The organism is Ruegeria lacuscaerulensis (genome assembly GCF_013034745.1).
In the GTDB taxonomy this organism is placed as follows: Bacteria; Pseudomonadota; Alphaproteobacteria; order Rhodobacterales; family Rhodobacteraceae; genus Ruegeria; species Ruegeria lacuscaerulensis_B.
Window position 1 is genome coordinate 1 of sequence record NZ_WQGP01000002.1, and the last position, 56,916, is coordinate 56,916.

Sequence of the window (56,916 nt, forward strand, 5' to 3'; positions counted from 1 at the left end):
CCGTGCCAATCGTGATGAACTCCTCAGCATAAGCCGCAGGCGACAAAAATGCGGCAACGACAGAGCCAAGGGCCAGTTTTCTGCTGTGTTTCATTTGAATAACTCCCATGTTTTTATTGTGTTTGAGAGAATTTTCAGAGCGCCCTGGCCGGGCACATGCACAAGCTTTGCACCGTTCAACCCGGCAACAGGGTCAAACATCTGAATTTTCTACGTCTCCCAACTGCTTCGACGTTTCATTCAGAGACCCGGCTTGTCAACCCCCGCCCGCAGCGCAACGTCCCGGCACCGCATATCTGAGGGCCGATGACGAAAATTCCCCTCAGTAGAACGGTCGACCCCCCTTTCGGCCGCTACGCAGCGCGACACAGTATGTCCCATGCTTTATTTCAAGCCGGGGATGGGATTAACTAAGCCTAACAGACCAGAAGGTGAAAAAACTTGGAAAACAACGGCCCAAGCCCGCTTTTGATTACTGCGTTGCTCCTCAGTGCCGCGATTGCCAGTTGGGGTCTCGCTGACCCTCAAGGGTTGGGCAGATTGGCTGAAACTGCGGTGGCCACTCAGTTCAACAGCCGCGGCTGGTTCATCATGCTTGAGGTCAGCGGCCTTCTTTTCGTGGCTATTTTCCTTGCCCTGTCCCGCTTTGGCGATATCCGTCTGGGAAGCGACGCGACCGAGCCCGAGTTCTCGACACCCGCCTGGATCGCGATGCTGTTTGCGGCCGGAATGGGTGTTGGGCTGTTGTTTTATGGCGCAGCCGAACCTCTGACTCATTTCGAGGTGCTCAAACAGTACAATAACGATGCCGAAGCCGCCAGCTATGCGATGTTCGTGACCTACCTGAACTGGGGCTTTCACGCATGGGCGATCTACGGAATTGTAGCGCTTGTCATTGCCTATTTCGCTTATCGTCGGGGTGGGTCAATGTTGCTAAGCGCACCCGTCGTCGAGGCGTTGGGCGATGTACGCTGGACTCGTGCGATGGGATGGATCTTTGACCTCCTGTCCATCGTCGCCATCGCGGTCGGCCTGGCCGGGTCAATGGCAATGGGTGTATTCCAGATACAAACCGGCGTGGCTGGCCTGATCGGAATAGATACGCCCGAGGTCCTGACCTACCCGGTGTTCATTGCGCTTTGTATCGCGTTCATCATCCCGCTACGAAAAGAGCTTGGAGATGGAATGGCGAAACTGTCGAACGCGGCGATGCTGATTGCCGTGGCCATGATGATTTATCTTTTGATTCTGGGCCCGACCTCATTTTTGATGAATGACATTGTCGCCGGATTTGGCCGCTACCTGTTCGAAGTTTTACCCGCTGGATTCTCGACGGCCGAATTTTTTGACGAAACCATCGTAAACTGGTTCCAAAGCTGGACACTGAACTACATGATCTGGTGGCTGGCGTGGTCGCCTTTTGTCGGCATATTCATCGCCCGGATCTCGCGCGGGAGAACGATCCGAGAATTTCTTGTCGGCGTGATCATAGCACCCACCCTGTTTTCGATACTTTGGTTCGGTATTTTTGGCGGCCTTGGCTTCTATGACGCTCTGCGTCAGGACGGGGCACTATCGGTTATCAACGCCCAGAATTTGGACGCAACCACGTTTGCCCTGCTGGAACGGTTCCCCTTGGATTCCATCACGCGGGCCGCGACCGTGTTGGCGGCGTTCTTGTTTGTCGTAACCAGTGTCGTCAGCGCCGGCTTCACTCTTGCCATGATCGGAACCGGCGGCGATCAGAATCCCTCGCCGCGTATTCGAACCGTCTGGGGTGCCATTCTCGGAGCGTTGGGGCTTGCGATGATTCTGGTCGGGGATATCGGACTTGTCCGCTCTATCATCGCACTGTCGGCCATCGCATTTGTCTTCATCGTTCCAGTTCTGGTGATCTGCCTGTTCAAATCCCTATCGCAAGAGGCCCGTTCATGAGCCAAGCCCTGATCGATACCGTTCTGAACGTGAACGTCTTTGCCTATATGGGATTTCTGATCTGGCTCGTGCTTCGACCCAAGAAATGACCCCTGTTCGGGTAAGGTATCAGAACAATTTGCGGAGGTGGTGCCCAAGGAGAGACTCGAACTCTCACGATGTTACCATCGGGGGATTTTGAATCCCCTGCGTCTACCATTCCGCCACTTGGGCAACGAACACTGGATTAGCGCCCATGGCCCAGAAGGTCCAGAGGCAAAAAACACCGCGCGAAAGGTTTGTTTCACCTGCAAGGTTGACGCCCCACAAAGCGCATGATTTGGCTGGCGGGGAATGAAACAGGATTTGAGCGTCTGATGCTGCGATCTCTTTACGACTGGACCCTTCGTCTAGCCGAACATCCGCACGCGCTGTGGGCGCTTGCCTTTGTGGCGTTCATCGAAAGCTCGTTCTTTCCGATCCCCCCCGACGTTTTGATGATTCCCATGATCATCGCCCGCCCGTCTCGGGCGTGGCTGATTGCCAGCGTCGCTTTGGTCGCTTCGGTTCTGGGGGGAATGTTGGGCTATGCCATCGGGGCGTTCTTTTACGAAAGTATCGGTGCGCCCATCCTTGAATCCATGGGCAAGGGCCACGCGATGGAGGAGTTCAACACCCGCTTCAACGATTTCGGCTTCTGGGCCGTGCTGGCGGCAGGCGTGACCCCCTTCCCATACAAGGTGATCACCATCATGTCGGGTTGGACGGGGATGCCGCTGGGCACGTTCATTGCAACCTCGATCTTGGCCCGCGCGCTGCGGTTTTTCCTGGTGGCGGGTCTGCTATGGGGTTTTGGTGAGCCCATCCGAGGTTTCATCGAAAAGCGCCTGGGTCTTATGTTCACCCTGTTCATCCTTTTGCTATTTGGTGGCTTTCTGGTGGTGAAATACCTATGACACGACGTACTCTGTTGATTTTCTGTGCGGCCGGCGGGTCGGCTGCGCTGTTGCTGGGGGCGTGGGGCTTTCAGTATCTTGGCGGTCTGGCACCGTGCAAAATGTGTATCTGGCAGCGCTACCCACATGGGGCCGCTGCCGTGATCGGCGCTTTGGCCTTGGCGCTGCCGCGCTTTGGACTGCTGCCGCTGCTGGGCGCGCTCGCCGCACTGGCCACCTCGGCCATTGGCGTCTTTCATGCGGGGGTCGAGCAAGGCTGGTGGGAAGGTCCGACAAGCTGCACGTCGGGCGATATCGGTGGGATGTCGACCAATGACTTGTTCGATCAGATCATGACCGCACCGCTAGTGCGCTGCGACGATATCCCGTGGCAAATGCTGGGTCTGTCGATGGCCGGATGGAACGCCGTGATCTCGGCCGGGTTGGTGCTGATCTGGCTGGCGGCGTGGCGTCAGAACTCGTCCAGTTCCGCATCCCAGTAAAGGAAGTCGATCCAACTGTCATGCAGGTGATTGGGCGGGAATTTCCGCCCGATATTGCGCAACGCTTCGGCATCGGGCTGACGCGGAGGTTTGCGCAAGCTCATCCCCGCCTGCCGCAAGGATTTCGACCCCTTTCGCAGGTTGCAAGGGCTGCACGCCGCCACAACATTCTGCCAACTGGTCACGCCACCCGCGGCGCGCGGCACCACATGGTCAAAGGTCAGATCACCCCGGCTGCCACAATACTGACAGCGGAATTCATCCCTCAGAAATAAATTAAAGCGCGTGAAGGCCACGCGCTTTCTGGGTTTTACGTAATCTTTCAGCACAACAACCGACGGTATTCGGATTTGGGTGCTGGGGCTTCGAACGACCTCGTCATATTCGGCCACGATATCCACCCGATCCAGCCAGGCCGCCTTGATCGCTTCTTGCCAGGGCCACAACGACAGAGGGTAGTAGGACAAGGGGCGATAATCGGCGTTCAAAACCAATGCCGGATGATGCCTCAGCGCACCGGGTTCCCTGACAAATTCGGTCCTGAAGTCTGCGTCCATATCAGAATCGCTCCTCGCTCTGCTCTGCCCGTTTGACATCAGAGCGGGGAACACCCGCCCCGGCCTTAACTTAACTATATATCGTGTTAAAACTCTGACAAGCCCCGAGTTTCCACAATATCTCGGGATTGATTATTCCGAATCCGTAACAGAGACGTGACGGTTATCCACAGCTTGCGCCGCTGTGTCCTGCACGCTAAGGCGGGCCCATGGCCTGGTTCATCCGATTCAACAAACCTTTTGACGTGCTGCCGCAGTTCACCGACCGCGCCAATGAAGGCTCGCCGCGCAGTACCCTGTCGGATTTCATCGACCTACCCGGTGTCTACCCGGCCGGTCGGTTGGACCGGGACAGCGAAGGCTTGATGCTTTTGACAGACAATGGCCGTCTGCAGGCCCATATCTCAGATCCCAAACACAAAATGTCCAAAACCTATTGGGTTCAGGTCGAGGGGCGGCCCGACACCGCCGCCCTGAAGGTACTGCGCGACGGGGTAGAGTTGAAAGACGGCGTAACGCGCCCCGCCAAGGCTCGTCTGATGGACGAACCCGAAGGGCTATGGCCGCGCACCCCTCCAATCCGGGTACGTCAGACGGTGCCGGATTGCTGGATCGAATTGATCCTGCGCGAGGGTAAGAACCGACAGGTTCGTCGTATGACGGCGGCTGTTGGACACCCTACCCTGCGCTTGATCCGTGCTCGTGTCGGCGACTGGGCACTGGACGGATTGCAGCCCGGCCAATGGGACAGCTTGCCCGAACCTGCGTTCAACGCGGCCCCACAACGTAAACGCGACCGCCGCACGCGCCGGTGACAAAAACCGCGATTTGTGATAGGCTTACGCCATGAAGATCACACCAGATATCCCGACCCCCAACGGTATTCTCGAGGCTGCGATCTATGTCGATGATCTGGACGCCGCTGAACGGTTCTATGGTGAGATTCTGGAGTTAGAAAAAATCCAGCGCATTGCCGACCGGCATGTATTCTATCGCGTCGGCGCTTCGGTTCTGCTGGTGTTCAACGCGGACGAGACCGAGAAACCGCCCCAGAACCCAGACTTGCCCGTGCCGCCGCACGGCGCGCGTGGACCGGGCCATGTGTGCCTGTCCATGCCGCGCGCGCAGATCGAAGCGATGCGCAAACATCTGCTGGACTGGAACGTGCCAATTGATGCGGAGTTCGACTGGCCTAACGGCGCGCGTTCGATCTATGTGCGCGACCCGGCAGGTAATTCGGTGGAGTTCGCAGAACCCCACCTGTGGGGCTGACCCTAGCTCAGTGGCTGTTTCTCACCACCCACAATCCGGCACACGCTGTTCGAGATCACGCCAACCTCGGCCAGAGCGGCCCGAAACGCAGCCATATGCGTAGTGGCGAAATGCGCCTCTAGCGCGGCTTGGCTTTCCCATTCTTCGTAGACACGAAACAGGTTGGGATGCCCCAGAATCTGGCTGAATTCATAAACGATACAGCCCATTTCCTGCACCGTTTCCGACACCATTTCCTGCGCTGCTTTTGCAGCCTTTTCAACACCTTCTGGCGCGACCTCAACCACTCCTGTGACCACCAGCATTGCCAATCCTTTCTGGTTTAAACTCGTTCAGACCCAAATAGGGGTTCAAAGGCTCAGCTTATCGCGCATGAAGGCCAGTGCCACGCTCAGGCCATCGGGGGCGATCCCGTGGCCGGTGCCCTTCATGACATGGGCGTAGACCTCTTTGAAATCAGCGGCTTGCAGAGCTTCGGCGGCTTCGGGCAGAGACTGAGGCGGAACCACGTCATCAGCGTCACCATGCACCAGCAGGACCGGCATCCGACTGACGGTTTCATCGGGCAGAAGATCTGGCTCCAGCAACCGGCCCGAGAAGGCCACGATCCCGGCGACCGGATCCTCGCGACGCGGGGCGACATACAGGCTCATCATCGTGCCCTGTGAAAACCCGAATAGAACCACCTGTTCAGGTAAAACGTCCTCGTCGACCATCAGCGCGTCAAGGAAGGCGTTGAAATCTTCGACCGCCATCTCCATGCCACGGCGCGCCTCTTCTTCGGAGGAGCCATCGATCCACGGGATCGGGAACCATTGAAATCCGTTGGGCATACCGGGGATTTGCTCGGGCGCGTCGGGCGCCACGAACAGCGTGTCCGGCAGGTGTTCACCAAGCGGATCGGCCAGACCCAGCAGGTCAGCCCCGTTAGCGCCATAGCCATGCACAAACACCACGACCGAGCGTGTGTCGCCCGAAACCGGCTCTTTTCGGAGCGCATTCAATACTCTAGTCATCTGATCCCTTCTCGTTCCTTGGCCACCCGGTAATAGGCCCACAGCACCCGCGCCGCAACCGAGCGCCAGGGCGACCACGCCTCGGCCATCTGTCGCAGTTCTTTGTCGGTCGGTCGCTTGGGCAAATCGTAGAGAATACGCGCGGCCTCTTGCAGCGCCAGGTCGCCGGGTGCAATCACATCGGCTCGGCCCAGCGAGAACATGGCATAAATCTCGGCTGTCCAGACCCCGATGCCGGGAACCTCGGTTAAAATAGCGACAACATCCGCATCAGGAAGGTCGCGTAATGCCTTGTAATCAATACGCGCCTCGGCCAGCGCGCGAGCATAACGGATTTTCTGACGGCTCAACCCAACGCCGCGCAGGTCATCTTCCGTGGCCCACATGATCTTGCGCGGGCCGGTCAGTTTCGCCTCCTGCAAGCGCTTCCAGATCGCATTCGCCGAGGCCACACTGACCTGCTGGCTGACAATCGCGCTAAGCAGCTGCGCGAACCCGTCGGGCTTGCGACGCAAGGGCAACGGCCCCACCTGATCCAACGCATAAGCCATGCGCGGGCAGGCATCGCCCAGCCACTCGGCCCCTTCCCGCACACAGTCATTGGTTTCGATGATACGTCCGACGGACATGCGGGCCTCAGGCTGTTTGATTGCGCACACGTTAGGCTGCTTTGCCGCATATGCAACCCGCTTGTACAAGGCGGTTTTCGCGGCTACCCATAGGCGCATGACGATGACCGCCACCGCCCCCAATGACAGTCAAGCCAAACGTAACGTGGCAGTGCTGGTCGCAGCCCAAGCCATGCTGGGTGCGCAGATGCCAATGGTATTCATCGTCGGCGGGTTGGCCGGTCAATCGCTGGCGACCAATGCCTGCTTGGCGACACTGCCAATCTCACTGATCGTTCTGGGCTCGATGCTAGCGGCGACACCGATTTCGGCCATCATGCAACGCTGGGGACGACGGACCGGGTTTCTGGTGGGCGCCACGGCGGGCGCGTTTGGCGGGCTGGTTGGGGCCTATGGCCTCTACCTCGGGTCGTTTCCGGTGTTCTTGCTGGGCAGTCTGTTGACCGGTGTCTACATGAGCGCGCACGGGTTCTATCGCTTTGCTGCTGCCGATACCGCGTCCGAGGCATTCCGGCCCAAGGCGATTTCATATGTCATGGCTGGCGGACTGGCGGCCGCCATTGTTGGCCCACAGATCGTCAAACTGACTTCGACCGCCTATGTGATTCCGTTCCTTGGCACCTATCTGGCGATCATCGCGCTGAACATCATCGGATCGGCCCTGTTCTTCTTTCTGGATATTCCAACGCCACCGAAAGCAGAAGAAGGCGCATCTACAGGTCGTACGCGCCTTGAGATGCTGAAAACCCCGCGCATCGCCGTGGCCATCATTTGCGCAATGGTGTCCTATGCGCTGATGAACCTAGTGATGACCTCGACCCCGCTGGCTGTTGTGGGATGCGGCTTCTCGGCCAATGATGCGGCGGATGTGGTGACCGGCCATGTGCTGGCCATGTATATCCCCAGTTTCTTTACCGGTCAGTTGATCGCGCGCTTCGGGGTGGAAAAAATCGTCGCCCTTGGCCTTGCCATTCTGGCAGGCGCCGGTGTCGTCGCGCTGCAAGGTGTTGAGCTAGAAAACTTTTTCATTGCCCTGATCCTGCTGGGCATTGGTTGGAACTTTGGCTTTATTGGCGCTACCACGATGCTAGCCGCCTCGCATGACGTAAGCGAGCGCGGGCGGATGCAGGGCCTCAACGACTTGTTGGTGTTCGGAGGCGTGACACTGGCCTCATTGTCCTCGGGCGGGTTGATGAACTGTTCGGGCGGATCCCCGGTTGAAGGGTGGACAGCCGTGAACCTTGCCATGATCCCACTGCTGACACTGGCCGGAGGCGCGCTGCTGTGGCTCGTCCTGCGCCCGGCCGAGCCGGAAACGGCCTGAAACCTACCAGCGTCCTCGGGCAACATTCCACATCAGTGACGCCCGCCGACGAATTTCGCCTTGCGCCAACGCACCGGCCGCAACGCGCTCGGGCTCTGCAATCGCTTTGCGCAACACCCAATCGGTCTGCCAACCTACATGCATCGCAGGGCATGCCTCGGGCGAAACACGCGATCTGTTCGCTCGTGCGGATTCTAAACGCTCCAACGCCGATCCCGCCAGCGCCTGCACCCCTGCAGGTGTCCCGTCCAACAATGGGATACGACCGCGTGCTTCAAGTTCTGGGATCGCCCGCAACCAGTTGGCAACGCCTACAGCATAACCAAAATCGCGCAGCAATTGCTCGTCGGCTTCACCCAAGGCTTGCGCCGAAGCGACCATCAGCGACCCTGCGCTTTGATACAGATAATTATCGAAATGCGCCTGATCCTCGAACGGGTCGCGGTAGATATCCCAGCGCCTTACAGCCACATATTCATCCAATGCGACAGCCAGATGTGGTGATAGAACGCGGGACAAGGGTGTGACGACCTCATGCCTGCGCACCGTGTTGCCTTCGGCAATCTCCTGCAACGCATCCCGCCACCATTGCAGACGCATCTCGGCAATCATGGTTTCCTGCGTGACCCAGGGCGCGCGCGCGACCTCGACATTCAGTGCATAGATCGGGAACAGAACAACCCGTGCGGCAACCGGAGCAGCCATCGCCGCCATGAACCGATCCGGATCGGCGCGATGCACCAGTACCGCGCAGGCTTTTACGTCATCGTCAAAGGCAACGCTCACTCGGCCACCGCAGTCTGTCTTTCGCAATCACGCACCAGCTTCCACTGGATCGCATCCAGCAGCGCCTCGAACGAGGCATCGACTATGTTCGCGCTGACGCCAACGGTGGACCAGCGCCGCCCCTGCCCGTCTTCGCTGTCGATGATGACGCGGGTGACAGCCTCGGTCCCGCCTTGGGTGATACGCACCTTGAAATCCACCAGCCGCATATCGGACAGCACCTGCGAATATTGCCCCAGATCTTTCGCCAGCGCCTTGGCAAGCGCGTTCACCGGGCCTCTGTCGCTGCCATCCTCATCCAGAGACTCGCTGACCGACAGCTTCTTTTCGCCGTCGACCTTCACCACGACCACAGCCTCCGACAGGCTAACCATCTTGTTATACTTGTTCTTGCGCCGCTCGACCGTGACCTTATAGCGCTTGACCTCGAAGAACTCTGGCAGTTGACCCAGCTCATCCCGCGCCAGCAATTCAAAACTGGCCTGCGCGGTGTCATAGGAATAGCCCTCGGCCTCGCGCTGCTTAATCCTGTCAAGGATACGCCCCAGCGCCGGGTCGGCTTTTTCCACCGACAGCCCCGCCTCGGTCAGACGCTTGCGCAGGTTCGACTGGCCCGCCTGGTTCGACATCGGGATGATCCGCGCATTGCCGACCGCACCGGGGTCGATATGCTCATAGGTCGAGGGATCCTTGAGGATCGCACTGGCGTGCAACCCCGCCTTGTGGGCAAAGGCCGAGGCCCCCACATAGGCCGACTGCTTGCTGGGCACCCGGTTCAGGATATCATCCAGCATCCGGCTGATCCGCGTCAGCCCAGCCAGCGCCTGCGTGCTGACGCCGATGTCAAACTGCGAGGCATAGGGTTCTTTCAGCAACAAGGTCGGGATCAGAGCAGTCAGGTTCGCATTCCCACACCGTTCACCCAGCCCGTTCAGCGTGCCTTGTATCTGCCGCGCGCCTGCGTCGACAGCGGCCAGTGAACAGGCCACCGCGTTTTCGGTATCGTTATGCGTATGAATGCCCAACCGATCGCCAGGCAGCCCTGCGGCAATCACCTCAGACACGATGCGCGACACCTCGGCGGGCAGCGCACCGCCATTGGTATCGCACAGAACAACCCAGCGCGCGCCTGCGTCCAGCGCCGCCCGGCAGACTTCGACCGCATAGGCGGGATTGTCCTTGTAGCCGTCAAAGAAATGCTCGGCGTCAAACAGCGCCTCGCGCCCCTGCGCCACGATATGCGCGACCGAGGCGCGGACATTCTCAACATTCTCCTCCAGCGTGGTCCCCAACGCGTGGGTCACGTGGTAATCATGCGATTTTCCCACGAGACAGACGGCCTGCGTCCCCGCGTTCATAACAGCGGCCAAAACATCGTCATTTTCAGCCGAACGCCCCGACCGTTTGGTCATACCAAAGGCCGTCAACCGGGCCGAGGTCTTTGGTGCAACCTCGAAAAACGCGCTGTCGGTGGGGTTTGCACCAGGCCAGCCGCCCTCGATATAGTCCACACCCAGCTCATCCAGAGCCTTGGCGATCTGCACCTTTTCAGCGGTCGAGAACTGCACCCCTTGGGTCTGCTGCCCGTCGCGCAGCGAGGTGTCGTATAGATAAAGCCGTTCCTTCGACATTACACGCCCTCCAGCTTGGCAGCGTCAAACCCGGCCCCCGGCACAAGCTCCACATCGTCCTTGCTCATCCTCACTTCCAGCCCTGCCGCGACATAGGCCGCCTTCAGCCGGTCCACTTCCGAGAAGTCCTTGCTTTGCATCGCCTCGGCGCGCGCCTCGGCCAGACGCGCGGCATGACCCGAAAGATCTGCTGATCCCGTATCAGCCCAAGCACCCATTTCAGGCTCCAACAGCCCCAGAACCTGCGCACTGGCCAACAGGCCCGCCGCGTCACCCTCTGCCGCCAGACGGTGGAGTTCCGCGACAGCCCCCGCCGTGTTCAGGTCATCACTCAGCGCGGCGATCACCGAGGGGGCCGCGCTGGCGGCGGGCTCGATGCCCGCTGTCAGCGCCCGCCACTTGCGCAGCGTCGCCTCGGCCTCGCGGGCCTTCTTCTCGGTCCAATCCATCGGCTTGCGGTAATGCGTTTGCAGGAACACAAACCGGATCACTTCACCCGGAACACCTTGGTCCAACAGGTCATGCACGGTGAAAAAATTACCCAGAGACTTGGACATCTTCTTACCCTCGACCTGCAACATCTCATTGTGCAGCCAGACCCGCGCGAACTCACCCTCGGGATGGGCACAGCAGCTTTGCGCGATCTCGTTCTCATGATGCGGGAACATAAGATCATTGCCGCCGCCGTGAATGTCGAAACTCTCACCCAACAGCTCATAGCTCATGGCCGAGCATTCGATATGCCACCCCGGACGCCCGCGTCCCCACGGGCTGTCCCAGCCTGGAAGCTCATCGCTCGACGGTTTCCACAGCACAAAATCCATCGGGTTCTTCTTGTAGGGCGCAACCTCGACCCGTGCCCCTGCAATCATGTCATCAACCGACCGCCCAGAAAGCGCGCCATAACGCTCTTTCCAACTGTCTACGGCGAACAGCACATGCCCCTCTGCAGCATAGGCGTGGCCTTTGTCGATCAGCCCTTCAATCATCGCGATCATCTGCGAAATATATTCAGTCGCACGCGGCATCTGGTTCGGCTCCAGTGCGCCCAACGCCCCCATATCATGCAGATACCAGCCGATCGTCTCATCCGAGCGTTCCTGCACCAATTGCTCCAATGTGCCCGGCGCGCCAGCTTTCTGACGCGCCAAGGCGGTCGCGTTGATCTTGTCATCCACGTCGGTAAAGTTACGCACATAATTCACGTGATCCGCCCCATAGGTGTGACGCAGTAACCGGTACAGCACGTCAAACACCACCACGGGCCGCGCATTGCCCAGATGGGCGCGGTCATAGACCGTCGGGCCACAGACATACATCCGCACATTATCAGCACTGATCGGCACGAAATCCTCTTTCGTCCGCGTCCGTGTGTTGTGCAGTTTGATCGTGGTCATCGGTCAGCTCCTAAGAACAGCGTGGCGTCTCGCGTTAGCGCGGGCTTAGCAACTTGTCTCAGGGATGAAAACGAAAGAAACCGGCCCGCGTGATAAATCAGCAGGAAATGCAGCAAATAATGATGCAGATCATCGGGTTCATAGGATGTGACTATCACGCGCGCGCCACCACGCCAAGCCCCTGATTTCCGGCTCTGATCCGATTGACAATCGCAAGTCTCTCTGGCCCAACTCGCGTAAGACCCAGACGGAGACCGGCCATGAAACTGTCGCAGCGGATCACGCAGCTTACGGAAGGCGGCAGCGACGGGTGGGGTGTGTTCTATCGCGCCCGCCGGATGATAAGTGAGGGGCAAGCGGTTACCGAACTGACCATAGGTGAACATGACATTCGCACCGATCCGTCGATCTTGGCCGAGATGGAACTGTCTGCACGCCAAGGCCATACGGGCTACGCCATGGTGCCCGGCACCGAACTGCTGCGAGAGACGGTGGCCGCCCGCATTCAGACCCGCACCGGTGTCAATACAACCCGAGACAATATTCTGATCACGCCCGGAGGTCAGTCGGCCCTGTTCGCCGCGCATGTAGCCGTCTGTGACCCCGGTGATGTGGGCCTGTATCTCGACCCTTACTATGCCACCTATCCCGGCACGATCCGAGGGGCCGGAGCGGTTGCGCGTGTGGTTCAAACGACGGCAGAAGACGCGTTCCAACCACGGGCAGACAGGATCGACGCGGCGTCGGAGGGCGCTGTCTCACTTCTGATCAACTCGCCCAACAATCCCACTGGCGTCGTTTATTCGCGCCAAACTTTGGAAGCCGTTGCGGAAGTCTGCCGCAGGCGCGACCTTTGGCTGATCTCGGACGAGGTCTATGACACCCAAGTGTGGGACGGCACGCATATCTCGCCCCGTGCACTGCCAGATATGCTCGCTCGCACGCTGGTAATCGGTTCGATGTCGAAATCCCACGCCATGACCGGATCTCGGTGCGGGTGGGTTGCCGGACCTCCGGATGTGATCGAACACATGATCAATCTGGCCACGCACACAACATATGGCGTTCCTGGTTTCATTCAGGACGCTGCGGTTTTCGCGTTGAACGCGGGCCCCGAGCTTGAGAACCGCATCACCGCCCCTTTCCGCAGACGTCGCAAGCTGGCAATGGATATTCTGGCCGCGCAAAACACGGTCGGGTTGATTCCAGCCCAGGGCGCGATGTATCTGATGCTGGACATTCGCCCCACCGGCCTGAATGGCGAGGGATTTGCCAATGCCCTGCTGGATACACACGCGATTGCCGTCATGCCGGGCGAAAGTTTCGGCCAAGCCGCCGCAGGACATATCCGCGTTGCCATGACCATAGACGACGATCGTTTTGCCGCCGCTTTGCGGACCATATGCTGCTTTGCAGCGGAGCTGAGTTCAGGGCGATAGTTGAATCAGAACCGGAATGTGGTGCGCAGGTTGAACACGTTGGAATCCAGCCCTCCTTCGGATTGGGTGGCATCGTCAAATTCCTGCCGCAACGCCTCACCACTGATGACGAACCGATCGTTGATCGGGTAAGCAACTCCAATGCCATAAACCGCAGCGGTGTCATCATCCGCCGAGGTCTCGGCCCGCGCAGCGCCAACCACGACATATCCCAATGCGGAGCCGAAATCGTACCCTCCGCGCAGCTTCAGCCGGGTCGTGCTGTCCAGACTGCCTTCATTTTGGCTTAACCCAAGGGACAGTCGGTTATATTCAAGCTCTCCGCCCAGAACGAAATTGCCGAAATCGAAATCATATCCGACATGCGGGCCAAAGCTGGTATCGCTTCCGCTTGACCCGTTGGGCCCATCCGCATCCGCATAGCCAAAGCTGAAACCAGCATAGGCACCGCTCCAATCCTCAGCCGCAGCGGGGGCTGCGAGGGCCACCAAAATGGAGGCTAGGAATGCGCGGAACAGTTTCATCGCCTTGCGAAGGCCTTTCATAAAAAAATTTGAGTATTCTTCAGAGACTGGCACAGAACTGTATGCAAATGGTTAAAATTCAATTGAGATCACGAAAAGCTGTTAAACAAGTGACCGAAGTATAACAGATTTCCCGCAAAATGGGGTCTTTTCTTTACTTTACGTCACCTAAGCGATCTGACGACACGGATTGTTTCGCTTTTGACCCATCAGGTCGCAAACAGAACAGATTGCGACGTTTCGGATTGAAAGACTGAACGTCACGAAGCGAGGATCCGCATGCAAAGCGATGTTTGGAAAATCCGGTTGATCAGCCGTACAATCGGGGCGGATCGCGGTCGCGCGGCGCGGGGGCGTCCATTCGGGCGCTAATTGACGCCACCCTGTACGCTTTTCATCTATCGGATCCTGAAATGAACGACCAATCCCGTACATCCTCGCGCAGCGGCGGACGCGCCGCGCGCCGTGCTGCCCGCGCCACGGCCCTACCCGATCACCTGCGCCCAGTGCGCCCCGGCCTTAAGGGCGGTACGTATAAACCTCTGACCGCTCAACAGGTTGAGCAAATACACCAAGCCGCGCTGACAGCGCTGGAAACCATCGGACTTGCCGATGCACCGCAAAGCGGAATCGACTATCTGGTGGGCGCTGGCTGTACCTTGGGCGAGGACGGACGCATCCGGTTTCCGCGCGCACTGGTCGAGGATACGATCGCCAAGGCGAACCGCTCGGTAACCCTGCACAGCCGCGATGGGCAAACTGATCTGGAGCTGTCTGGTACCCGCGTCCACTATGGCACCGCAGGCGCCGCTGTCAGCATGGTCGATGTGGAGGGGCGAGAGTACCGCGATTCGACCGTGCAAGACCTGCACGACGCCGCACGCATCTGCCAGCAACTGGACAATATCCATTTTGTTCAACGCCCTATGGTGTGTCGTGACATCACCGACAATCTGGAAATGGATCTGAACACGGTCTATGCCGCTTGCTCCGGCACCTTCAAACATATCGGCACCTCGTTCACCGAACCTAGCCATGTAGCCCCCGCAGTGGAAATGCTGCACATGATTGCTGGCGGCGAGGACAAATGGCGTGAGCGGCCTTTCGTGTCGAATTCGAACTGTTTCGTAGTGCCTCCGATGAAATTCGCCACCGAAAGCTGCGAAGTGATGGAGGAATGTATCAAAGCTGGAATGCCGGTTCTGCTGCTCTCGGCCGGAATGGCGGGGGCGACCGCACCGTCGACTATCGCGGGAGCAATCGCTCAGGCGACGGCGGAATGTCTTGCAGGGTTGGTTTACGTAAATGCCGTAAGCCCTGGGGCCCCTGCGGTTTTTGGAACATGGCCATTTGGCTTGGACCTGCGCACAGGCGCGATGTCCATCGGGTCGGGCGAACAAGCGCTGCTGACCGCAGGCTGCGCCCAGATGCATCATTTCTACGATCTGCCGGGCGGTGCCGCCGCTGGTGCGTCAGATTCAAAATTGCCCGACATGCAGGCCGGATGGGAGCAGATGTGCTCGAACGTTATGGCCGGCCTGTCCGGGGTGAACATGGTCTATGAGGCCGCTGGTATGCACGCCTCTCTTCTTGGATTTTGCTTTGAAAGCCTTATCTTGGGGGACGATCTTATCGGTCAAGCGCAGCGCTGCGTGCGGGGGATCGAGGTTACGGACGAGACCCTTGCCCTTGATCAGATGGCCGAGGTCTGCATGGGCGGCCCCGGTCACTATCTGGGCACCGAAGCAACGCTCAGCCGGATGCAAGCCGATTACGTGTATCCGACCTATGGCGACCGAACGTCACCCAAAGAATGGGCCGAATTGGACAAGCCTGACCTGATCGCCAAGGCCACGGCCCGGAAAGAGGAAATCCTGTCCGCACCGTCACCCGCACGGTTCGATCCTATGCTGGACGCGGCGATTCGCGAGAAATTTAACATTCATTTGCCAACGTAAGTATTTGAAAAAAAGGGGGCCGAGGCCCCCTTTAAGTTTCGCCATCCAGGCTCATCTCGTTGACCGCCCGGTGTTTTTTTGCCTGCGGCCTGGACTGCGCATGGGACGAGCGCACCCGTCCCGTGAGAGAGTGGGAAAGAGCAATATTCCGCCCCACCCTGTTCCCGACCGACACGGGCATGTCGGCCGAGTGGAAAAAGGCATCGTAGGTAAGTCTCGGCGCCTTCTTCCGTTTTCGTCGGGACCGGGCATTCGGGGGAAAGCCCAGGTCCCTACACCCCGCCTGACGGGGCGTTTGCCTTAGCTACACCCGCTGGTCGCACCGCAGGTGTTGCATTTCATGCAGGTGCCGTTGCGCACCAGCGTGTAATTTCCACATTCACCACAGGGATCGCCCTCGTACCCTTGCATCTTGGCTTTTGTGCGGGCGTCCATACCGGTCGCCACTGCGGTTTCAGCAGGGGCTTCGAACACGGCGGCAGGTTCCGCCATTCCGGTTGCATCCGCTTGCGGCGTGAACATGGCCAAATCCTGCGGCAACCGCTTGCGCAGATACCCGGTCGAGCTGATTTGCTTCAATACTTCCAATGACTTGGAGGCCGCTGTTTCACTGATTTCCGAGACGTTCGAGACGCCCTCTTCCTCGCCCCGACCGATATCGTCGAAGGTCGCGCCTTCGGGCTTCACATGGGCCAGATCAGTGCGGTCCAGATAGCTGACGGCCAGCTCGCGGAAGATGTAGTCCAAGATCGACGTCGCGTTCTTGATCGAGTCGTTGCCCTGCACCATCCCCGCCGGTTCGAACTTGGTGAAGGTGAAGGCGTCCACGAACTCTTCCAGCGGCACGCCGTATTGCAGGCCGACCGAGACCGCGATGGCAAAGTTGTTCATCATCGCGCGGAAGCCAGCGCCTTCCTTGTGCATGTCGATGAAGATCTCACCCAACGAGCCATCCGAATACTCACCCGTCCGCAGATAGACCTTATGGCCGCCAACGATGGCTTTCTGAGTATAACCCTTCCGACGCTCGGGCATCTTTTCGCGGTGAGACCGGACGATTTCCTTGACGACGACCTTCTCGATGACCTTCTCGGCCAGCACGGCAGCTTTTTCGGCCGGTGTGCCGCTTTCCAGAACCTCGGCGGCCTCATCATCATCCTCAACCAATGCAGCGGCCAGAGGCTGAGACAGTTTCGAGCCGTCGCGGTACAGCGCGTTCGCCTTCACACCCAGCGACCACGACAACTCATATGCCTTCTGGCAGTCTTCGATGGTCGCATCGTTCGGCATGTTGATCGTCTTCGAGATCGCACCCGAGATGAAGCTCTGCGCCGCTGCCATCATGGTGATGTGGCTGTCAACCCCAAGGAACCGCTTACCTTTCTTGCCGCACGGGTTGGCACAATCGAAGATGGAATAGTGTTCCTCTTTCAGGTGCGGCGCGCCTTCCAGTGTCATGGTTCCGCAGACGTGATCATTCGCCGCTTCGATATCTGCGCGGGTGAAACCCAGGTGACGCAGCAGGTCGAAGGTCGGGTCATTCAGCTTGGTGGCCGGGATGCCCAGAACGCCGGTGCAGAAATCCTCGCCCAGCGTCCACTGGTTGAAGACAAACCGGATGTCGAAGGCGCTTTCTAGCGCAGCATCCACTTTCGCCAGTTCGTTCGGACCGAAGCCGTGGCCGGTCAAAGAGGTGTGATTGATCCCCGGCGCGTTCCCGATGGTGCCGTGGCCGACCGCGTAGCCCACGATCTCTTCGATCTGAGACGAGGAATAGCCCAGCTTCTCCAGCGCCGAAGGCACCGAACGGTTGATGATCTTGAAGTAACCACCACCGGCCAGCTTCTTGAACTTGACCAGCGCAAAGTCCGGCTCAATCCCGGTGGTGTCGCAATCCATCACCAGACCGATGGTGCCGGTGGGGGCGATCACAGTGGCCTGCGCGTTGCGATAGCCGTTCTTTTCGCCAAGGCTCAGCGCCTCATCCCAGGCCGACATGGCCAAGTCGATCAAACGTTTGTCCGGGCAGTTGCCGTGGTCCAGAGGCACCGGCTTTACCGCCAGCTTCTCATAGCCCTCGGTCACACCTTGCGCAGCACGGCGGTGGTTGCGGATGACACGCAGCATATGATCGGCGTTCCGCTCATAGCCTTTGAACGCACCCAGCTCACCGGCAATTTCGGCAGAGGTCGCATAGGCCACACCTGTCATGATCGCGGTCAACGCGCCACAGATTGCCCGCCCCTCATCCGAGTCGTAGCTGTAGCCCATGTTCATCAGCAGACCGCCGATATTTGCATAGCCCAGACCCAAGGTGCGGAAGTCATAAGACAGTTGCGCGATTTCCTTCGACGGGAACTGCGCCATGGTCACCGAGATTTCCAGCGTCAGGGTCCACAGACGCGAGGCGTGCATATAGTCAGCCGCCTGGAACTCACCATCCTTGAGGAAGGTCAGCAGGTTCATCGACGCCAGGTTACAGGCCGTGTCATCTAGGAACATGTATTCCGAGCACGGGTTCGAGCCGCGGATCTCACCATCTTCTGGGCATGTGTGCCATTCATTGACCGTGTCGTGGAACTGAATGCCCGGATCGGCGCAGGCCCATGCCGCATGTCCAACCTTTTCCCAAAGATCGCGGGCCTTAACGGTCTTTGCGACCTTACCATCGGTCCGGTTGATCAGCTCCCAATCGGCGTCTTTCTCAACGGCGGTCAGGAACGCGTTGGTCACGCGGATCGAGTTGTTCGAGTTCTGGCCCGAGACGGAGCTGTAGGCTTCTGAATCCCAGTCCGTGTCGTAGGTCGGGAACTCGATGCTGTCATGACCCTGCTTGGCATAATCCAGCACGCGCTTGATGTAAGTCTCGGGGATCGCGACCTTTTTGGCCTCGCGCACAGCCGTTTTCAGGCCGTCATTCTTGTTCGGATCATAAGCATCATCAGCGGCACCGTCCCAGCTGCGGATGGCCTCGAAAATGCCGTTCAGCATCTTCTCGTGCATCTTCGATCCGGCAACGATCGAGGCCACCTTCTGCTCTTCGATCACCTTCCATTCGATGAATTGCTCGATATCGGGGTGATCTGCATCGACGATTACCATCTTTGCTGCTCGACGGGTTGTACCGCCTGATTTGATCGCGCCAGCGGCGCGGTCGCCGATCTTGAGAAAGCCCATCAGGCCCGAAGACTTGCCGCCACCCGACAACGCTTCGCCCTCAGCACGCAGATGGCTGAAGTTGGTCCCGGTGCCCGAGCCGTATTTGAACAGGCGCGCCTCGCGCACCCAAAGATCCATGATGCCGCCTTCGTTCACCAGATCATCATCGACGGACTGGATGAAGCACGCATGCGGCTGCGGATGCTCATAGGCAGATTTCGACTTGGTCAGCTTGCCGGTTTTATAGTCGACATAGTGGTGCCCCTGCGCCGGGCCATCGATTCCATAGGCCCAATGCAAGCCAGTGTTGAACCACTGCGGCGAGTTCGGCGCGGCACGCTGGGTGGCCAGCATGTAGCGCATCTCGTCAAAGTAGGCGCGCGCGTCTTCCTCGGTCGAGAAATAGCCGCCCTTCCACCCCCAATAGGCCCATGCACCCGCCAGTCGGTCGAACACCTGTTTGGACGAAGTCTCACCTTCGAATTCCGCGCCATCCGCAGGGACCGAACGCCACAGGAATTCAGGTACATCCTTTTCTTTGACCTTCTTCAGCTTGGACGGAACACCAGCCTTGCGGAAATACTTCTGGGCGATGACATCACTTGCCACCTGGCTCCAGCTGGAGGGCACTTCGATATCATCCAGACGGAAAACAATCGTACCATCAGGGTTACGGATTTCTGACGTTGCCGAAACAAAGTCCAGCTCCGCATAAGCGTCTTGTCCTGATTTGGTGAATTTTCTGTCAATCTTCATGTCCGCCGCCCTAGATTCAATCACTTGTCCTTGTCGCCTCAAGTTCGAGAAAGCGAACCTTTGGCCGTGCCAGAAAATTGGGCGCAAGGAACCGGTCGCTGCCAATGGCAACGAAATTCCGTTTCAACGGTTGCACGTCTCTATGTTGTGCTTTCCGACCCTCGCCCTATGCCGCGCTCCGGATTTCCTACCAGATTTAGTGGCATCATATTCGGCCCATACAATCTGGCGTATTCGGCCATAGATCGTCAACGTCATTTTTCCGTCATTTTTGGAATCTTTTATATTGACCAAAGATCTCTCAAATGGCGCTGAACGGGGTGGGCCGATTCCTCCACAGGTTCATCCACGGGTTCAAATGGACCGGCGCAAAATTCTGCAGAACAATTAACCGTGATTTCCGGCACAGTTATCGGCATTTGATAAACCGAAGTTAAGATATCTAAACTCGAATAGAATCATCCCTGCGTTTGTTCGGCGCGAAAACAGCTTCGCCGACCAACGCAGCACGAAGTAAAGGTACGAGCAGAGATGTCGAAGATTGGAATCCTTCCCCTGATGGGACTGATCGTGGCCTGCACACCACAAGATGTGCCCCCTCCATCCCGCAGCGCGCAGTTTGAAACCTATCCCACGCGGCTGTTCGATACGTTCGAAGTCGGCTGTGATGGCCCTGGAGAAGATTTCAGGCGTGTCGGGAATCGCCTGTTCGAATGCACCGAGTTGCTGCCCCCCGAAACGACGGCCTTTCTGATTCTCAACTATGATGGTTACCCGCAGGATCTGCCCAAAAGCGTGATGCGCCTAACCTCGACCAAAAACTCCGGAGGATACCGCGTCGACGCTGAACTCTATTTCAACGTACCGCGCCAGAATGCGCCCGACATTCAGGTGCCCGTCGAAAGCGAACAATTGGACAAGGCCCTTACCGCGCTTTATCGCGCGATGGGCGGTGCTCCAGCTTGAAAGGAAGTGGTCGGGGCGGCAGGATTCGAACCTACGACCCCCTGTACCCAAAACAGGTGCGCTACCAGACTGCGCCACGCCCCGGACCGTGCGCCTTCCTAACGGGGCCGTTCTGATTTGAAAAGCCCTAACAGGGCCAAATTGCAGGACCTTGCGAAAAAACTTCGTGCTGCATCTGCGTGCCCGGTTCAATCAGGTAACGCCGCGCCAGCCCTGCGTTGATCTCCAACACGGCATAGACCGAATCACCGCCCTCAATCAGCGATAAATCACCGGGGATGGCATCACTATGCACATTCACGACCTCACCTGCGCGATTCACAAAAATCATATCCAGGGGAATCAGTGTGTTCTTCATCCAGAACGCGACCCGCTGCGGCGGATCGAAGATAAACAGCATCCCTGCCCGTTGCGGCATGGATTCCCGAAACATCAGACCGCGCGCACGTTCCTGCGGTGTCACGGCAAGTTCGATATCGAAGCTGATCTGAGACTTTTCATTTTTCAGGTTCACGCGATCCGCGCTACAGGACGCAAAGGCCGTTCCGGTCCATACCGATAGTATCGTCGCAGCAACCGAAAGAACCCTGATCATCATGCTCTAGCTATCAAGCGCGGATTCCCAGGCCAGAACCTGCGCGGCCATACGTCCACGTTTGCCATCGATCACCCGCATCGCCAAAGCCTCGCCCGGCTGCAAATCGGCCAAACCAGACCGGCGCAAAACCTCAATATGAAGAAACACGTCTTCGTCCCGACCGAACACATTGGCGAATCCAAATCCCTTGCCCTTGTCGAACCATTTTACGCGCGCAGCTTCCAATGGGGCTTCGGCTATGGCCACAGGGTCCAACTCGGCGAAATCGGCAAGCATCATAGAGTCGGCGCGCGCCGGAGGATCTACGCTGATCACCTCGACCGCTTGAACACCGCGATTGGTGCGGTGCGTCATGATCTCAATGCCGGCACCATCCGCGACCGAGCTTTGGCCAAAATTCCGCAAGACATTTACATGCAACAGAATATCCGGGCCACCCTCATCGGACACAACAAAGCCATACCCCTTGGCAGGGTCGAACCATTTCACGTGTCCACGTACGCGGTACATGTTGTTCAGGTCGTCTGGCACAGTGTTCCTATCGCGCGTTTTAATAATTCGTTAAGGTTTTGATGTGTATGGGATTGCCCCACGATTTCAAGCTGAAAAAACCCTTTAAACTCCGAGTGTTGCATTTCGCGGCACGTGAATGTCATGGATTCAGCCTCTGTATCTGCCACTCAGTCTCTGCGTTTTCACGCCGCCACTGGAACCGATCATGCAAACGGAAGGCTCCGTCAGCCCAGAATTCGATCTCTGTCGGCTCCAACCGGTATCCACCCCAAAACGGTGGACGCGGTGGATTCGGCCCCAGCTTTGCGGTCACCTTTGCAACCTCAGCCATCAGAGCCGTCCGGCTGCTGAGCGGCTGTGACTGTTTCGACGCCCATGCACCCAACCGGCTTTTTAGGGATCGGGACGCATAATATTCATCCGCTTGTGGTCCGTTTTCCCGAGTTATTGTACCACGAACTCGGATTTGACGCCGCAAAGATTTCCAATGCATCACAAAAGCAGCTTTCCCGGCACTGTCCAACTCGGCCGCCTTGGTACTTTCGTAATTCGTGTAGAACACAAAGGCCTGAGCCTCGATCTCTTTCAGCAGGACCATCCGCACGTTTGGCATACCTGTCGAATCCACGGTTGCCAGGGCAATCGCGTTCGGATCGTTCGGTTCACTGTCCCTGGCGTCGTCCAGCCACCGCGCCGCTATTTCAAACGGATCGGTACCGGCGAAAATGCCGTCTCGTTCGCTCATTTCCATCCCCTGGAAACTCTTAATGTTCACCCTAGGGCGAGAACCCGCCACGGGCAAGAGCACACGGCCTTGATGCAGGCCATCCAATGGCATAAACCATCCCAACATAATGCGAAGGACAGGCGGAGAACCGAACATGTCAAATCAGTTGATGGCCGGCAAGCGCGGCCTCATCATGGGACTGGCGAATGACAAATCAATCGCATGGGGGATTGCCCGCGCATTGTCTGACGCAGGGGCCGAACTTGCATTCTCTTATCAAGGCGATGCGCTGAAAAAGCGGGTTGACCCGCTGGCCGCTCAATTGGGCAGTGAAATCGTCTTGCCCTGCGACGTCAGCGACGAAGAGTCGATTGACGAACTATTCAACTCGCTTTCGAAGAAATGGGGACATTTGGATTTTGTCGTCCACGCCATCGGCTTTTCCGACAAAAACGAGTTGCGCGGCCGCTATGTTGATACTTCGCGCGCCAATTTCAAACTGACCATGGATGTCTCGGTCTATTCCTTCACCGCCGTAATGCAGCGGGCCGAGAAGATGATGACCAATGGCGGCAGCGCGGTCACGCTGACCTACTACGGCGCAGAACAAGTCATGCCCCACTACAACGTCATGGGTGTGGCCAAGGCGGCGCTTGAGGCCTCGGTTAAATATCTGGCCGAGGATCTGGGCAAAGACGGCATCCGTGTGAACGCGATCTCGGCTGGCCCGATCAAGACGCTGGCAGCCAGCGGGATCGGTGATTTCCGCTATATCATGAAATGGAATGAATATAACTCGCCCCTGCGCCGCAACGTGACCATTGATGACGTCGGCAACTCAGCGCTCTATCTGCTGTCTGACCTCAGCGGAGGCGTAACCGGTGAGAATCTGCACGTGGATTCAGGTTATCACATCGTCGGCATGAAGGCCGTTGACGCACCAGACGTTGAAAAAGGTTAATATCCATGAGCGCCAAAGACCGCCTGCCCCACGAAAAAGGCTTTCACATCAGTTGGGATCAGATTCACCGCGACTCGCGCGCTCTGGCCTGGCGTCTGGACGGGCAAGGCCCCGAAGATGGTGCCTGGCGCGCCGTTGTCGCCATCACGCGCGGCGGCATGGCCCCGGCGATGATTGTCAGCCGTGAGTTGGACATCCGCACCGTCGACACGATCAGCGTCCGCTCTTACCACCATCAGGAACAAGGCGAAGCCGAAGTTCTGAAGGCCCCGGACGCCGGCCTGATGGGCGACGGCACCGGCGTACTGATCATCGATGACCTGGTCGACAGCGGCAAAACCCTGGAACTCGTCCGGGACATGTACCCCAAGGCGCATTTTGCCACTGTCTATGCCAAACCCAAAGGCCGCCCGATGGTTGATACTTTCATCACCGAAGTCAGCCAGGACACATGGATATTCTTCCCATGGGATATGGCCCTGCAATATGTCGAACCCTACCGGGGCACCGACTGATCCTTCTTCTGTTCAAAAATACCTCGGAGCGCGAGGCAGAGCCTCGCAAAAAATGATCCGCCATGCCCCAAACCCGTACCCGCGCCACCTTCCCCCCTCCGGTGATGGAGGCGCGCCGCTGGCTTGAGGGCGTGGACTTCACTCAAGACCGTCCTTTGATCAACGTCAGCCAGGCTGCCCCGGTCGATCCACCGCCGCTTGCCTTGCGTCAGGCCATGGCCGAGTTTGCCGTCAGTGAAGACAGCGCACATCTCTACGGGCCCGTGCTTGGAAACCCCGAACTCCGGGCCGAACTTGCCCAACAAATCGGCACCCATTACGGCGCGGACCTTTCGCAAGATCAGGTCGCCATCACTTCGGGTTGCAATCAGGCTTTCGCCGCCACTATCTCGGCCATCACCGACGAAGGGGATGAGGTTATTCTACCAACCCCATGGTACTTCAACCATAAAATGTGGCTAGACATGGCAGGGGTACGCAGCATCGCGTTGCGAACCGGGGACGATTTGCTCCCTGACCCCGAGGCTGCGCGCGCGCTGATTACTGATAAAACACGTGCGATTGCTCTGGTGACGCCGAACAATCCGGGTGGCGTCGAATACCCGGCGGAACTGGTCCGCGCCTTTTATGATCTGGCGCAAGAGGCCGGAATTCGCTTGCTGGTCGATGAAACCTACCGTGATTTCGACAGCCGCAGTGGCCCGCCTCACGATTTGTTCCAACAACCCGGTTGGGACGAGACGCTGGTGCATCTCTATTCCTTTTCGAAAGCCTACCGCCTGACCGGCCACAGGGTCGGCGCAATCGCGACCAGCCCAAACCTTCTGGCCGAGATCGAAAAATTCCTCGACACCGTCGCCATCTGCCCCGGTCAGATGGGTCAATTCGCGGCCCTTTGGGGAATGCAGAACCTGTCGCAATGGGTCGCCGGAGAACGGGATGAGATTCTCGACAGACGCGCCGCCATTCAGGACATGTTGCCCGATCTTGCCGAAAAGGGGTGGAAACTTCTGGGGCTAGGCGCCTATTTCGCCTATTTCGAACACCCTTTTGACTTGCCCTCGGACGAGTTGGCCAAACGCATGGTGGCCGAAACCGGCATCCTGCTTTTGCCCGGCACCATGTTCATGCCGCAGGACGATCCAGCCGGCAAGCGGCAGGTCCGCATCGCCTTTGCCAATCTAGACCGCAAAGGCTTGCGCCAATTGTTCGATCGGCTGACCGACGCTACCTTCTGAGCTTGCCCCCCGCCGGTCCGCGTCGTATTCAAGGCCGCAACCGACAGGGCAGCAATCTGCCACAAAACCACAAATGAGGGCACCATGGCCGCAGGCATGAAAAACCTTTCAAAGACCTTTGTCTGGATCCTGATGGGTCTTTTGATGCTGGGCCTTGCCGGGTTCGGGGCCACAAGCCTGACCGGAACCGCGCGCAGTGTCGCGCAGGTAGGAAACGAAGATATCTCGATCAACGACTATGTGCGTGAGCTTCAACGCGAAATCCGCGCCGTCGAAAGCCAGACCGGGCAACCGATGCAAATCTCGCAGGCTCATGAGTTCGGGCTGGACCAGCTTGCCCTCTCGCGCCTGACCGCGCTTGCCGCGCTGGATAATGAGGTCGGTCTGCTGGGCCTGTCGATCGGGGATGAGAACCTGCAAAAGGAAATTCTGGCCATCCCGGCCTTTCAGGGGGTGGATGGAAGTTTCGACCGCGACTCGTATGAGTTTCAGCTTGATCAGGTTGGCCTGACCGACAGCGAATTCGAATCCGATCTGCGCAAGGAATCTGCGCGCACCATCGTGCAGGGCGCGATCATGGGCGGCGTCGAGATGCCCCAAACCCTGACAGATGTCATGACCAATTTCGTCGGCGCGCGACGCAGCTTTACTGTTGCGACCGTCAGCGCGGACGCCCTGTCTGAGCCAATCGGGCAGCCCACCGATGCGCAGGTTCAAACTTTTTACGACGGCAATGCCGACCTTTTCACTCTGCCCCGCACCAAGCGGCTGACCTATGCAATACTGTCGCCCGACATGCTGCTGGACAGCGTTGAGGTGGATGAGGACGCGGTGCGCCGCCTCTATGATCAGCGCTCGGAGGAATTCCAACAGCCCGCGCGCCGCTTAGTCGAGCGTCTGCCATTTTCGGACGAGGCTGCTGCCGAGACTGCCATGGCGCAAATCGCTGTCGGCGGCACAACGTTCGAAACTCTGGTGCGCGACCGCGATCTTGAACTCAGCGATGTCGATCTGGGTGACGTGACCCGGGACGATCTTGGCGACGCGGCCGACGGCGTATTTGCCGCCGAACTGGACGATGTTGTTGGCCCCCTTCCGTCGCCTCTGGGCCCGGCACTGTTCCGCATCAACGGCACGCTAGCGGAAAACATCATTGCGTTCGAAGACGCCGCTCCAATTTTGCGTGAAGAACTGGCCGCAGACCGTGCCCGCCGCCAGATCGAGGCGCAAGCCGAAGACATCAACGACCTGCTGGCGGGTGGTGCCACCTTGGAAGAGCTGGTGGGCGAGACTGAGATGGAACTGGGCCAGATCGACTGGACTCGCCAAAGCGAAGATGGCGTGGCCGCTTATGACGGGTTCCGCGTTGCCGCACAGGACGTGAACGAAGGCGATTTCCCCGAAGTTGCGTTCCTTGAGGACGGCTCAATCTTTGCCCTGCGACTGGACGAAGTTCTGCCCCGCCGCCCGGAACCCCTGGACAGCGCCCGGGAGCGCGTGATTGCCGCATGGGTGCAGGCAGAGACGGACAAGGCGCTGGAAGAGCAGGCCAAAACCGTTCTTGCACAGCTTGAGAGCAATGGCGATTTCACTGAAACCGGCCTGCCCTTCCGCGTGGAAAACGCCCTGACCCGGACCGCTTTTCTGGATGACGTTCCCGCAACCTTCATGTCGGACGTGTTTGACATGGAACTGGATGAGCTGCGCGTGATCCCTGGCACTGGTACTGCCTTTGTTGTGCGGCTCGAAGAACTTTTGCCGCCTGATGAGACAGACGAGTTGCGTCAGGCACGCGAAGCCCTTGCGGCGCAGTTGAACCAAGCTCTGGCTCAGAATATTTTCGACGCCTATGTCCGTGACGCACAGGTTCGCGCCCGTCCCGTCGTGGATCAACAGGCCCTGAACGCTGTCCAAGCGAGCTACTAAGAGACCCCTATGGCCCTGACTCCTGAATACGACAGCTTCGCCCGCGCCTATGAGGCAGGCGAGAACCAGGTCGTTTACACCCGATTGGCCGCTGATCTGGATACGCCGGTGTCGCTGATGCTCAAGCTGACGGGCGCGCAGAAAGACGCGTTCATGCTGGAATCAGTGACAGGCGGCGAGGTGCGCGGCCGGTACTCGATCATCGGAATGAAGCCCGATCTGATCTGGCGTTGCCGGGGGGAAGCGTCCGAACTGAACCGTTCCGCCCGCTTCGACCACGAAGCTTTCGATCCGCAAACCGGCAATCCCATGGACAACCTGCGGGCATTGCTGGCCGAAAGCCGGATCGACCTGCCCGATGATCTGCCGCAGGCCGCTGCCGGGCTGTTTGGATATCTGGGCTATGACATGGTGCGGCTGGTGGAATACCTGCCCAATGTGAACCCTGATCCGCTTGGGCTGCCTGATGCGGTGATGCTGCGCCCGTCAGTCGTAGCTGTGCTGGACGGCGTCAAGGGCGAGGTTACGGTTGTTTCGCCCGCCTGGGTCAGCGAAGGGCAATCGGCCAAAGCGGCCTATGCGCAGGCCGCCGAGCGTGTCATGGACGCCGTGCGGGATCTGGAACGCGCCATGCCTGCTGAATCGCGCGATCTTGGCGATGCATCGGAAGTCGCGACTCCGCAGTCGAACTTCACCAAGTCCGGCTACATGGAAGCGGTTGAAAAAGCCAAGGAATACATCTGCGCGGGCGATATCTTTCAGGTCGTCCCGGCGCAGCGCTGGACGCAGGATTTCCCCCAGCCGCCCTTTGCGCTCTACCGTTCGTTGCGTCGGACCAACCCGTCGCCCTTCATGTTTTATTTCAACTTCGGCGGATTTCAGGTCGTTGGCGCCAGCCCAGAAATTCTGGTGCGCGTCTTCGGCAATGAGGTCACGATCCGTCCCATCGCTGGCACCCGCCCGCGGGGTGCGACACCCGAAGGGGACAAGGCGAATGAGGTCGACCTGCTGGCCGACAAGAAAGAACTGGCCGAGCATCTGATGCTGCTGGATCTGGGCCGCAACGATACGGGGCGCGTGTCCAAGATTGGCACTGTCCGCCCGACTGAAGAGTTCATCATCGAACGCTACAGCCACGTGATGCACATCGTCTCGAACGTGGTCGGAGAGCTGGCCGATGACAAAGACGCGCTGGACGCCTTCTTTGCCGGTATGCCCGCCGGGACCGTCTCAGGCGCACCGAAAGTGCGGGCGATGGAGATCATTGATGAACTGGAACCTGAAAAGCGCGGTATCTATGGCGGCGGTGTCGGCTATTTCAGCGCGGGGGGCGACATGGATATGTGTATCGCCCTGCGCACAGCCATCGTGAAGGATCAAAAGCTTTACATCCAAGCCGGGGGCGGTGTGGTCTATGACAGCGACCCTGAGGCCGAGTTCATGGAAACAGTCCATAAATCCAACGCCATCCGCCGCGCTGCTGAGGATGCGGCGCGCTTCACCGGTTCGGGCAATAGCTGAAAATAGGCGCAGTTAACGCGCCTATTGAACCTGTCGCTTCATCACGGCCGAGATCGGTGCCATTGTCACGCGACCGCCACGATCCTCCAATCCCCAAACCAACAATGCCGAGATCGTGTCGGGGCGCAAACGACCCAACATCACAACCGAACCTTCTTGCCCGGCCCGAAAGGCCGCTTGATCCAGAAAGCGACGCATCACTTTCGGCTCCTGACGCGCACCGTCGATATCACGGAAGATTACGCTGGACGGAATGCCATTCCGCGCGGCCAGTTTCTGCACCGTGTTCAACCCATTGTCTTGAGTGATCAACCCGCGACCAGTGCCGCCTGCGATAGCCGCAACTTGATCAGCCAGCTTGCGGTTGCCCTGAATCCCCGTATCGACCCCTTCAAGGATGCCAACCGTTTCAGGTAGCATATCCAGCCATACAGACAGCGAGACCTCGGCATCCTGCGCGCTGGCTTCTTTGGGCAGGTCCGCCATCGCCAGAACCTCAAATCCTGCCGCGCGGTAACGGGCCATCTTTTCCGCAGCTTCGGGGTCGGACGGGCTGATGGCAAAGCTGATCGGATAAGGGAAGTCCTGCAACGCTTCGGCCCCATACGCGCCTTCGTCATCGATCAGAATGATCGACATTAGTGGCACCGAGCCGGGTTGGTCGAATTCGGCGGCATAAGCCTCGATCGGCTTGTTAGAAACTGGGGCCGCGTCGGCAGTTTCATCAACGGGTTCACCGCCGTCTCGCTCGGTCAGGGGAACAACGCGCCGGCCGACGCCCTGCGTCCCCTCGGTGGCCTGATCGGCCCCGATCTGTGGCACAGCGGCAATACGCGGCAGGGTACGGGGCGGTTCTTCATCCTTCGGCTCAAACGCAACGGGGTCTTGCGTTTCCGGTTCCGGCTCAACGGCGGCCACCTCGGGCAGCGGCTCGGAAACCGGAGTGTCTTCCGCTGGCGCAACCTCTTCCACCACCACCTCTTCGACAGGGGCTGGAGGTGTCGGAGCCTCCTCAATCACGGCAGGCACGTCTTCGGCCAGCGGAGCCTCGGCCAGTGCTTCAGGAACTTGAGGAGAGGTCGGAGCCTGTGGGGCAACAGGAGCTTCAGTTGCAATGGCCACGTCGGTGGTTTCAACCTGCTCGGCGCTGTCCACCTGAACGGCGGTCTCATTCACTTCGGGGACAGTGTTCGGCGCGTTTTCAACTTCGGACAGCCCTGCCACAGTGTCGGGCGCATCCGCCGGGGCCGGATCAGGGGCAGGCAGCGTTAAAACATCAGCATCGGCGATCGTGCCAACCTCGGCCTCGGTCACTTGCGGGGCTTCGATCTCGGCCGGTTCAGGGGCTTTTTCAACCACCTCCGGTTTTCGCGTCAGGGGGGTATTCAGCGACAACGCCGCGCCTAGCAGCAATACAACGACCGCACCTGCGATCATTCCACCCACAAATCCGCCCATAATAATTGCCTCTCGTCCAATTCCTGCGTCGACTGTCAATGTGCCGTCTTCTGCGACACTCACCTTGCAGGCGCGTCAGGTCGGATGTCCTCTTGACGCTGCCCCGCAAGCCTGAGCATGTATGTCCCGACATTATATCGCGGCTCGGGGCTGCATCGCCAGTCCGAAATGCCCAATCTAAGACAAGTGCTCACATGCTGCTGCTGATCGACAACTACGACTCGTTTACCTACAACCTCGTCCACTATTTAGGCGAACTTGGGGCCGAAATGGTGATCCGGCGCAACGACGCTTTGAATGTGCAAGAAGCGATGGCCATGAACCCCGCGGGCATCCTGCTCAGCCCCGGCCCCTGTGATCCTGATCAGGCCGGCATCTGCCTGGCCCTGACCCAAGCTGCGGCAGAAACCCAGACACCGCTGATGGGCGTGTGCCTTGGACATCAGACCATCGGTCAGGCTTTTGGTGGCGACGTCATCCGCTGTCACGAGATCGTCCACGGCAAGATGGGCACCATGCACCATACAAGCAAAGGTCTGTTCGCAGGGCTGCCATCGCCGTTTGAGGCGACGCGCTATCACTCGCTGGTTGTGGACCGTAACACACTGCCCGACAGCCTTGAAATCACGGCAGAATTGGAGGACGGCACCATCATGGGTCTGCAACATAAAGAATTGCCTATTCATGGCGTTCAGTTCCACCCAGAATCCATCGCATCCGAGCACGGCCACGCCCTGCTCAAGAATTTCCTGTCCGAGATGAAAGTTCCCGCATGAGCGACGCTCTGAAACCGCTGATCGGGGCCGCCGCCGACCGGCCCCTGACCCGCGCCGAGGCTGAACAGGCCTTTGGCATTCTGTTTGACGGTGCCGCCACGCCCAGCCAGATCGGCGGGCTGCTGATGGCGATGCGCACCCGGGGCGAAACAGTCGAGGAATACGCCGCCGCCGCCGCTGTCATGCGCGCCAAATGCAACGCAGTCCAAGCGCCCGAGGGCGCGATCGACATCGTCGGCACTGGCGGAGACGGCAAAGGCACTCTGAACATCTCGACCGCAACCGCTTTTGTGGTTGCCGGCGCCGGGGTGACAGTAGCTAAGCACGGAAACCGCAACCTCAGCTCGAAATCCGGGGCCGCTGATGCGCTGGGACAGTTGGGGATCAACGTTATGGTCGGCCCGGAAACAGTTGAAAAGGCGCTGCAAGAGGCCGGGATCGGGTTCATGATGGCCCCGATGCACCACCCGGCGATCGCCCATGTCATGCCCACACGGCAAGAGCTTGGGACGCGCACGATCTTCAATATTCTTGGCCCGCTGACCAACCCCGCAGGCGTCAAACGGCAACTGACCGGCGCGTTTAGCCGCGATCTGATCCGCCCGATGGCTGAGACTTTGAGTCTACTGGGCGCCGACCGCGCGTGGTTGGTGCATGGATCCGACGGAACGGATGAGTTGACCATCACCGGTGTAAGCTGGGTTGCCGCGCTAGAGGATGGACGCGTCAAAGAGGTCGAATTGCACCCCGAGGACGCTGGCCTGCCGGTTCACCCTTTCGAGGACATCTTAGGTGGCACACCCGAAGAAAACGCGGTTGCGTTCCGAGCATTGCTGGACGGCCAACCATCGGCCTATCGGGATGCGGTTTTGCTGAATGCCGCAGCCGCGCTGGTGGTTGCGGATGCGGCCTCGGACCTCAAGGACGGGGTTGCCAAGGCAGCCGAAAGCATCGACAGCGGAAACGCGAAAGACAAAATTGCCATGGTGGCCCGTATTACTCAGGAGGCCGCATGACCGGGACGGTACTGGATAAAATCAAAGCCTATAAGCTTGAGGAAGTTGCATCAGATAAGACGCATAAATCACTGGAAACGCTGGAAGAAGAAGCGCGAGAATCCGGTGAAACACGCGGGTTTGCAGCAGCCATTCAGACCGCCGCCCGCACAGGGTATGGCCTGATTGCAGAGATCAAGAAAGCCAGTCCATCCAAGGGCTTGATCCGTCCCGATTTTGACCCACCCGCCCTGGCCACAGCCTATGCGGAGGGTGGGGCCACTTGTCTGTCCGTATTGACCGACACACCCAGCTTTCAGGGCGACAAACCGTTCCTAACCGCTGCGCGTGCCGCCTGTTCGCTGCCCGCACTGCGCAAGGATTTCATGTATGACCCCTATCAAGTAGTCGAAGCGCGTGCGCTAGGGGCAGATTGTATCCTTATCATCATGGCCTCGGTCGAGGACGCTCAGGCCGCAGAGTTGGAACAGACCGCTTTCGACTGGGGCATGGACGTTCTGATCGAGGTGCATGACGAGGAAGAGCTTGAGCGTGCGACAGGCCTCAAAAGCCCTCTGATCGGGATAAACAACCGCAATCTCAAGACGTTCGAGACAACTCTTGATACCACCCGTCGCTTGTCAAAACTGGTGCCCGGCGATCGCACTATTGTCTGCGAAAGCGGTCTAAGCACCCCCGACGACCTTGCAGATATGGCCCGCTATGGTGCGCGCAGTTTCCTGATAGGCGAAAGCCTGATGCGGCAAGGCGACGTCGCCTCGGCTACGCGCCACCTGCTGGCCAATCCTCTCATCCCCGGAGTGATGTGATGCCGTTAACTCATTTCGACGCACAGGGTCAGGCGCATATGGTCGACGTGTCTGAAAAGGCGGTTACAAATCGGGTCGCCGTTGCTTCCGGACACATTAAAATGGCGCAGGAAACCTTTGATTTGATATCAGAAGGCCGGGCCAAAAAGGGCGATGTTCTGGGCGTGGCCCGACTGGCCGGAATCATGGGCGCCAAGAAAACACCGGACCTTATCCCACTATGTCACCCGCTGCCTGTCACCAAGGTCGCGGTTGAACTGACGTTGGACCCAGAATTACCCGGTGTGCAGATTGAGGCGACCGTCAAGACCTCGGGCCAGACGGGCGTCGAGATGGAAGCGTTGACGGCCGCCTCGGCCGCCGCCTTGACCGTCTATGACATGACCAAGGCTGTGGACAAGGCGATGGAGATCGGCGGCATTCGCGTATTGCTGAAAGATGGTGGTAAATCAGGTCGATACGAGGCGTCATGATCTCAGTCGAAGACGCCCGCGCGCTGCTGTTCAAGCTGGTTTCGCCCCTGCCGTCCGAAACCGTTTCCTTGGCAGACTCTGCAGGCCGGTGCCTGGCGGCTGACGTCGTTGCCACACGGGATCAACCACCCTTTGCGGCCTCGTCGATGGATGGTTACGCGGTCAAAGCCGCAGAGGTCGAACTGCACGCCATGTTCAAGGTCGTGGGCGAAGCTGCAGCTGGGCGGCGGTTTCAAGGTACAGTGGGTCCGGGACAAGCCGTGCGCATCTTCACCGGCGCGCCCGTTCCTGACGGGGCCGATTTCGTCGTGATCCAAGAGGACACCGACCGGCGCGGCGATCTGTTGACCATTGCCGACGAGCCAGGGGAGAAGACGAACATTCGCCCTGCCGGGGTCGACTTCAAAAGCGGCACAAAAATGTGCGCGCCCAAACAGTTACAACCCGAAGATGTTGCGCTGATGGCCGCAATGAACATTGCGGAAGTACCCGTCGCCCGCAAGCCGGTTGTCGCGCTGATCTCGACCGGCGACGAATTGGTCATGCCCGGAGAGATCCCCGGCCCTGACCAGATCATCGCGTCCAACACTTTCGGCCTCAAGGCGTTGCTCGAGAAGACCGGAGCACATGTGCGAGTCCTGCCGATAGCGCGCGACACGCAATCGTCTCTGGAAACCGCGTTTGGTTTGGCTGAAGGGGCCGATCTGGTCGTGACGATCGGTGGCGCATCGGTCGGTGATTACGACTTGGTCTCTGATGTCTCAAGCAATTTGGGGATGGAGCGCGCCTTCTACAAGATCCGGATGCGTCCCGGGAAGCCTCTGATGGCCGGACGATTAGGGCAAAGCGCGATGGTTGGACTGCCGGGAAATCCCGTGAGTGCAATGGTTTGCGGCTATCTCTTCCTTGTTCCGATGATCCGCCGGATGTTGGGAATTGGAGAGGTTCTTCAACCCTTCCGCACTGCAAAACTGGCGGCCGATATCAGCCAGAACGGGCCACGTGAACACTACATGCGCGCCGTTTTAGACCATGAAGGCATCCGCGCCTGCGATGATCAGGACAGTTCGCTGCTAAGCGTTCTAGCACAAGCCAACGCCCTGTTATTGCGCCAGCCCCATGACCCTGCGCGCTCGGCTGGGGACGAGGTTCAGTACCTGCCGATCTGATGCGCCAAAACCATTGACACAAAACGTGAACATGCGTAGAACAAAAGAAAACGCATGACCTACGAGGTGTGAGCAATGCTGACCAAGAAGCAGTTGGATTTGTTGGAATTCATCCACAAACGCGTTCAAGCGGATGGTGTTCCCCCCAGTTTTGACGAGATGAAGGCGGCGCTGGACCTGCGGTCCAAGTCCGGCATCCACAGATTGATCACCGCGCTCGAGGAACGCGGCTTTATTCGTCGCCTCGCCCACCGCGCCCGTGCGATTGAGATTGTGAAACTGCCCGAAAGCCTTGGGGGTGAGCCTACGGCCGCATTCAAGCCGCGTGTGATCGAAGGCGACAGGCCCGATGGCCCGCGCCCAGCCAATTTTGACCCCGTGACCGTTGACGCAATGGAATTGCCCGTCATGGGTCGCATCGCCGCCGGTGTCCCGATTGAGGCGATCAGCCATGTCTCGCACCGTGTTGCAGTGCCGGGCACAATGGTCTCTGGCAAGGGTGAGCATTACGCGCTTGAGGTGCGGGGTGATTCCATGATCGACGCCGGAATCAATGACGGGGACGTCGTGGTGATCCGAGAAACCTCGGTCGCGGATAATGGCGATATCGTCGTGGCGCTGGTCGAAGATCAGGAAGCCACGCTAAAGCGGTTTTTCCGGCGTGGGCATGCGATTGCGCTTGAGGCCGCGAACCCCGCCTACGAAACCCGAGTGCTGCCCGAGGACAAGGTCAAGGTACAAGGCCGGTTGGTCGGCCTGATCCGAAGCTACTGAGCCCGTTTGTCGCCGCGTGTTTTCGGAGACCACAGCCGGTCTCCGACAATCTTTCGGCTGGTCATGACCTTACTTCCAGACAGGGCAAGACTGCCGGTTTGTAACAGCCGCGCAGGATCATAGAGATCACAGTCCCCCTTCAGATCAACCTCTACGGCAGCAATCACGATCTGGTTCGACGTGCAGTCCCCAAATCCCGAGGCTGCTCGTTTTCCCGTCAGGTGAATCAGCTCTTTCCCGCGCCATAAATACCGCTGGATAGCACTCGGCTCAGGCCAACGCGCCGCGGCATTGGGCTGCCCCACCCCGTCCCCATCGTTTTCCAGCCAGACCGTCGCAATAAATCCGCTGCCTTTTTCCTTGCTCAGCGCGCGGCCTTGATCGGTCATGACGCCCACCAGCCCGCCTGAATCAGCAATCAGAACCTCGGGGCGTTGGCCTTGCCCCCACAGCAAAAAGGCAGCCGCCACGGCGCTGACCCCCAGCCATCTTGAACGCCCTTGCCAAAGGGCGATCCACAACGCTCCACATGCACAGAGAGGCAGTACGTAACCGGGCGGGCTTGCGACATGTCCAACGGCGCCCTCCAACCCCGAGACCCGTTCGGACACCAGCAATATCCACTCCAGCCCAAGCCCCATTACTCCCAGCGCCAGTGATTCCAGCCCGAAGGGGGCCAGCAAGGCAGCAACCACCGCGGCAGGCACCACGACCATGCCCATGACCGGCACGGACAGCATGTTTGCCACCAGGCCATAGTGCGACATCGTGTTAAAATGCGCCGCTCCGATCGGCGCCGTCGCCAGCCCTGCAATTGCAGAGGACATAAACAACCCGGCTACTGGTTTCAGCCATTTGGGTCCAGGCAACGGCCCGACATCGCGCAATTGGCCGAAGACAGCCACCAAAGCGGTGGTGGCAGCAAAGGACATCTGAAAACCGGGGCTCAACAGCGATTCCGGCCGCAGAATCAATACGATCAGCGCGGCAACGGCCACCGCACGCAACGAAATGGCCCGGCGGTCGATGAGTACCGCCCCTAGCATGACGCTGACCATGACAAAGGCACGCTCGGTCGCAACGCTACCGCCTGACAGCATCAGATAGACCGTCGCCGCGATCAACGCCCCGATCGCAGCCAGTTTGCGCACAGGCCATCTGAGCGCCAAGACGGGCACTGCTGACAGGCCGATACGGAGCGCAAGATACACAAAGCCCGTCAACAGCCCCATATGTAGGCCCGAGATGGCCAGAAGATGCGCCAGATTAGACGCGCGCAGGGATTCCAGCGTGTTCTGACCCATACCGCTGCGATCTCCGGTGGTGACGGCTGCGGCGAAACCTCCGACCTCACCAGGCAGGATGGATCGGACATGCCCGGATATCGCCATACGCCACGCTGTGATCTGCACCCCTTCGGGATTTGCTGCGGCAATCGTCAGGACCGGTACGCGTGTATATCCCACCGCGCCGAGGCTTTGAAACCATGCATGGCGGCGAAAGTCGAAACCACCGGGCTCCACCGGACCTTGCGGTGGCGACAGATGCCCTGTGGTCATGATGCGCTGCCCCGGTTCGATCTGCGCCACTGGGCCAAGTAGCGAGAGCCGGACGCGCTGCGGCCGACGATCCTTGGGCACATCCCCTATCCGCACCCGATCCAATGTCACCCGCAGCGCATCCGACGCAGAGCGGTCAATGGCGACGACCCGCCCCTCGACCGGGCCATAGTATCGCCACGACAAAACCGGCTCTGCTACCGTATGGGCGCGGATACCGGCCAGTATGAACCCGACCGCGATCAGCGCCCCCCCGATTGCCAACGAGGCCCAGCCGGACCGTACCTTGCGGGCTAACCCCCAAGCCGCAAGAACGACCACGCCGAGACAGACGTAGACTTGCCAAGCCGGTTCGAACCGGAGCGAGAAATACAGACCGATCCCCATCGCCAGACACACAGGAGACCATGGAAACAGGTACCCGGTCTGGTTCAGCAATGCGGCTTCAACCCGGGCCAGAACACGCATGGTTGCCCCCGTCCCTCAGCCTCGTTAGACAGGCGCCAAACTATGCCCGACACGGTTACCAAAAGGTTAATCCACACAATGTCCGATCAGGTCGTCACCCGTTTCGCCCCCTCGCCCACCGGTTTTCTACATATCGGCGGCGCGCGCACCGCGCTGTTTAATTGGCTTTATGCCCGTGGCCGCGGTGGCAAGTTCCTGCTGCGGATCGAGGACACCGACCGCGAGCGCTCGACCCCCGAGGCGACGGCAGCCATCCTGCAAGGTATGGCGTGGCTGGGTCTGGACCATGATGGCAATGTAATCAGCCAGTTCGAGGGCGCGGCGCGTCATGCCGAAGTGGCCAACCAGCTGCTGGCCGAGGGCAAGGCGTATAAATGCTTTGCCACCCAAGATGAAATCGCCGCCTTCCGCGAACAAGCGAAGGCCGAGGGCAAATCGACCCTGTACCGCAGCCCCTGGCGCGACGCCGACGCCGCGACCCATCCAGACGCACCTTTTGTGGTCCGCATCAAGGCCCCGCAGGACGGCGCGACCGTGATCCGCGATCAGGTTCAGGGGGACGTGACCATCCGCAACGATCAGTTGGACGACATGATCCTGCTGCGTTCGGACGGGACACCGGTTTATATGCTGGCCGTGGTGGTGGACGATCACGATATGGGGGTGACCCACGTGATCCGGGGCGACGACCACCTGAACAACGCAGCTCGTCAGATGATGATCTATCAGGCCATGGGCTGGGACGTTCCAGTCTGGGCCCATATCCCGCTTATCCATGGGCCCGACGGCAAGAAACTGTCGAAACGCCACGGCGCGTTGGGCGCTCAGGAGTATCAGGCCATGGGCTATCCTGCGGCCGGCATGCGCAACTATCTGGCGCGTCTGGGCTGGAGTCACGGCGATGACGAGTTTTTCACCGACGCACAGGCGAAGGAATGGTTCGATCTGGACGGGATCGGCAAAAGCCCGGCCCGTTTCGATCTGAAAAAGCTAGAAAATCTGTGCGGGCAACATATCGCTATCTCGGACGATGCTGCACTGCGGCAGGAAATCGAAGCTTACCTTGATGCGGCCCAATTGCCAGCGCTAACCGATACACAATCGAGTGATCTGGAACGTGCGATGTATTGCCTCAAGGATCGGGCCCGCACCTTCCCGGAACTACTTGAAAAGGCCCATTTTGCCCTGACTTCCCGCCCCATCCAACCAGATGAGAAAGCGGCCAAGGCGCTGGCATCAGTATCCGATGGTATACTGAATGAATTGACGCCGCAGTTGCAAAATGTTAGCTGGTCGCGGAGCGAACTGGAGGAAGCCTTGAATTCCTTTGCGGAAGCCAAGGGCGTCAAGTTCGGCAAGCTGGCGGGGCCGTTGCGCGCCGTCCTGGCGGGTCGGGCCGTAACTCCTTCGGTTTTTGACATGATGCTTGTGCTGGGCCAGGAGGAAACTCTGGCGCGGCTATCTGATGCAGCGAACTAAACCCGATCTTCACATTTGGGTAACGCTGCTCCGCTAACACCCGGACTGCGCGCGTGCGCGCATCCGTTGCCCGCAGGATCGGACAGCGTTCCGTTTTGCGCAAGATTGAGGAAGGGAAAATATGACCGACAGCAACAAATCAGCCACTCTTACCGTGCATGGCGAAACATATGAGCTGCCGATTCATTCGCCGACTGCCGGGCCTGATGTGATCGATATCCGCAAGCTGTACGGCACTGCGGGTGTGTTCACCTATGACCCCGGCTTCACCTCGACCGCCAGCTGTGACAGCACAATCACTTATATTGATGGCGAAAAAGGTGAACTGCTGCACCGTGGCTATCCGATTGACCAGCTGGCAGGCAAATCCCACTTCCTCGAGGTTTGCTACCTGCTGCTGTACGGAGAGCTGCCGACCGCGCCCGTTCTGGAAAAATTCGAATCCACCATCACGCGTCACACCATGCTGCACGAGCAGATGCAGTATTTCTACCGTGGATTCCGTCGCGATGCGCACCCGATGGCGATCATGGTTGGTGTCGTCGGCGCAATGTCGGCCTTCTATCACGATTCAACCGATATCTCGGACCCTCATCAGCGCGAGGTTGCCTCGCATCGCCTGATCGCCAAGATGCCGACCATCGCGGCCTGGGCATACAAATATCACACCGGTCAGCCTTTCGTATATCCGCGAAACGATCTGGACTATGCGTCGAACTTTCTGCGTATGTGCTTTAGCGTCCCGGCCGAGGAATATGAGGTGAACCCGATCCTCAGCCGCGCGATGGACCGCATCTTTACTCTCCACGCCGATCACGAGCAGAACGCCTCGACCTCGACCGTGCGTCTGGCCTCAAGCTCGGGTGCCAACCCGTTTGCCTGTATTGCGGCCGGCATCGCCTGTCTGTGGGGCCCGGCCCATGGTGGCGCGAACCAGGCATGTCTTGAGATGCTGGAAGAGATCGGCTCGGTCGAAAACATTCCCGAATACATCGCCCGCGCCAAGGACAAGAACGATCCGTTCCGTCTGATGGGTTTTGGCCACCGCGTGTACAAGAACTTTGACCCGCGCGCCAAGGTGATGAAACAGTCCGCCGACGAAGTGCTGGATCTGCTGGGTATCGAAGACAACCCGAAGCTGCAGGTAGCCAAGGCGTTGGAAAAGCAGGCTCTGGAAGATCCGTATTTTGCCGAGAAAAAGCTGTTCCCGAACGTGGACTTCTATTCGGGCATCATCCTCGAGGCGATGGGCTTCCCGACCTCGATGTTCACGCCGATCTTTGCCCTGTCGCGCACCGTGGGCTGGGTCAGCCAGTGGAAAGAGATGATCGCCGATCCGCAGAACAAGATCGGTCGTCCGCGTCAGCTGTATCTGGGCGAGACCACCCGCGACTACGTCGATATCGAAAACCGCTGATATACCCTATCGAAAAAGTAAAACCCCGCTACCTGGCGGGGTTTTTCATTTTGACAGCACCCGCTCAGTGGGCGAAATCGGGACGTTTCCGCCTATTTCGGCATGACCTTTCTCAGCGCTTTGATCGCGTCGTCCATTTTCTTTTTCGCATCACCGACCTTTTTGTGCAGCGTGCCGATTTTGGCCGCAACTTTGGACAGCTCTATCGTCGCCGGGCCCATCGCCGAGACATTGCCGCCCTTGATGATGTCATTGTACTTCGACAGGTCCTTGTTGGCCTTATCCAATTCTTGTTGCGATTTATGATAGACTGCCGTTGCGGCCTGCATCTTCTTCGCGGCTGCTTCGATTTCCTTGGGGGTACCCATCTTTTCCTCCTCAACAGTAACCTCAGCTTCGGGAGATATCGGGGCAGCCACGAGATATCCAGATGTGTTTCATCGCATGACCAAAACTTAATATTCCTGTAAAAACAGACGCCTAAAAGCCAATGTTTAGCCGCAGAAAAACCACGACCTTCTGGGTTCAGAACAGAGCGAGCTGATCCCCCGGTTGCGCTGGTCTGGCGAACAGATCGCTCCGCAGAGGCGGCATGCGCGTCGCAAGCCCAAGCCGTTTGACAGCCAAAGCAAACCGCTTTGCTATCAGCGCGGCATACTCGCCCTCACCGCGCATCCGATGGCCCCAGCGCGGGTCGTAGTCTCGACCGCCATGCATCTCGCGCAGTTTGGACATGACCTTTTCCGCGCGTGCGGGTTCGTGGTCGTGCAACCACTCTTGCCACAAGGTGGACACCTCCCGCGGAAGACGCAGCATGATCCAGCTTGCCGCATCCGCACCTGCGTCCCGGCCAGCCTCCAGCAGCGCCTCCAATTCATGGTCGGTCAGGCCCGGAACCAGGGGTGAGGTCATGACCCGCACTGGCACCCCTGCCCCGGTCAACCGGCGAATGGCCGCCAGACGGCGATTCGGTGACGGCGCGCGTGGCTCCATCCGGCGGGACAGATCGGCGTCCAGAGTGGTCAGCGAAATTCCAACCCGCACCAATCCGTCCTGCGCCATCTCTGCCAGGATATCCAGATCGCGTTCGATCAGGGCCCCTTTGGTAACGATCCCAATGGGATGCCGGAAGTCCCGCAATACGGACAGACATTCCCGTGTGATCCTCAAATCCCGCTCAATCGGTTGATACGGGTCCGTATTTGTCCCCAGCGCAATGGTTGCCACCTTGTAACGCGGCGATGAAAGCTCTTTACGCAAGACAGCAGCCGCATTAGGCCGCGCGATCAGGCGGGTTTCAAAATCCAACCCCGGAGACAGCCCGAGATAGGCATGAGACGGGCGGGCAAAGCAGTAGACGCAGCCGTGCTCACACCCCCTATACGGGTTGATCGAGCGATCAAACGGCAGATCGGGCGACCGGTTATAGGTGATCAGACTGCGCGCGACTTCTGTTCGCACTTCGGTGCGCAGAGGCGGCAGATCTTCCTCAAGCTCCCACCCATCCGTGCAGGTCTCGGTCTCGAATTGTTCGAACCGGCCTGCTGCGTTGGTTGCGACACCGCGGGCTCGGACATGCGGTCGCGACATATTTTGTTTCCCTTTTGTTCTCACTCTCAAATTAGGCTCGAACCGCCGAAATCGCAAGGCCTGGTTACCATCCCGCAAGAGTTTTCAAACCTTTGCACCGCCCCTCGATTTGACTGAAACCTGAAACCAATTCAGGATGATCTTGCGGGAAATGACGTCGAGTTGATTGAGATTTTGCCGTATAGGTCGGTCTCGGAACCGCCAAGGTCGCAATCGTAACAGTCTGGATGCGACGTTTTGGCCAAAACGGAAAAAATGCCACCAACGGGCGCTATGCCCGCACAGCCCTAGGGAAACGCCCCATGTCCGATGAAGAAGACATCGTCCTGTCCGAACTGAACGACGACGAACTTGTCGAACAGATGTTCGACGACCTGTACGACGGTCTGAAAGAAGAGATTGAAGAAGGTGTGAACATCCTGCTGGAACGCGGATGGACCCCTTACGACATCCTGACCAAGGCGCTGGTTGGCGGTATGACCATCGTGGGCCACGACTTCCGCGACGGCATCCTGTTTGTTCCCGAAGTTCTGCTGGCCGCAAACGCGATGAAGGGCGGCATGGCCATCCTTAAGCCGCTACTGGCCGAAACCGGCGCACCCCGCGTCGGCAAAATGGTGATCGGAACCGTGAAGGGCGACATCCACGACATCGGCAAGAACCTGGTGTCGATGATGATGGAAGGCGCCGGCTTCGAGGTGGTCGATATCGGCATCAACAACCCGGTCGAGAACTATCTGGAAGCGCTGGAAACCGAAAAGCCCGATATTCTGGGCATGTCGGCCCTGCTGACCACGACCATGCCCTACATGAAGGTTGTGATCGACACGATGGTCGAGCAAGGCCTGCGCGAAGAATACATCGTTCTGGTCGGCGGCGCGCCCCTCAACGAAGAATTCGGCAAAGCGATCGGCGCCGACGGCTATTGCCGTGACGCAGCCGTCGCCGTGGAAATGGCAAAGGACTTCGTCTCGCGCAAGCATAACCAGCTGGCGGGTTGATCGGACCTACACTCCGAATTCAAGGCCGTCCGGCAACCGGGCGGCTTTTTTTGTTCAACACCCAAGGCCCATGGGGGTGACATGACACAGGAACGGGTTCCCGATGACAGCAGCCTGACCACGGATGGCTATCAAAGCCACTCGGAACAAGGGCGTATCCTGTTGCTGGCTTGCGGCGCACTGGCCCGCGAGATTCTGGACCTCAAGAAGCGCAACGGCTGGGATCACATGGCCCTGACCTGCCTGCCCGCCATCCTGCACGTCCACCCCGAACGGATCACACAGGCCGTGCAAGAAGCGGTGGCCAAGCACCGCGATCAATATGACGCGGTCTATGTGGTCTATGCCGATTGCGGCACCGGTGGTCTGCTGCAGAAAGCCTGCGCCGAGTTAGGCGTCGAAATGATCAAAGGCCCGCATTGCTATTCTTTTTTCGAAGGCAATGATATCTTTGATGCACGGGGCGAGGATGAAACGACCGCCTTTTACCTGACCGATTTCCTGGCCCGGCAATTCGATGCCTTTGTCTGGAAACCGCTGGGTCTGGATCGCCACCCCGAGCTGCGGGATATGTATTTCGGCAATTACACCAAGCTGGTCTATCAGGCCCAGACCGACGACCCAGCCCTGACCGCGCGCGCCAAGGACTGCGCCGACCGCATGGGGCTGACGTTCGAGCGGCGCTTTACCGGCTATGGAGATCTGGAGACGACACTGGCGGATTGGGCCAAGCGCGGCTGAGGCCCGTCAGGCGTTTTCCTGCGCCACCTCGCGGATGCGCTCGATCATAGCACGCAAACCGTTGGACCGTTGAGCTGACAGGTGATCGTTCAAGCCCAGTCGCGCCAGCTCTCCGCCTGCGTCTACTTTGGGCACATCAGCGACGGGCAGACCGTTGTACAAAGACCGCAACACCGCAATCAGGCCCCGCACGATCAGCGCATCGCTATCCCCATCGAAGTGAAAAACGCCACCTTCGATCACTGGGTGCAGCCAGACTTGGCTGGCGCAGCCATGCACCTTTGTGGCAGGCACTTTAAGGGCATCTTCCAGCGGCTCCATTGCCTTGCCCTGCTCAATCACATGGCGGTACCGGTCTTCCCAGTCCTCCAGAAACTCGAAATCCTCGACGATTTCTTCAAAGGCAGGCGTTGCCATAGTGCGACGGTCCTTTCATTGCATTCACATTCGTGACCTATGCCGCCGACCCCGGCCTGTCCAGACCCGGTTTGGGTTTTCAAAGCAAGGAATTTGCGTTAGGCCAGTGCGGGAAATACCGCTCAGAGCTTTGGATCCATGCAAAAAACACTGTCTGTTCTTCTGGTCGCTACACTTACCTTGTCGGCTTGCAGCGGGTGGCGCGACTCGCGCGCGAATCCAAGCAACTGGTTTGGGTCCAGCACATCGACGCCTGCACCGACCGAAACAGCGGCCTACGACCCAAATGCGCTGGTGCCCCAACAGCGCGAGCGCGTAAGGTTGTTTGGACGCCCGGAACCCGAGGACAACAGCGTACCCATCGCGCGCATTGACCAGTTGCGCATTGATCCCACACCCGGCGGCGCGATCATCTTCGTATCCGGAACGGCCGCGCGGCAAGGCGCGTTTGGAGCCCAGCTTGTCCCTGTTGAGAGCGAAGAAAACGCGAAGAACGGCGTTTTGGAGTACACGTTCCGCGTCAGCTACCCAAGCTATGCGACCAATCAGGGGACAGATCGTTCGCGCAAAGTGACGGACGCCACTAACGTGACACAGGATGATCTGGCTAATATCCGGCTGGTGCGGGTCATAGGTCAGCAAAACGCGCTGGAATCGCGGCGTCGATAAGCCTCTTACAAAGCCACGACTTTGACGGTCTGGCCTTGTGCAGCCAGGGCAATCTTACCCTCGCACAGCTTCAGGGCATCTTCACCGAACACTTCGAAACGCCAACCCGACATCGCTGGCAAATCCCGCTCGCCCGAGGCTATCTGATCCAGTTCTGAGCTGGTTGCGATCAGCTTGGCCGCCACGCCCGAGCTTTCAGTTTTGGATTTTAGCAACACGCGCAGCAGATCGGCGAGGGCTGGATTAACCTTTAGTTTGTCGCGGCTGTTATCCACGCGCGGCATCTGTTCGGGGGGGCAGTTCACACCCTTTTTGACAGCCGCCAGAATACCTTCGGCAATCGCGCCCTTGCGCGCTTCGCGCAGCAGCAGGCGCGATCCGCCCAGATCAGAAGGCGACTTGGGCTTGGTCGAGGCCAGCTCGATCAGCGCGTCATCCTTGAACACCCGGCTGCGCGGGACATTGTTTTGCTGCGCATAGGCCTCGCGGAAATGCGCCAGTTCCCGGACGACTGCTAGAAACTTGGCCGAGTTCGTTCGGGTCTTGACCCGCTTCCACGCGTCTTCCGGTCGAATGTCATAGGTATCCGAATGGGTTAGCGTGCGCAGTTCCTCGGCCACCCAATGGTTGCGCTGGGTCTTTTTAAGCTCTTTAGCGAGATATTCGTAGATTTGCCGCAGGTGGGTCACATCAGCCAAAGCATAGGTCTTTTGCGCATCAGACAGCGGACGGCGCGACCAGTCGGTAAAGCGCGAGGTTTTGTCCAGCCCCTGCTTACAGATCTTGCGCACCAAGGTTTCATACCCGACCTGCTCACCGAACCCGCAGACCATCGCGGCAACCTGTGTGTCAAACAACGGCGTCGGAAAGACACTTGCTTCGACCCAGAAAATCTCAAGATCCTGACGGGCGGCGTGAAAGACCTTGACCACATCCTCGTTTCTGAACAGGTCATATAGTGGTTCCAACGACAGACCATCGGCCAGAGGGTCGACCAGCACCGCGCTGTCTTCACCCGAGGATGGGACGGCAAGCTGAACCAGACAGAGTTTCGAATAATACGTGCGCTCGCGCAGGAATTCGGTGTCTATTGTCACATAGTCATGGCTTGCGGCGGCCTCGCAGAAATCGGCCAGCTCTTGCGTCGTTGTCAGGGTCTTCATGCGCGGTGGTGTTCTTGCTCTTGTTCTTCTTGGTGACTGCCCGTCGCTTTCATACCGATCCGAGCGCTTGTGCAGACCATAGGCCGAATAACACGGGCGTGTAAATCACCCTGCACAGATCATGGCAGCAACACTGGTGTCCGATCACCACCAGCATAACGTCGAAGCACAGCGGGATAGAGCTTGTGTTCGCAAACCAGCACACGCGCGGCCAAAGCTTCGGGCGTATCGTTAGCGTCAATCTGCACACGGGCCTGACCCAGGATCGGGCCGTCATCCAGTGCCGCCGTCACCTCATGCACTGAGCATCCGTGTTCGGCATCGCCTGCCTCGATCGCGCGGGCATGGGTGTTCAGACCCTTGTATTTCGGCAACAGTGAAGGGTGGATGTTCAGCATCCGGCCCTGAAACCGCGATACGAATTCACCGGTCAGAACACGCATGAATCCCGCCAAACAGACAATATCGGGCCCTGCGGCCTCGAGCGGTTTCAGCAGCTCCGCCTCGAACGCAGCGCGGTCGCCTTTGAACGGGCGGTGATCTATCGCCGCAGTGGGAATGCCCCGTTCGGCAGCTTTTTTCAAACCGCCCGCTTCCGGATCGTTGGCCAGAACCAGGCAGGGTCGCGCGGGATGATCTCCGGCCATGGAATCAACCAGCGACACCATGTTGGACCCCCCGCCCGAAATCAGGATGGCGACGCGCTTATGGCTCACAACAGCTTGCCAGTGTAGGCCACGCCGGGCGCGTCAGTGACAGAGCCGATGCGCGAGACGGTTTCGCCAGCTTCGACCAGCAGTGTCGCAAGATCATCGGCACGGTCTTCGTCGCAGACGACAATCATGCCAATGCCACAGTTGAAGGTTTTGAGCATCTCGGCTTCGGCAATCCCGCCGGTCTCGGCCATCCAACGGAAGACGGGCGGCAAATCCCAAGCGTTCAAGTCGATCTGAGCGCCCAACCCCTCGGGCAGTACACGCGGCAGGTTTTCGGTCAGGCCTCCGCCGGTAATATGGGCCAGCGCGTGAACGCCCCCTGCCCGGATCGCTTGCAGCGCCTGTTTGACATAAAGACGCGTGGGCGTCAGCAGTGCCTCGCCCAGCGTACCGTCGCTAAACGGCGACTCGGCGTCCCATCCCAGCCCAGAAATCTCGACCAGTTTGCGCACCAGAGAGTAGCCGTTGGAATGCACCCCGTTCGAGGCCAGCCCCAGCAGCACATCCCCCTGCTGCACACCTGCGGGCAGATGCGCGCCACGCTCCATCGCGCCGACCGAGAACCCTGCCAGATCGAAATCGCCATCAGGGTACATGCCGGGCATTTCTGCCGTCTCACCACCGATCAGGGCGCAGCCAGACTGCACGCAACCTTCAGCAATGCCTTCAATGATCCGAGCGGCCGTGTCGGTGTCCAGCTTGCCAGTGGCGAAATAGTCGAGGAAAAACAGCGGTTCAGCGCCCTGACAAATCAGGTCGTTGACGCACATGGCCACCAGATCAATGCCCACACCGTCAACCACGCCGGTATCAATGGCGATGCGCAGCTTGGTGCCCACGCCATCGGTCGCGCCGACTAGAATCGGGTCGGTGTAGCCTGCGTCCTTAAGATCGAACAGAGCACCAAATCCGCCTAACCCGCTCATCACACCGGAACGGTTGGTCCGCTTGGCCGCAGGCTTGATCCGGTCGACCAGAGCGTTGCCTGCATCAATATCAACACCCGCGTCCGCATAGGTGATTCCGTTCTTGCCCGCTGTCATGGCCAACCCCTCATGAATGGTTCACGCGCGGGTTAGTCGATTGTGGAAGATGTTGCAACGGTCAGGCTTGACGCGGGCGTTCACCGTGATACTCAAAGCGCTCAGGCGGGCCTGTAGCTCAATTGGTTAGAGCAGAGCGCTCATAACGCTTTGGTTGCGGGTTCAAGTCCTGCCGGGCCTACCAAATCTGCCATAACTGGATACGAAGCCGAGCGGTCATACATACTTCCTGACCGCAAATACCAAGCCTTGCCTCTGGGTTTCAGTAGTTCAGGGCGCGATAGTGTAAAAACTCACAGACTTCGTAAAACGAGTCGCAGGGTTCAAACCAGCCCATGGCCACAGCGCCAACCACAGCGCCAATACCAACAACAAAAAACCAATTCACAGCAACCACCTCGCCTTGAAAAGCGACACCCGACACCCACAACCTCAAATATTAACTGAACTTTAATACACTCAGAGTCCCACCGTCTCTAACGGAATTCCCCATAGCGCGTTCATTTTGCGTTAATATATACACAATTTGACAGGTTTTGGCTACTTTGTTCTTGAATTCGAATAAGATGGCTTGATCTCTTAGTCTCTAGACTGGGCCATATGACCCGATTCCGTCGCGCCAAACGCTATTGGAACTTCTAGCGCGCGATGATGATATCCGCGCTCAGCCCGCCAAGCCTTTCACTCTTTCCCAGCCGCAATACACCACCATGCGCGCGGGCGATATCAGCGACGATCGCCAGCCCTAGACCCACGCCGCTGCCCTTGTTCTGGTTGCGTGCCGGATCAAGCCGCGAAAACGGCTTTACCGCTTCGGTCCGATCTTCAGGCGCGATGCCGGGGCCATCATCCTCGACCCGGATTCGCAAAGTTTTGGCGGTCAACGAGAGGCTCAATTCGGCCTTGTTGCCATAGCGCACAGCATTGCCAATCAGGTTTTCGACTGCCCGCCGGATCGCGGTCGGACGCAGCATGGCCTGCCCTTCCCCATCGGTTGCAACCAAACGCGCGTCGTAACCCGCGCGCTGTGCGTCATCAACAATCACTTGCAGCAAATGGCGTGGATCAACCTGTTCCGGTGCACCCTCGGCTGCACCGCGTGAGAATTCGAGGAACGCATCCAGCAGCAACTGCATCTCGTCTACATCCTTTTGCAGAGGTGCGGCTTCATCTTCGGGCAGCATCGACAATCCCAGCTTGAGCCGGGTCAGAGGTGTACGCAGATCGTGGCTTACACCGGACAACATCAGGGTGCGCTGTTCGATTTGCCGCTCGATCCGGGCGCGCATGTCCAAAAACGCGCTCCCCGCGGCGCGTACCTCAATCGCGCCACCTGGCGAATACGGTACCACCCGCCCGCGCCCAAATGCCTGGGCCGCATCCGCCAGGCGGGTGATGGGCCGAAGTTGGTTGCGCATGTATAGAAACGAGATCGTCGTCATGACGACTGCGAAAAATACCATCGTCACGATCAACTGATGTGGTGCGGCCGGGGACAGGCGGCGGCGATCTAGCACCAGTTCGAACGGGCCCAGATCGGTTTGAAGATACAGGCGCGCCTCGTCACCGCTGGGCAAAGCCACTGCCGTCAGTTGTGGCAGCTTGGCGTGTAATTCCGCTGCAACTTGCGGCGCGATAAAATCATACCAGCGCCGCATTCCGACCGCAGGACGTTCATCAATACCCAGAAACCGCGCTTTCATATCCAGGGCAACAAGGTCCTGCCGTATGGCGGCAAGCGCCTGCAACTGCGTCTCAGCCCCCTCAATCGTTTCCAGAATCAGCGTGACTTCGCGCGCCGAGGAGGTGGTCATCTGTGCCGTCACATCCTCAAGGTGTTTTTGCAGAAAGGCGATACCGACCACCAGCAACAAAACTACAACCGGCAACACCAGGATGATGGCCGCCCGCGCGTACAGGCTGCGCGGCATATAGGATTTGAGCCAGGCACTCGACATGCGCTAAACCTAACGGGCTGATCGGACAAGAGAAAGAGCACAGAATGCAGGCCCCCGACGATTTCAATCCACCCGCCGGTCAGGCTTTCGAATTGCAGCCCGGCCTCAGGCGCATTCTGGCCCCGAATCCGTCGCCTATGACCTATCGAGGCACGAACACCTATCTGCTGGGCACGCGGGACTGTGCCGTTATCGACCCAGGCCCCCTCAGCGATGTGCATCTCGAGGCGATTCTATCCGCCCTGACCCCCAGCCAGCGCATCAGCCATATCATCGTCACGCATACGCATCTGGATCACTCCCCGCTTGCCGCCCCTCTGGCCCTGCGGACCGGCGCGCCGGTTCTGGCCTTTGGCGGCCCCGAGGCCGGGCGCAGCGCTGTGATGCAAGAGCTCGCCCAAAAAGGGCTGACCGGCGGCGGAGAGGGCATCGACACGGCCTTCCGCCCTGATATCGAACTAACCGATGGGCAGGTCATCACGGGCAATGACTGGCAGCTAGAGGTCATTCACACACCAGGCCACCTTGGCAATCATATTGCGCTGGGTTGGGGGCAGACCTGTTTCACCGCAGATCACGTCATGGGGTGGGCGAGTTCCCTGGTTTCGCCACCGGATGGCGACCTGACGGATTTCATGCAAGCCTGTCACCGTCTGCGCGCCGGCGACTGGTCGGTGTTTCACGCCGGGCACGGCGCGCCGATCACCGACCCTGCCGCCCGGTTGGACTGGCTGATCCAACACCGCACAGCGCGTGAGGCCCAGATTCTGTCCGCATTAGAGGATCGTCCCGGCACAGCCCGCCAGCTGGCAGAGAGGATCTACACCGAAACCCCCGCCGCACTGCTTCCGGCCGCGACGCGCAACGTATTTGCTCATCTGGTCGATTTAACTGTCAGATCAATGGCTTCGCCCAAAGGTGTGCTGTCCGTCGAGGCCGAGTTCACCCGATTACCATAAGGCGTAAACTTTTTCGTCATTTGATGCCGATCCCCTCTGGACGGCAAATTTCGGTGTTGTTATACGGCCCTCAGTTCCGGCGTAGCTCAGCGGTAGAGCAGTTGACTGTTAATCAATTGGTCGTAGGTTCGATCCCTACCGCCGGAGCCAAATCCACCTTCAAAACACACAGATTTGGCGCGAAACATTTGCCTTCACGCGGGCCAAGTTTTTTCGTCGAAAAAACTTCACCATCCCCTCTGGACGACAGAGATTGTGATTGCTATACGGCGCGAACCGTTCCGGCGTAGCTCAGCGGTAGAGCAGTTGACTGTTAATCAATTGGTCGTAGGTTCGATCCCTACCGCCGGAGCCATTCTTCCCAAGCGCAGACCTCAACCCGTCAGGGCGTCTTCGAAATCCACGCGCAGGTTGCGTTTCAGAACCTTGCCCGTTGCGTTCAGTGGCAAAGCATCAACAAAGACAACCTTATCCGGCACTTGCCATTTGGCGATCTTGCCGTCGAAAAAGGCCAGCAGTTCTTCCTCGCTCGGCTCTGCGCCGTCGGCTTTCACCGCCACCAATAGGGGGCGTTCGTCCCATTTCGGATGCGGTACGCCGATGACGGCAGCCGTTGCCAGCTTGGGATGGGCAACGGCGATGTTTTCCAGCTCGACCGAGCTGATCCATTCACCGCCCGATTTGATGATGTCTTTGGACCGGTCCCGGATCGTCATATAACCATCCGCATCCAGCGTCGCCACATCGCCCGTGGCAAACCAGCCATCCTGCAACAGATCCTGATCCTGCATCTGGAAATAGCTGTCCAACACCCACGGCCCGCGCACCATCAGATCGCCCTGCGTTTCGCCATCGCGCGGCAACTCATTGCCGTCATCGTCCACGATCTTCAACTCGACACCATAACAAGGGCGACCCTGGCTTTCGCGCAGTTTGTGCTGCGCTTCGATCGGCAGTTTCGCATGTTTCGACAGCGGATGGTTGGCAGTACCAAGTGGGCTCATTTCGCTCATGCCCCAGGCGTGGATGGTGTCCACGCCGTAGACCTCGCGGAAGGTCTCGATCATCGACGGTGGGCACGCGGCCCCGCCAATGACCGTGCGTTCCAGAGTTTCCAGTTTGCTGCCCGATTCCTGCGCGTAAGCCAGCAGCCCCTGCCAAATCGTCGGCACACCCATGGCGAGCGTCACTCCATATGTGTCGATCAGCTTGACCAGAGCTTCGCCGTGCAAGTCTGGCCCCGGCAAAACCATGCGCGACCCGGACATCGCGCAGGCATAGGGCGAACCCCAGGCGTTCACATGGAACATCGGCACCACCGGCAACACGACATCCATAGCCGAAAACCCGATAACATCGCGCGTGTTCGAGCCAAAGCTATGCAGCACTGTCGAACGATGAGAATACAGAACACCCTTAGGGTTCCCGGTCGTGCCCGAGGTATAACACAGGCTGGACGCGGTATTTTCATCAAAGCTGGGCCAATCAAACCCGGCATCCCCGGTCTCGATAAACTCATCATAGAACTGAACACCCGGCACCTGCGCGATCGCATCCTCGTTGCGCGGGCCCATCAGCACGAAATGCTGCACTTCGGTCAGATGAGAATGCAGCGCGGCAACAAGAGGGATAAACGTTGCATCAAAGAACAGCACCCGGTCCTGCGCGTGGTTGATGATATAGGTCAGCTGCTCAGGGAACAGACGGGGATTGATCGTGTGGCACACGAACCCGGCGCCTGAGGTGCCATAGTAGATCTCAAGATGGCGCCGGTTGTTCCAGGCCAGCGTCCCGATCCGTGCTTGGGGTTCAAGCCCCAATGCCGTCAGCGCAGAGGCCAGTTTCCGTGCATTGGTCGAAACTTCGGACCAGTTGGTTTCCGTCACCGTTCCGTCCGTTTCGACGGAAACAATCTCGGTCTGACCATGGTAGCAATCAGCGTGCTTGATCAGCGACGAGATCAGCAACGGCTGCGTCATCATTTGTCCCAGCATGGACATCCTCCCTTGGTGGTGGCCGCTTCTGTTCGGCGGCCCCTTGTTCTGGCCCGACGTTAGCGTCGGGACGGTCAGGACAAATCCTGCCAATCATTTAATTGTCTGACAATAAAAGAATGCAGCCTGCCGCTACGGCAAGCCGATTTTACTCACCCCGCTGACGCAACGCATAGGCCACCAACGCGGCGGTCGACCCGTCTTTGCCTGCGGTGTCCTCTTCGCCATCCACGATCGGACCCAGTGAGGTCGCAAGCTCTTTCCCCAGCTCGACCCCCCATTGATCGAACGAGTTGATGCCCAGCAAGACGCCCTCCACAAAGACGCGATGTTCATACAGCGCAATGACCTGGCCCAGAACAAACGGAGTAAGCTGCGGGTAAATCAGCGTGGTGGACGGGCGATTGCCCGGAAAGACGCGATGCCGGGCCTGACGGTCCAGTTCGGCCCCTTCCAGACCTTTGGCGGCCATGCGGTCGCGGGCTTCGTCCAGGGACCGGCCGCGCATCAGCGCCTCCGACTGAGCCAGACAATTTGCCAATAGCAAACGATGATGATGGGCCAGCTCGGGTTCGTGCCCTTCGGCGGCGACCATGAATTCGCAGGGGATCACATCAGTGCCCTGATGGATCAACTGGTAAAAGGCGTGCTGACCGTTGGTGCCCGGCTCGCCCCAGACCACGGGGCCGGACGCAACCTCTAACGCTGTGCCGTCCATCGCGACGGATTTACCGTTCGATTCCATCTCAAGCTGTTGAAAATATGCAGGCAGGCGCAGCAATCGCTGGTCATAGGGCAGAACCGCGCGGCTGGCATGGCCCAAAACCTGCCGATGCCAGATACCGACAAGGGCCAGCATCACCGGCAAGTTCTCGGCCCACTCCGCAGCGCGGAAATGCACGTCCATGGACTGGCCACCGCGCAGGAACGCATCAAAGGCATTCGATCCCACGGCGATCATCACTGGCAGGCCAACTGGCCCCCAGACCGAATACCGCCCACCGACCCAATCGGCAAACCCGAAAACACGCTCTGCTGGAATGCCAAAGGCTTGAGTCTTGTCCAAGGCGCTTGAGACGGCTGCGAATTGACGCGCCGGATCGCCACCACCTTCAGACATCCACGCCCGTGCAGTGCGGGCGTTGGTCATCGTCTCGATCGTGGTGAAGGTCTTCGAGGCGACGATCACCAACGTTCGCGTCGGATCCAACTGGCGCAGAGTATCCGCGATATGCGCCCCGTCCACATTGGACACATAGTGCAGCCGGGGGCCGTCATGATAGGGCGACAGGGCGTGCGTCGCCATTACGGGCCCCAGATCGGACCCGCCAATGCCAATATTCACAACGTCGGTAAAGCTGCCCCCCGCCCCGGTGTAAGTGCCGCCGCGCACCTCTTCGGCGAAGATTCGCATCCGGTGAAGCGTGTCCAGAACATCGGGCATGACGTCCAGCCCGTCGACCTGGACCGGGCCGCCATCAAGGTTGCGCAGCGCAGTGTGCAACACCGCGCGCCCTTCGGTTTCGTTGATCTTGGCGCCTGAGAACATCGCCTCGCGCCGATCCGCCAGACCGGCGTCATCGCAGAGCTTGATCAGCGCCGCGCGGATATCGCCGTCAATCTGGGTCTTGGAATAGTCAAACAGCATATCCCCGGTCGAGGCCGAGAACTCCTGCGCCCGGTTCGGGATCTGTTCGAACAGATCCAGAATGGTTTTTGTGCCGCCCGAAAGGGTCTTGAGGTCGTCTAGTTTCATCGCATCACTCCGCCCAATGGACCATCATGCCGGATAACACAGCGGCAATCGGAGCCTCTTCCGGCGGTAGCGCCATGGCTTTGTTCAGCGCCTCGCGCTTAGCAGAGCCGAAAATGACCAGATGCTTGGACAACGCGCCGTCCAGCACTGGGGCCGTCAGCGAGATACGCGCCTCAGGCTGCGTTTCGGTACGGGCGATGGTCAAGGGCGGCGCGTGGCTGTCCAAGGCAGCCGCCAACCCCGCCATCCCCGGAAACAAAGACGCCGTGTGCATATCCTCACCCATGCCCAGCACCAATACGGACAGGGGCAGAACTGGCGTGATCAGGCTTTCGATCTCGGGCAGCACTGCCTCTGGGTCTTTTCCTTCCACGAACAGCGGCACGTATTGCGCGACCGAGGCGCGGTTGGTCAGCAAACGTTCGCGGATAAGTCGTTCGTTTGAACGATCGCTGTCACCGGGCACACAGCGTTCATCGGTGGGCAGGACGCGCACACGGTCCCAATCGAGATCGGCGGCACATAGCCCGTCAAAGACCGGCCCGGGCGTGGTGCCGCCGGGCACCGCAAGTGAGACCATATCGTGGTGCAGCAAGGCGGCCTCAAGATCTCCGGCCAACGCATTGGCAACGTCGATGGCCAGCATGTCCCTGTCGGGGTATTCCTGTATATTCATGGGTTTATTCCTTGCCAGCGGCGACCGTCCCGTTTCATCAGCAGCTCGGCGTCGCCCGGTCCTGTGCTGCCACTATCATAAGGTTTCGGCACATCACCACGTGCCTGCCATCCGGCGATGATGGGATCGGTCCAGGCCCATGCGGCCTCGACTTCATCCCCACGCATGAACAAGGTCTGGTTACCCCGGATCACGTCCATAACCAGCCGCTCATAGGCATCGGGCGGGTCCTGATTTTCCGGCCCCAGCGCCTCGGCAAAGCTCATATCTAATGGCACATCGACCAGACGCATACCGCCCGGGCCCGGCTCCTTGATTGTCACTTTCAGCGTGATGCCCTCATTCGGCTGCAACCGGATCGACAGCACATTCGCGTGACGCCCCGCATCAGCACCGAATATCGAGTGCGGCGCGTCCTTGAACATCACGTTGATCACCGAGGAGCGCGCCACCAGCCGCTTCCCCGTGCGCAGATAGAACGGTGTGCCCGCCCACCGCCAATTGCTAACATGTGCCCTCAACGCCACATAGCTTTCCGTGGTCGAGCGTTCATTGCCCACGACCTGGCGATAGCCCGAGCCCTCACCCTCGAACTGGCCGCGCACAATGTGATGCGGCTCGACCGGGTCCAGAGCGCGGATGACCTTCAGCTTTTCGTCCCGCACCGCGTCTGGGTCGAACTTCGCTGGAGGCTCCATTGCGATCAGGCACAAAAGCTGCATCAGGTGGTTCTGCATCATGTCACGCATGGCGCCTGCGCGGTCATAATACTCTTCCCGCCCATCAATCCCAACGGATTCGGCCACCGTGATCTGGATGTGATCGACGTATTGGCTGTTCCAGAGCGGTTCGAACAGCATATTTCCGAAACGAACGGCCATAAGGTTCTGGACCGTCTCCTTGCCCAGATAATGGTCAATCCGGTAAATCTGGTTCTCGGAGAAATGCGCGGCCAGAGTAGCGTTCAAAGCCTGCGCGCTGTCTAGGTCATGGCCAAAAGGTTTTTCGACCACGATCCGCGTCAGGGGTGTGATCAACCCGTGCGCCTCGATCCGTTCGGCCAGCGGACCAAACAGGCGCGGCCCCACCGAAAAGTAAAAGGCCCGCACTCGACCGGGCTTTAGCCGGCGAGCCAGATGCCCCCACCCTTCATCCGAGACCCCATCCAGCGCCACATAGTCCAGCCGCCGCAAAAACGACTCGAGCGCCGAGACCTCCTGACATTGCTTCGCCGCGTGAGTCTTGAGCGATTCGCGCACCAAATCGCGGAACCCGTCGCTGTCATATCCCTTGCGCGCAGCGCCTATGATTTGGGCACCGTCCACCCATTGCCCGGCGCAAAATCTGCGGAACAGCGCCGGCAGGATCTTGCGCTGGGCCAGATCACCGGTTCCGCCAAAAATGACCAGATCAAAGGGATCAACAGGGATGACGCGAGAAACCATGTGTTTTCCTTACCTTGACCGCTGGCGCATGTCCAATGTTAGCGCAATCATTTGTTCAGAAACCCTCATCTTCAAAATTCTGTCAGGACGTCCGTGTCGCACTTAACGAACCCGCCCCAACCGTCTAAGTCAGTGCAATGACTTCAAAGAACCGGATACCGGAATGAAAGACAACGTCGCAAGCGCTGCCAATATCGGCAAGTTTCAGGACAAATTGGTGACAGCCAGTGGACAAACCCGCGCGTCGGTGGCGTTGAAGAACCCCGAAACGCTGTGGTTCAACACCGGCACGCTGTGCAATATCGAGTGTCAAAACTGCTATATCCTCAGCAGCCCTTCCAATGATGCGCTGGTCTATATCACCGCCGATGAGGTGCGCGATTATCTAGACCAGATAGAAGAACGCGACTGGCCGGTGCGCGAGATCGGGTTTACGGGTGGTGAACCCTTCATGAACCCCGAGATGATCGAAATGACCCGTGCCGCGCTTGAGCGTGGGTTTGAGGTTCTGATCCTGACCAACGCGATGGCACCGATGATGCGCCGCAAGATGCGCGAAGGGCTGCTGGAGCTGCAACGCACATATGGCGACAAGCTGACCCTACGCATTTCGGTCGATCACTAC

At 58.9% G+C, this 56,916-nt stretch carries 52 protein-coding genes and 5 tRNA genes (1 of these 57 only partly in view); 30 read left to right on the forward strand and 27 right to left on the reverse strand.

What is annotated here, in order from left to right; translation table 11 throughout:
• Positions 1-480: 480 nt before the first annotated feature.
• Positions 481-1,935, forward strand: a complete 1,455-nt coding sequence (locus GOV79_RS03525; RefSeq protein WP_237217947.1) for a BCCT family transporter — start codon at positions 481-483, stop codon at positions 1,933-1,935.
• Positions 1,936-2,062: 127 nt separating this feature from the next.
• On the opposite strand, the gene GOV79_RS03530 is transcribed toward GOV79_RS03525, so the two are convergent.
• A tRNA-Leu gene (locus GOV79_RS03530) sits at positions 2,063-2,148 on the reverse strand.
• Positions 2,149-2,291: 143 nt separating this feature from the next.
• Here GOV79_RS03530 and GOV79_RS03535 point away from each other — a divergent pair.
• Entirely contained in the window at positions 2,292-2,870 is a 579-nt protein-coding gene (locus GOV79_RS03535; protein ID WP_170788626.1) for a YqaA family protein, read from the forward strand.
• A complete protein-coding gene (locus GOV79_RS03540) occupies positions 2,867-3,352 on the forward strand; it encodes a disulfide bond formation protein B (RefSeq protein ID WP_170774176.1) in 486 nt (161 codons plus the stop codon). The genes GOV79_RS03535 and GOV79_RS03540 overlap by 4 nt, the downstream gene beginning before the upstream one ends.
• Here the strand turns inward: GOV79_RS03540 and GOV79_RS03545 are convergent.
• Positions 3,322-3,909 (reverse strand): HNH endonuclease, encoded by a 588-nt coding sequence (locus tag GOV79_RS03545; protein ID WP_170774178.1) that lies wholly within the window; start codon positions 3,907-3,909, stop codon positions 3,322-3,324. The genes GOV79_RS03540 and GOV79_RS03545 overlap by 31 nt on opposite strands.
• A 209-nt stretch (positions 3,910-4,118) precedes the next feature.
• Here GOV79_RS03545 and GOV79_RS03550 point away from each other — a divergent pair, with 209 nt between their 5' ends.
• Together GOV79_RS03550 and GOV79_RS03555 are read left to right on the forward strand one after the other, a co-directional pair.
• Entirely contained in the window at positions 4,119-4,724 is a 606-nt protein-coding gene (locus tag GOV79_RS03550; protein ID WP_170788627.1) for a pseudouridine synthase, read from the forward strand.
• A gap of 31 nt (positions 4,725-4,755) precedes the next feature.
• On the forward strand, positions 4,756-5,181 hold the full coding sequence (locus tag GOV79_RS03555) for a VOC family protein (protein ID WP_170774181.1): 426 nt from the start codon (positions 4,756-4,758) through the stop codon (positions 5,179-5,181).
• 2 nt (positions 5,182-5,183) lie between these two features.
• On the opposite strand, the gene GOV79_RS03560 is transcribed toward GOV79_RS03555, so the two are convergent.
• The 3 genes from GOV79_RS03560 to GOV79_RS03570 are packed head-to-tail and all read right to left on the reverse strand — an operon-like array spanning position 5,184 to position 6,826.
• Positions 5,184-5,486, reverse strand: coding sequence for a putative quinol monooxygenase (locus tag GOV79_RS03560; RefSeq protein ID WP_170788628.1), 303 nt, complete (start codon positions 5,484-5,486; stop codon positions 5,184-5,186).
• Positions 5,487-5,531: 45 nt separating this feature from the next.
• Positions 5,532-6,197: an alpha/beta hydrolase gene (locus GOV79_RS03565; protein WP_170788629.1), complete on the reverse strand. Its 666-nt coding sequence runs from the start codon at positions 6,195-6,197 to the stop codon at positions 5,532-5,534.
• Entirely contained in the window at positions 6,194-6,826 is a 633-nt protein-coding gene (locus GOV79_RS03570) for a DNA-3-methyladenine glycosylase family protein (RefSeq protein WP_170774187.1), read from the reverse strand. The genes GOV79_RS03565 and GOV79_RS03570 overlap by 4 nt, the downstream gene beginning before the upstream one ends.
• 97 nt (positions 6,827-6,923) lie before the next feature.
• On the opposite strand from GOV79_RS03570, the gene GOV79_RS03575 reads away from it, so the two are divergent.
• A complete protein-coding gene (locus GOV79_RS03575; RefSeq protein ID WP_170788630.1) occupies positions 6,924-8,150 on the forward strand; it encodes an MFS transporter in 1,227 nt (408 codons plus the stop codon).
• Between the two features lie 3 nt (positions 8,151-8,153).
• Here the strand turns inward: GOV79_RS03575 and GOV79_RS03580 are convergent, their stop codons facing one another.
• The 3 genes from GOV79_RS03580 to cysS are packed head-to-tail and all read right to left on the reverse strand — an operon-like array spanning position 8,154 to position 11,964.
• A complete protein-coding gene (locus GOV79_RS03580) occupies positions 8,154-8,936 on the reverse strand; it encodes a squalene/phytoene synthase family protein (RefSeq protein WP_170788631.1) in 783 nt (260 codons plus the stop codon).
• Positions 8,933-10,567: a citramalate synthase gene (cimA, locus tag GOV79_RS03585; RefSeq protein WP_170788632.1), complete on the reverse strand. Its 1,635-nt coding sequence runs from the start codon at positions 10,565-10,567 to the stop codon at positions 8,933-8,935. Before cimA ends, GOV79_RS03580 begins: the two co-directional genes overlap by 4 nt.
• Complete coding sequence (cysS, locus tag GOV79_RS03590; protein WP_170788633.1) at positions 10,567-11,964, reverse strand: cysteine--tRNA ligase; 1,398 nt, start codon at positions 11,962-11,964, stop codon at positions 10,567-10,569. The genes cimA and cysS overlap by 1 nt, the downstream gene beginning before the upstream one ends.
• A gap of 260 nt (positions 11,965-12,224) precedes the next feature.
• On the opposite strand from cysS, the gene GOV79_RS03595 reads away from it, so the two are divergent.
• The gene (locus tag GOV79_RS03595) at positions 12,225-13,403 is read left to right on the forward strand and encodes a pyridoxal phosphate-dependent aminotransferase (protein WP_170788634.1); all 1,179 of its coding nucleotides are present in this window, start codon (positions 12,225-12,227) and stop codon (positions 13,401-13,403) included.
• A gap of 5 nt (positions 13,404-13,408) precedes the next feature.
• Here the strand turns inward: GOV79_RS03595 and GOV79_RS03600 are convergent, their stop codons facing one another.
• Complete coding sequence (locus GOV79_RS03600) at positions 13,409-13,948, reverse strand: outer membrane protein (RefSeq protein ID WP_237217939.1); 540 nt, start codon at positions 13,946-13,948, stop codon at positions 13,409-13,411.
• Positions 13,949-14,340: 392 nt separating this feature from the next.
• Here GOV79_RS03600 and GOV79_RS03605 point away from each other — a divergent pair, with 392 nt between their 5' ends.
• Complete coding sequence (locus tag GOV79_RS03605) at positions 14,341-15,885, forward strand: trimethylamine methyltransferase family protein (RefSeq protein ID WP_170788635.1); 1,545 nt, start codon at positions 14,341-14,343, stop codon at positions 15,883-15,885.
• A 300-nt stretch (positions 15,886-16,185) separates the two neighbouring features.
• Here the strand turns inward: GOV79_RS03605 and GOV79_RS03610 are convergent, their stop codons facing one another.
• Positions 16,186-19,800, reverse strand: coding sequence for a vitamin B12-dependent ribonucleotide reductase (locus GOV79_RS03610; protein ID WP_170774201.1), 3,615 nt, complete (start codon positions 19,798-19,800; stop codon positions 16,186-16,188).
• 531 nt (positions 19,801-20,331) lie between these two features.
• Between GOV79_RS03610 and GOV79_RS03615 the strand changes: the two genes are divergently transcribed.
• A complete protein-coding gene (locus GOV79_RS03615) occupies positions 20,332-20,766 on the forward strand; it encodes a hypothetical protein (protein ID WP_170774202.1) in 435 nt (144 codons plus the stop codon).
• A gap of 7 nt (positions 20,767-20,773) precedes the next feature.
• Here GOV79_RS03615 and GOV79_RS03620 read toward each other — a convergent pair.
• The 4 genes from GOV79_RS03620 to pdxH form a co-directional block, all read right to left on the reverse strand.
• A tRNA-Pro gene (locus GOV79_RS03620) sits at positions 20,774-20,850 on the reverse strand.
• A gap of 43 nt (positions 20,851-20,893) precedes the next feature.
• Complete coding sequence (locus GOV79_RS03625) at positions 20,894-21,361, reverse strand: DUF192 domain-containing protein (RefSeq protein ID WP_170788977.1); 468 nt, start codon at positions 21,359-21,361, stop codon at positions 20,894-20,896.
• A 6-nt stretch (positions 21,362-21,367) separates the two neighbouring features.
• On the reverse strand, positions 21,368-21,874 hold the full coding sequence (locus tag GOV79_RS03630; protein ID WP_174839411.1) for a cold-shock protein: 507 nt from the start codon (positions 21,872-21,874) through the stop codon (positions 21,368-21,370).
• A gap of 142 nt (positions 21,875-22,016) precedes the next feature.
• A complete protein-coding gene (gene pdxH / locus GOV79_RS03635) occupies positions 22,017-22,622 on the reverse strand; it encodes a pyridoxamine 5'-phosphate oxidase (RefSeq protein WP_170788637.1) in 606 nt (201 codons plus the stop codon).
• Between the two features lie 136 nt (positions 22,623-22,758).
• On the opposite strand from pdxH, the gene fabI reads away from it, so the two are divergent.
• The 5 genes from fabI to trpE all read left to right on the forward strand — a co-directional run bounded on the left by fabI (position 22,759) and on the right by trpE (position 28,765).
• On the forward strand, positions 22,759-23,565 hold the full coding sequence (gene fabI / locus GOV79_RS03640) for an enoyl-ACP reductase FabI (protein WP_170788638.1): 807 nt from the start codon (positions 22,759-22,761) through the stop codon (positions 23,563-23,565).
• Between the two features lie 5 nt (positions 23,566-23,570).
• Positions 23,571-24,080, forward strand: coding sequence for a xanthine phosphoribosyltransferase (gene gpt / locus GOV79_RS03645; RefSeq protein ID WP_170774211.1), 510 nt, complete (start codon positions 23,571-23,573; stop codon positions 24,078-24,080).
• A gap of 62 nt (positions 24,081-24,142) precedes the next feature.
• The gene (locus GOV79_RS03650) at positions 24,143-25,318 is read left to right on the forward strand and encodes an aminotransferase (RefSeq protein ID WP_170788639.1); all 1,176 of its coding nucleotides are present in this window, start codon (positions 24,143-24,145) and stop codon (positions 25,316-25,318) included.
• Between the two features lie 84 nt (positions 25,319-25,402).
• Positions 25,403-27,244, forward strand: a complete 1,842-nt coding sequence (locus tag GOV79_RS03655; RefSeq protein WP_170788640.1) for a peptidyl-prolyl cis-trans isomerase — start codon at positions 25,403-25,405, stop codon at positions 27,242-27,244.
• Positions 27,245-27,253: 9 nt separating this feature from the next.
• On the forward strand, positions 27,254-28,765 hold the full coding sequence (gene trpE, locus GOV79_RS03660) for an anthranilate synthase component I (protein WP_170788641.1): 1,512 nt from the start codon (positions 27,254-27,256) through the stop codon (positions 28,763-28,765).
• Positions 28,766-28,786: 21 nt separating this feature from the next.
• On the opposite strand, the gene GOV79_RS03665 is transcribed toward trpE, so the two are convergent.
• Positions 28,787-30,223 (reverse strand): divergent polysaccharide deacetylase family protein, encoded by a 1,437-nt coding sequence (locus tag GOV79_RS03665; protein ID WP_170788642.1) that lies wholly within the window; start codon positions 30,221-30,223, stop codon positions 28,787-28,789.
• A gap of 194 nt (positions 30,224-30,417) precedes the next feature.
• Between GOV79_RS03665 and GOV79_RS03670 the strand changes: the two genes are divergently transcribed.
• From GOV79_RS03670 to lexA, 6 genes are all read left to right on the forward strand, one after another.
• A complete protein-coding gene (locus GOV79_RS03670) occupies positions 30,418-30,999 on the forward strand; it encodes an anthranilate synthase component II (protein ID WP_170788643.1) in 582 nt (193 codons plus the stop codon).
• Positions 30,996-32,015 (forward strand): anthranilate phosphoribosyltransferase, encoded by a 1,020-nt coding sequence (trpD, locus tag GOV79_RS03675; RefSeq protein WP_170788644.1) that lies wholly within the window; start codon positions 30,996-30,998, stop codon positions 32,013-32,015. Before GOV79_RS03670 ends, trpD begins: the two co-directional genes overlap by 4 nt.
• Positions 32,012-32,824: an indole-3-glycerol phosphate synthase TrpC gene (gene trpC, locus GOV79_RS03680; RefSeq protein ID WP_170788645.1), complete on the forward strand. Its 813-nt coding sequence runs from the start codon at positions 32,012-32,014 to the stop codon at positions 32,822-32,824. The genes trpD and trpC overlap by 4 nt, the downstream gene beginning before the upstream one ends.
• Complete coding sequence (moaC, locus tag GOV79_RS03685; RefSeq protein WP_174839406.1) at positions 32,824-33,297, forward strand: cyclic pyranopterin monophosphate synthase MoaC; 474 nt, start codon at positions 32,824-32,826, stop codon at positions 33,295-33,297. The genes trpC and moaC overlap by 1 nt, the downstream gene beginning before the upstream one ends.
• Positions 33,294-34,466: a molybdopterin molybdotransferase MoeA gene (locus GOV79_RS03690; RefSeq protein WP_170788647.1), complete on the forward strand. Its 1,173-nt coding sequence runs from the start codon at positions 33,294-33,296 to the stop codon at positions 34,464-34,466. The genes moaC and GOV79_RS03690 overlap by 4 nt, the downstream gene beginning before the upstream one ends.
• Positions 34,467-34,541: 75 nt before the next feature.
• Complete coding sequence (gene lexA / locus GOV79_RS03695; RefSeq protein ID WP_170782463.1) at positions 34,542-35,240, forward strand: transcriptional repressor LexA; 699 nt, start codon at positions 34,542-34,544, stop codon at positions 35,238-35,240.
• Here the strand turns inward: lexA and GOV79_RS03700 are convergent.
• Complete coding sequence (locus GOV79_RS03700) at positions 35,234-37,267, reverse strand: ComEC/Rec2 family competence protein (RefSeq protein WP_170788648.1); 2,034 nt, start codon at positions 37,265-37,267, stop codon at positions 35,234-35,236. The two genes, lexA and GOV79_RS03700, sit on opposite strands and share 7 nt — an antisense overlap.
• A 78-nt stretch (positions 37,268-37,345) precedes the next feature.
• Here GOV79_RS03700 and gltX point away from each other — a divergent pair, with 78 nt between their 5' ends.
• Positions 37,346-38,746 (forward strand): glutamate--tRNA ligase, encoded by a 1,401-nt coding sequence (gltX, locus tag GOV79_RS03705; protein ID WP_170788978.1) that lies wholly within the window; start codon positions 37,346-37,348, stop codon positions 38,744-38,746.
• A 121-nt stretch (positions 38,747-38,867) separates the two neighbouring features.
• The gene (gene gltA / locus GOV79_RS03710) at positions 38,868-40,163 is read left to right on the forward strand and encodes a citrate synthase (RefSeq protein ID WP_170774233.1); all 1,296 of its coding nucleotides are present in this window, start codon (positions 38,868-38,870) and stop codon (positions 40,161-40,163) included.
• 92 nt (positions 40,164-40,255) lie between these two features.
• On the opposite strand, the gene GOV79_RS03715 is transcribed toward gltA, so the two are convergent.
• Both GOV79_RS03715 and GOV79_RS03720 read right to left on the reverse strand, forming a co-directional pair.
• Positions 40,256-40,531, reverse strand: coding sequence for a hypothetical protein (locus GOV79_RS03715; protein WP_170782465.1), 276 nt, complete (start codon positions 40,529-40,531; stop codon positions 40,256-40,258).
• Between the two features lie 157 nt (positions 40,532-40,688).
• Positions 40,689-41,753 (reverse strand): PA0069 family radical SAM protein, encoded by a 1,065-nt coding sequence (locus GOV79_RS03720; RefSeq protein ID WP_170788649.1) that lies wholly within the window; start codon positions 41,751-41,753, stop codon positions 40,689-40,691.
• Positions 41,754-42,055: 302 nt separating this feature from the next.
• On the opposite strand from GOV79_RS03720, the gene GOV79_RS03725 reads away from it, so the two are divergent.
• Positions 42,056-42,754: a corrinoid protein gene (locus tag GOV79_RS03725; protein WP_170774239.1), complete on the forward strand. Its 699-nt coding sequence runs from the start codon at positions 42,056-42,058 to the stop codon at positions 42,752-42,754.
• Between the two features lie 81 nt (positions 42,755-42,835).
• Complete coding sequence (locus tag GOV79_RS03730; RefSeq protein WP_170788650.1) at positions 42,836-43,495, forward strand: DUF1638 domain-containing protein; 660 nt, start codon at positions 42,836-42,838, stop codon at positions 43,493-43,495.
• A gap of 6 nt (positions 43,496-43,501) precedes the next feature.
• On the opposite strand, the gene GOV79_RS03735 is transcribed toward GOV79_RS03730, so the two are convergent.
• Positions 43,502-43,912 carry a SufE family protein gene (locus tag GOV79_RS03735; RefSeq protein WP_170788651.1) on the reverse strand — a complete coding sequence of 137 codons (411 nt, stop codon included), beginning with the start codon at positions 43,910-43,912 and terminating at the stop codon, positions 43,502-43,504.
• A 138-nt stretch (positions 43,913-44,050) separates the two neighbouring features.
• Between GOV79_RS03735 and GOV79_RS03740 the strand changes: the two genes are divergently transcribed.
• Complete coding sequence (locus GOV79_RS03740) at positions 44,051-44,581, forward strand: hypothetical protein (protein WP_170774245.1); 531 nt, start codon at positions 44,051-44,053, stop codon at positions 44,579-44,581.
• 5 nt (positions 44,582-44,586) lie between these two features.
• Here the strand turns inward: GOV79_RS03740 and rnd are convergent, their stop codons facing one another.
• The 3 genes from rnd to purM all read right to left on the reverse strand — a co-directional run bounded on the left by rnd (position 44,587) and on the right by purM (position 47,503).
• Positions 44,587-45,744 carry a ribonuclease D gene (rnd, locus tag GOV79_RS03745; protein ID WP_170788652.1) on the reverse strand — a complete coding sequence of 386 codons (1,158 nt, stop codon included), beginning with the start codon at positions 45,742-45,744 and terminating at the stop codon, positions 44,587-44,589.
• Positions 45,745-45,863: 119 nt separating this feature from the next.
• Positions 45,864-46,460 (reverse strand): phosphoribosylglycinamide formyltransferase, encoded by a 597-nt coding sequence (purN, locus tag GOV79_RS03750; protein WP_170788653.1) that lies wholly within the window; start codon positions 46,458-46,460, stop codon positions 45,864-45,866.
• The gene (purM, locus tag GOV79_RS03755) at positions 46,457-47,503 is read right to left on the reverse strand and encodes a phosphoribosylformylglycinamidine cyclo-ligase (RefSeq protein ID WP_170788654.1); all 1,047 of its coding nucleotides are present in this window, start codon (positions 47,501-47,503) and stop codon (positions 46,457-46,459) included. The genes purN and purM overlap by 4 nt, the downstream gene beginning before the upstream one ends.
• 107 nt (positions 47,504-47,610) lie before the next feature.
• Here purM and GOV79_RS03760 point away from each other — a divergent pair.
• A tRNA-Ile gene (locus GOV79_RS03760) sits at positions 47,611-47,687 on the forward strand.
• A gap of 454 nt (positions 47,688-48,141) precedes the next feature.
• Here the strand turns inward: GOV79_RS03760 and GOV79_RS03765 are convergent.
• Positions 48,142-49,461 (reverse strand): ATP-binding protein, encoded by a 1,320-nt coding sequence (locus GOV79_RS03765; RefSeq protein WP_170788655.1) that lies wholly within the window; start codon positions 49,459-49,461, stop codon positions 48,142-48,144.
• A 44-nt stretch (positions 49,462-49,505) separates the two neighbouring features.
• Here GOV79_RS03765 and GOV79_RS03770 point away from each other — a divergent pair, with 44 nt between their 5' ends.
• The 3 genes from GOV79_RS03770 to GOV79_RS03780 all read left to right on the forward strand — a co-directional run bounded on the left by GOV79_RS03770 (position 49,506) and on the right by GOV79_RS03780 (position 50,775).
• Complete coding sequence (locus GOV79_RS03770; protein ID WP_170788656.1) at positions 49,506-50,420, forward strand: MBL fold metallo-hydrolase; 915 nt, start codon at positions 49,506-49,508, stop codon at positions 50,418-50,420.
• A 75-nt stretch (positions 50,421-50,495) separates the two neighbouring features.
• A tRNA-Asn gene (locus GOV79_RS03775) sits at positions 50,496-50,570 on the forward strand.
• Positions 50,571-50,700: 130 nt separating this feature from the next.
• Positions 50,701-50,775: transfer RNA gene (locus GOV79_RS03780), tRNA-Asn, on the forward strand.
• A 19-nt stretch (positions 50,776-50,794) separates the two neighbouring features.
• Here the strand turns inward: GOV79_RS03780 and GOV79_RS03785 are convergent.
• The 4 genes from GOV79_RS03785 to zwf all read right to left on the reverse strand — a co-directional run bounded on the left by GOV79_RS03785 (position 50,795) and on the right by zwf (position 56,291).
• Positions 50,795-52,414: a long-chain-fatty-acid--CoA ligase gene (locus GOV79_RS03785; RefSeq protein ID WP_170774257.1), complete on the reverse strand. Its 1,620-nt coding sequence runs from the start codon at positions 52,412-52,414 to the stop codon at positions 50,795-50,797.
• A 148-nt stretch (positions 52,415-52,562) separates the two neighbouring features.
• Positions 52,563-54,170 carry a glucose-6-phosphate isomerase gene (gene pgi / locus GOV79_RS03790; RefSeq protein WP_170788657.1) on the reverse strand — a complete coding sequence of 536 codons (1,608 nt, stop codon included), beginning with the start codon at positions 54,168-54,170 and terminating at the stop codon, positions 52,563-52,565.
• A gap of 4 nt (positions 54,171-54,174) precedes the next feature.
• Complete coding sequence (gene pgl / locus GOV79_RS03795; protein ID WP_170774261.1) at positions 54,175-54,846, reverse strand: 6-phosphogluconolactonase; 672 nt, start codon at positions 54,844-54,846, stop codon at positions 54,175-54,177.
• Positions 54,843-56,291, reverse strand: a complete 1,449-nt coding sequence (zwf, locus tag GOV79_RS03800; RefSeq protein ID WP_170788658.1) for a glucose-6-phosphate dehydrogenase — start codon at positions 56,289-56,291, stop codon at positions 54,843-54,845. The genes pgl and zwf overlap by 4 nt, the downstream gene beginning before the upstream one ends.
• Positions 56,292-56,454: 163 nt before the next feature.
• On the opposite strand from zwf, the gene GOV79_RS03805 reads away from it, so the two are divergent.
• Positions 56,455-56,916, forward strand: partial view of a radical SAM protein gene (locus GOV79_RS03805; RefSeq protein ID WP_170788659.1) — the 5' end (the start) only. It continues 492 nt past the right edge of the window; the window shows 462 of its 954 coding nt (coding positions 1-462); it begins with the start codon at positions 56,455-56,457; its stop codon lies off the right edge, out of view.

Coding starts and splice junctions, on each gene's coding strand:
- GOV79_RS03535 (WP_170788626.1), top strand. CDS start 2,292: ATGCTGCGATCTCTTTACGACTGGACCCTTCGTCTAGCCGAACATCCG.
- GOV79_RS03540 (WP_170774176.1), top strand. CDS start 2,867: ATGACACGACGTACTCTGTTGATTTTCTGTGCGGCCGGCGGGTCGGCT.
- GOV79_RS03545 (WP_170774178.1), bottom strand. CDS start 3,909: ATGGACGCAGACTTCAGGACCGAATTTGTCAGGGAACCCGGTGCGCTG.
- GOV79_RS03550 (WP_170788627.1), top strand. CDS start 4,119: ATGGCCTGGTTCATCCGATTCAACAAACCTTTTGACGTGCTGCCGCAG.
- GOV79_RS03555 (WP_170774181.1), top strand. CDS start 4,756: ATGAAGATCACACCAGATATCCCGACCCCCAACGGTATTCTCGAGGCT.
- GOV79_RS03560 (WP_170788628.1), bottom strand. CDS start 5,486: ATGCTGGTGGTCACAGGAGTGGTTGAGGTCGCGCCAGAAGGTGTTGAA.
- GOV79_RS03565 (WP_170788629.1), bottom strand. CDS start 6,197: ATGACTAGAGTATTGAATGCGCTCCGAAAAGAGCCGGTTTCGGGCGAC.
- GOV79_RS03570 (WP_170774187.1), bottom strand. CDS start 6,826: ATGTCCGTCGGACGTATCATCGAAACCAATGACTGTGTGCGGGAAGGG.
- GOV79_RS03575 (WP_170788630.1), top strand. CDS start 6,924: ATGACGATGACCGCCACCGCCCCCAATGACAGTCAAGCCAAACGTAAC.
- cimA (WP_170788632.1), bottom strand. CDS start 10,567: ATGTCGAAGGAACGGCTTTATCTATACGACACCTCGCTGCGCGACGGG.
- cysS (WP_170788633.1), bottom strand. CDS start 11,964: ATGACCACGATCAAACTGCACAACACACGGACGCGGACGAAAGAGGAT.
- GOV79_RS03595 (WP_170788634.1), top strand. CDS start 12,225: ATGAAACTGTCGCAGCGGATCACGCAGCTTACGGAAGGCGGCAGCGAC.
- GOV79_RS03600 (WP_237217939.1), bottom strand. CDS start 13,948: ATGAAAGGCCTTCGCAAGGCGATGAAACTGTTCCGCGCATTCCTAGCC.
- GOV79_RS03605 (WP_170788635.1), top strand. CDS start 14,341: ATGAACGACCAATCCCGTACATCCTCGCGCAGCGGCGGACGCGCCGCG.
- GOV79_RS03610 (WP_170774201.1), bottom strand. CDS start 19,800: ATGAAGATTGACAGAAAATTCACCAAATCAGGACAAGACGCTTATGCG.
- GOV79_RS03615 (WP_170774202.1), top strand. CDS start 20,332: ATGTCGAAGATTGGAATCCTTCCCCTGATGGGACTGATCGTGGCCTGC.
- GOV79_RS03625 (WP_170788977.1), bottom strand. CDS start 21,361: ATGATCAGGGTTCTTTCGGTTGCTGCGACGATACTATCGGTATGGACC.
- GOV79_RS03630 (WP_174839411.1), bottom strand. CDS start 21,874: ATGTACCGCGTACGTGGACACGTGAAATGGTTCGACCCTGCCAAGGGG.
- pdxH (WP_170788637.1), bottom strand. CDS start 22,622: ATGAGCGAACGAGACGGCATTTTCGCCGGTACCGATCCGTTTGAAATA.
- fabI (WP_170788638.1), top strand. CDS start 22,759: ATGTCAAATCAGTTGATGGCCGGCAAGCGCGGCCTCATCATGGGACTG.
- gpt (WP_170774211.1), top strand. CDS start 23,571: ATGAGCGCCAAAGACCGCCTGCCCCACGAAAAAGGCTTTCACATCAGT.
- GOV79_RS03650 (WP_170788639.1), top strand. CDS start 24,143: ATGCCCCAAACCCGTACCCGCGCCACCTTCCCCCCTCCGGTGATGGAG.
- GOV79_RS03655 (WP_170788640.1), top strand. CDS start 25,403: ATGGCCGCAGGCATGAAAAACCTTTCAAAGACCTTTGTCTGGATCCTG.
- trpE (WP_170788641.1), top strand. CDS start 27,254: ATGGCCCTGACTCCTGAATACGACAGCTTCGCCCGCGCCTATGAGGCA.
- GOV79_RS03665 (WP_170788642.1), bottom strand. CDS start 30,223: ATGGGCGGATTTGTGGGTGGAATGATCGCAGGTGCGGTCGTTGTATTG.
- GOV79_RS03670 (WP_170788643.1), top strand. CDS start 30,418: ATGCTGCTGCTGATCGACAACTACGACTCGTTTACCTACAACCTCGTC.
- trpD (WP_170788644.1), top strand. CDS start 30,996: ATGAGCGACGCTCTGAAACCGCTGATCGGGGCCGCCGCCGACCGGCCC.
- trpC (WP_170788645.1), top strand. CDS start 32,012: ATGACCGGGACGGTACTGGATAAAATCAAAGCCTATAAGCTTGAGGAA.
- moaC (WP_174839406.1), top strand. CDS start 32,824: ATGCCGTTAACTCATTTCGACGCACAGGGTCAGGCGCATATGGTCGAC.
- GOV79_RS03690 (WP_170788647.1), top strand. CDS start 33,294: ATGATCTCAGTCGAAGACGCCCGCGCGCTGCTGTTCAAGCTGGTTTCG.
- lexA (WP_170782463.1), top strand. CDS start 34,542: ATGCTGACCAAGAAGCAGTTGGATTTGTTGGAATTCATCCACAAACGC.
- GOV79_RS03700 (WP_170788648.1), bottom strand. CDS start 37,267: ATGCGTGTTCTGGCCCGGGTTGAAGCCGCATTGCTGAACCAGACCGGG.
- gltX (WP_170788978.1), top strand. CDS start 37,346: ATGTCCGATCAGGTCGTCACCCGTTTCGCCCCCTCGCCCACCGGTTTT.
- gltA (WP_170774233.1), top strand. CDS start 38,868: ATGACCGACAGCAACAAATCAGCCACTCTTACCGTGCATGGCGAAACA.
- GOV79_RS03715 (WP_170782465.1), bottom strand. CDS start 40,531: ATGGGTACCCCCAAGGAAATCGAAGCAGCCGCGAAGAAGATGCAGGCC.
- GOV79_RS03720 (WP_170788649.1), bottom strand. CDS start 41,753: ATGTCGCGACCGCATGTCCGAGCCCGCGGTGTCGCAACCAACGCAGCA.
- GOV79_RS03725 (WP_170774239.1), top strand. CDS start 42,056: ATGTCCGATGAAGAAGACATCGTCCTGTCCGAACTGAACGACGACGAA.
- GOV79_RS03730 (WP_170788650.1), top strand. CDS start 42,836: ATGACACAGGAACGGGTTCCCGATGACAGCAGCCTGACCACGGATGGC.
- GOV79_RS03735 (WP_170788651.1), bottom strand. CDS start 43,912: ATGGCAACGCCTGCCTTTGAAGAAATCGTCGAGGATTTCGAGTTTCTG.
- GOV79_RS03740 (WP_170774245.1), top strand. CDS start 44,051: ATGCAAAAAACACTGTCTGTTCTTCTGGTCGCTACACTTACCTTGTCG.
- rnd (WP_170788652.1), bottom strand. CDS start 45,744: ATGAAGACCCTGACAACGACGCAAGAGCTGGCCGATTTCTGCGAGGCC.
- purM (WP_170788654.1), bottom strand. CDS start 47,503: ATGACAGCGGGCAAGAACGGAATCACCTATGCGGACGCGGGTGTTGAT.
- GOV79_RS03765 (WP_170788655.1), bottom strand. CDS start 49,461: ATGTCGAGTGCCTGGCTCAAATCCTATATGCCGCGCAGCCTGTACGCG.
- GOV79_RS03770 (WP_170788656.1), top strand. CDS start 49,506: ATGCAGGCCCCCGACGATTTCAATCCACCCGCCGGTCAGGCTTTCGAA.
- GOV79_RS03785 (WP_170774257.1), bottom strand. CDS start 52,414: ATGCTGGGACAAATGATGACGCAGCCGTTGCTGATCTCGTCGCTGATC.
- pgi (WP_170788657.1), bottom strand. CDS start 54,170: ATGAAACTAGACGACCTCAAGACCCTTTCGGGCGGCACAAAAACCATT.
- pgl (WP_170774261.1), bottom strand. CDS start 54,846: ATGAATATACAGGAATACCCCGACAGGGACATGCTGGCCATCGACGTT.
- zwf (WP_170788658.1), bottom strand. CDS start 56,291: ATGGTTTCTCGCGTCATCCCTGTTGATCCCTTTGATCTGGTCATTTTT.